Source organism: Streptomyces ferrugineus (assembly GCF_015160855.1).
Lineage (GTDB): Bacteria > Actinomycetota > Actinomycetes > Streptomycetales > Streptomycetaceae > Streptomyces > Streptomyces ferrugineus.
The window spans coordinates 1,988,729-2,046,399 of record NZ_CP063373.1; the positions used below are offsets into that span (position 1 = coordinate 1,988,729).

Sequence of the window (57,671 nt, forward strand, 5' to 3'; positions counted from 1 at the left end):
GCGGCCCCCTGTTACGCGGCCGGGACGGTGACCTCCCCGTCGCCGCCCGGCCGCCGTGAGGCGCGCGGGCGCCCCGCGGTGGGCGCAGCGTGTGGCCGTGCTGGAGTACAGGGCGCAGAGGTACGGACGCACTCTGGTGAAGATCGGCCGTTTCGAGCCGACGAGTCAGGTCCGCTCGACCTGAGCATGTCAAAGTCGGGCGCACGTCCACCGCGCCGGCGCTGTACGACGCATGGACTCCGCACGGCATTCGACCCCCTCATCGCGGGGGAGTCGGCGGTCTTCGGCCAGCCGGGGATCAAACTGGGCGTGATCCCCGGCATCGGCGGCCCCCAGCGACTGACCCGCCTGGTCGGCCGGGCGAAGGCGATGGACCTGGTGCTGACCCGTCGCACGATGGACGGCGCGGGAGGCTGGAAGCTGAGGTCTTGTCTCCCGGGTGGTCCCGGACGACCGGGTCCTGCCGGAGGCCCTGGAGGTGGCGGTGACCATCGCCTCGTACGGCCGCGCGGCGGTCACGGCGGCCCGCGAGTGCGTCGACCGGGCCCTCGAAACCGGCCTGCGCGACGGCCCTCTCTTCGAACGCCGCGTCGTTCACGCCCTGTTCGCGACCGATGACCAGAAGGAGGGCATGACCGCGTTCCTGGAGAAACGAGCGCCCGTCTTCAAGGGGCGCTGAGGGCCACACCAGCCCGGTACGGCGTGGCGCAGGACACGTTCGACCGGGGATTGCAGCCGGGAAGCATCAGGGAAGTCATAGGGGGCGCCCATGACCGCCGTGAAGGGATGACCCGTGACGCTCGCTGCGCCTCCCCCCATACCCCGGGCCGCAGGATCGTTTCCGCTCATTGGCCATGCTCTGAAGATGCGCGACAACCTCGGTTTCATCGCGTCGCTGCGCGAGACGGGGGAACCTCTGATCGAGATCGTCCTGCAACCCGGGACGCGGACCGTCGTGGTGCAGGATCCGACCCTGATCCACCAGATGCTGAAGGCTCTCGCGCCGACCCTCGACAAGGGCCGGCTCTACGACAAGATGGGCCAGATGCTGGGCGACAGCGTGGTCACCGCCGTCGGCCGCACGCACGTGCGCAAGCGCCGCCAGCTCCAGCCGGCCTTCGCCCACACCGAGATCACCCGCTACATCGACATCATGCGCGCCGAGGTGACGGCAGCCGTCGCCGCCTGGAAGCCCGGCGGGACGCTCGACGTGCGCGAGGTGATGGTCCAGCTCAGCCTCAACATGCTCGCGAAGACCGTGTTCTCGGGCAGCCTCGACGGGGCCACCTTCCGTCAGTTGCGCAGCGACCTGTCGGTGGTGATGAACGGCATCGGCACCCGCCTCATGCTGCCCGACTGGGTCGAGCGCCTGCCGCTTCCCTTCAACCGCCGCTTCGACCGGGCCCGAGCCGCCATCCGCGCCACCATCAACAGCGCCGTCGAGGAACTGCAGGCCTCCGGGCACGACACCGGGGACATGCTGTCCATGCTGCTGCGCGCCGTCGACGAGGAGACCGGCCGGCCGCTGACCGGGGATCAGATCTGTTCCGAGATCCTCACCCTGGCCGTCGCCGGCACCGAGACCACCGCTCTGGTGCTGTCCTGGGCCCTGTACGAACTCGACCGCCACCCGGAGATCGAGGCCCGCGTCCTGGCCGAGCTGGACGAGGTCGTCGGTGAGCGGCCGGTCGCCTTCGACGACCTGACCCGCCTGCCCTACCTGAACGGGGTGATCACCGAGACCCTGAGGCTGCACCACCCCGGTTGGCTCGTCACCCGCCGCACCACCACCGAGACCCGGCTCGGCGAGTGGACCCTGCCCGCCGACACCGAACTGGCCTACTGCCAGCACGCCCTGCACCGCGATCCCGAGCTCTATCGCGACCCGCTCACCTTCGATCCGCAGCGGTGGCGGGACGATGCCCAGGAGCCCCGGCCGGGCGCGTTCCTGCCCTTCGGGGACGGCAAGCACAAGTGCATGGGCGACCGCCTGGCCCTCGCCGAAATGATCACGGCGCTCGCGACGATCCTGCGGGCGGTACGGCTGGAACTCGCCGAGGGACAGACCGTCCAGCCCGTGGCCCGGACCACCGTACGGCCCCGCACTCTGCAGATGACCGTCCGCCCCCGCAGCGGATGACGCCGGTCAGGGGTGACCGCGCCGCTACCGCGGTGTGCCGAGGGCCTGGGTCACCCCGGGTTCCTTCCGCCCCAGGAAGCGGGGGTCCGGCTCGAAGACGGCGTCCAGGGCCGCCTTGCCCGCCGCGAAGAGCTCCCTGGTACCGCCGTAGTACCAGGTGGCGTCGTGCTTGGCGTCGACCCCCACGCCGTACGACGCCACCCCCGCCTCCTCGCACAGCGCGACCGCCCGCCGGATGTGGAACCCCTGGCTGATGAGCACGGCCTCGTCGACGCCGAAGATCTTCTTGGCCCGGACGCAGGAGTCCCAGGTGTCGAAGCCGGCGTAGTCGCTGACGATGCGCGAGTCGGGCACACCGTGCCTGGTCAGGTACGCGCGCATGGCGTCGGGCTCGTCGTAGTCCGCCCGGCTGTTGTCACCGGTGACGAGGACCACCTCGATCCGCCCCGCGCGGTACAGCTCGGCCGCCGCGTCCAGCCGGTGGGCGAGATACGGCGACGGCTCGCCGTCCCACAGTCCGGCGCCGAAGACGACGGCGACGTCGGTGCGCGGCGCGTCCGCCGTCGTGCGCAGCCGGTCACCGGTGACGACGTACATCCAGGTGGCCGGAAGCAGCGCCAGCACACACCCGGTCATCACGGTCTGCACCAGCCGCCGCTGCCCGGCGCGGGTGCGCGGCACTCTCGGCCGGCGCGGCTTCGGCAGTCGCATCGGACGGTCCCTCCCCAGGGGCGGATCACGGCCCGCCCTCGACCCTCAGGGACGTCCTGTCGCCCTACGCGGTTCACTCCAGCCGACGTGACCAGCTTCACTCACCCCCACGAACCCGCTGGTCACGCCGCCTCACACACCCCTGTGCCCCCGCCGTGAACCCGGTGTAAGAACCCGTCATTCCCGCGAAACGGGAAGGCAACGTGCCGCCGCCACCATCGGTTCATGACGGCGTCGAACCCTCTTCACGACGAGTCCACGACGGCCCACCTCGACAGTACGGCGCACCTCATGAACCGGATCAGCAGCCAGCTCGCCAGCCAGCTCAGCCTCGTCGCCCGCGACGGCCGGCGCCGCCCCGAACCGCCCGCGCCAGTGCCCCGGCAGGCGACGTTCGCCCCGTCGCGACGCCCGGCACGCACTCTCGCCGCACCGGCCGAAAGCCCAAGTACATCCAGTACGAGGGCTTCCGGCCGGCACGCCGAGAGCACGCACCGGACGCCGCTCCTTGACGGGCAAACGTCGCCTGCCGGGGCACTGGTCGTGGTCGCCCACGGCAGCCGCGACCCGCGCGCCCTGAGCACCGTGCGCGCGCTCCTCGCCAAGGTCCGCGAGCTGCGCCCCGGCCTGCCGGTCCACCTCGGGCACATCGAGCTGAACGAGCCCCTGCTCTCCGACACCCTCGCGGCCCTCGGCGACCGGGAGGCGATCCTGGTCCCGCTGCTCCTCAGCCGGGGCTACCACGTCAAGCGGGACATCCCCGAGATGGCCGCCGAGTCCGACGTACGCGCCCGAGTGGCCCCCGCCCTCGGCCCGCACCCCCTGCTGGTGGAGGCCCTCTACGCCCGACTGGTCGAGGCCGGCTGGCGGACCCGCATGGACGAGCCCACCCGCGCCGAGAGCGCGGTGGTCCTCGCGGCGGCGGGCTCCCGCGACCCCGAGTCCAAGCTGGACACCTCCCGCACGGCCCACCTCCTGGCCAACCGCCTGGGCGTCCCGGTCGTCCCGGCCTACGCGACGACGGCGGCCCCCACGGTCCCGGACGCGTTGGCGGCGCTGGCGGCCCGGGGCCGTACGAGAGTGGCGGTGGCCTCGTACTTCACAGCTCCGGGCCGGTTCGCGACGGAGTGCGCGGAGGCGGCCCCGTGGATCGCCTCGGCCCCCTTGGGCACCCACCCGGCGATGGCCCGCCTGCTCCTGCACCGCTATGACCGGATGGCGGCGACGCCGGTGACGACGGCACCTGAACTGGCGTCGGCTTGACCACGCCCACGAGTAGGCGCGACACAGCCCTCCGTTTGTCAGTCTCTGCCCTTACTGTCGGTGCATGTACTACGACGAGTCGGCAGTCGAACGCTGGGCCCCCGAACCCGACAAACGCCCAGGCCGCACGGCCTTCCAACGCGATCGCGCCCGCGTACTGCACTCCGCCGCCCTGCGAAGGCTCGCCGGCAAGACCCAAGTAGTGACACCGGGAACCCACAGCCAGGCCTGGGACCCGAGCCCCCGCACCCGCCTCACCCACTCCCTGGAGTGCGCCCAGGTCGGCCGCGAACTCGGCGCGGCCCTCGGCTGCGACCCCGACCTGGTGGAAGCGGCCTGTCTCTCCCACGACCTCGGCCACCCGCCCTTCGGCCACAACGGCGAAGTCGCGCTGAACGAGTTCGCCGAGGACTGCGGCGGCTTCGAGGGCAACGCCCAGTCCCTGAGACTGCTCACCCGCATCGAGCCGAAACGGTTCACCCCCGAGGGCTCCGTCGGCCTCAACCTCACCCGCGCCGCCCTCGACGCCGCCACCAAGTACCCCTGGCCCCGCGCCGGCCACCCCACCGACCCGAAGTCCCCGAAGTTCGGCGTCTACGAGGACGACCGGCCGGTCTTCGACTGGGTCCGCAAGGACGCCCCCGGCAGCCGCACCACCTTCGAGGCCCAGGTCATGGACTGGTCCGACGACGTGGCGTACTCGGTGCACGACGTCGAGGACGGCCTGCACGCCGGCCATCTCGACCCCAACCTCCTGCACGCCGAACCCGAACGCGAGGCCGTCTTCGCGGTGGCCGTCGGACGGTACGTCCCCGAGGACACCGACCCGGCCGAACTCGCCGCCGCCCTCGACCGGCTCCAGGACGAGGAGTGGTGGCCGCACGGCTACGACGGTTCCGCCGTCGCCCAGGCCCGCCTCAAGGACGCCACCAGCCAGCTCATCGGCCGTTTCTGCCTGGCCGCCGAGAGCGCCACGCGCGCCGCGTACGGCGAGGGGCGGCTCACCCGCTACGGCGCCGAACTCGTCGTACCGCACGAGACCCGGCTGGAGTGCGCGGTCCTCAAGGCCGTCGCCGACCGGTACGTCATGCAGCGCGCCGAGCAGGAGCGGCTCCGCGCCGACCAGCGGATCGTGGTCGCCGAACTGGCCGAGGCGCTCACCGCCCGCGCCCCCGAGGGGCTGGACCCGCAGTTCCGGGCCCTGTTCGACACGGCCGCCGACGACCGCGCCCGCAAACGCGTGATCGTCGACCAGATCGCCTCCCTGACGGACGCCTCGGCGCGCGCCTTGCACGCGCGGCTCACGCGCAGGGCGTAGCGCCCGGCGTGCTCACCCGCGCGCGACGGGTGAGGCCCACGAGGCGAACGGATACCCGAAAGTGACCCTGCGTGGCCTGATCGGGTCACCCCCTCTTCCCGCATCACGCTGCGTGCGGGACGCTCGCATGTGGCGGCACCCTTACGAGGAGGCATCAAGTGGTCGACGCGGATCAGACATTCGTCATCGTCGGAGGAGGACTCGCCGGCGCGAAGGCGGCCGAGACGCTCCGCGCGGAGGGCTTCACCGGGCGGGTGATACTGATCTGCGACGAACGCGACCACCCCTACGAGCGGCCGCCGCTGTCCAAGGGCTACCTCCTCGGCAAGGAGGAGCGCGACAGCGTCTTCGTGCACGAGCCCGCCTGGTACGCGCGCAACGACATCGAGCTGCACCTCGGCCAGACCGTCGACGCGATCGACCGTACGGCGAAGACCGTCCGGTTCGGCGAGGACGGCACCGTCGTCCACTACGACAAGCTCCTGCTGGCCACCGGCGCCGAGCCGCGCCGCCTGGACATCCCCGGCACCGACCTGGCCGGCGTCCACCATCTGCGCCGGCTCGCGCACGCCGAGCGCCTCAAGGGCGTCCTGACCTCGCTGGGCCGGGACAACGGGCACATCGTGATCGCCGGCGCCGGCTGGATCGGCCTGGAGGTCGCGGCGGCGGCCCGGGAGTACGGCGCCGAGGTCACCGTCGTCGAGCCGGAGCCGACGCCGCTGCACGGGGTGCTGGGCCCGGAGCTGGGCGGTCTCTTCGGCGAGCTGCACCGGGAGCACGGGGTGCGCTTCCACTTCGGGCGGCGGCTGACGGAGATCGTCGGCCAGGACGGCATGGTGCTGGCCGCGCGCACCGACGACGGCGAGGAGCACCCCGCGCACGACGTGCTGGCGGCGATCGGCGCGGCCCCGCGGGTCGCCCTCGCGGAGGCGGCGGGGCTCGAGATCGCGGACCGTGCGCACGGCCGGGGCGTCGTGGTGGACGAGCGGCTGCGCACCTCCGACCCCGACATCTACGCGGCCGGTGACGTCGCCTCCTTCCCGCACGCCCTCTTCGACACCCGGCTGCGCGTGGAGCACTGGGCCAACGCGCTCAACGGCGGCCCGGCGGCGGCCCGGTCGATGCTCGGGCAGGACGTCACCTACGACCGGGTGCCCTACTTCTTCTCCGACCAGTACGACCTGGGGATGGAGTACAGCGGGTGGGCGCCCCCGGGGACGTACGACGAAGTGGTGATCCGCGGGGACGCCGGGAAGCGGGAGTTCATCGCGTTCTGGGTGCGGGAGAACCGGGTGCTCGCCGGGATGAACGTCAATGTGTGGGACGTCACAGAGCCCATCCAGCAACTGATCCGCTCGAAGGCACAGGTGAACACCCAGACCCTGGCGGACCCGCACGTTCCGCTGGAAAACCTGGTCCCTTAGCTGTCCGTGCACCCCCGTAGAATTCACGCGTGGCAGGACGGATCAACGACGAGGACGTGAAGGCGGTACGGGACGCGGTCCCGATCGACGCCGTGGTGTCCGAGTACCTCCAGCTGCGGGGCGCGGGCGGGGGCAACCTCAAGGGACTCTGCCCGTTCCACGACGAGAAGTCGCCGTCCTTCCAGGTCAGCCCCAGCAAGGGACTGTTCCACTGCTTCGGCTGCCAGGAGGGCGGCGACACCATCACGTTCGTGATGAAGGTCGACCACCTCTCCTTCTCGGAGGCGGTCGAGCGGCTCGCCGCCCAGGCCGGCATCACCCTGCGCTACGAGGAGGGCGGGTACAACCCCTCCCACCAGCGCGGCGAACGCATCCGCCTGGTCGAGGCCCACAAGATCGCCGCCGAGTGGTACGCCGAGCAGCTCGCCACCAGCCCCGAGGCCGACACCGGCCGGGTCTTCCTCGCCGAGCGCGGCTTCGACCAGGCCGCCGCCGTCCACTTCGGCGTCGGCTACAGCCCCCAGGGCTGGGACCACCTCACCCGCTACCTGCGCGGCAAGGGCTTCACCGACAAGGAACTCCTCCTGTCCGGGCTCGCGCAGGAAGGCCGCCGCGGCCCGATCGACCGGTTCCGCGGCCGCCTCATGTGGCCGATCCGCGACATCGGCGGCGACGTCGTCGGCTTCGGCGCCCGCAAGCTCTACGAGGCGGACAACGGCCCGAAGTACCTCAACACCCCCGACACGGCGATCTACAAGAAGTCCCACGTCCTCTACGGCATCGACCTCGCCAAGAAGGACATCGCCAAGGCCAGCCGCGCGGTCGTCGTCGAGGGCTACACCGACGTCATGGCCTGCCACCTCGCCGGCGTCACCACCGCCATCGCCACCTGCGGCACGGCCTTCGGCGGCGACCACATCAAGATCCTGCGCCGGCTGCTGATGGACAACGGCTCGGCCCGCGTCATCTTCACCTTCGACGGCGACGCGGCCGGCCAGAAGGCGGCCCTGCGCGCCTTCGAGGACGACCAGAAGTTCGCCGCCGAGACGTACATCGCCATCGCCCCGGACGGCATGGACCCCTGCGAGCTGCGCCTCGTGAAGGGCGACGAGGCGGTCGCCGACCTGGTCCAACCCCGCACGCCGCTCTTCGAGTTCGCGCTCCGCCAGATCGTCGTCCGCTACGACCTCGACACCCCGGCGGGCCGCGCGGCCGCGCTGGACGAGGCGGCGCCGATCGTCGCCCGCATCAAGAACAGCGGCGCCCAGCACGAGGTCGCCGTCCAGCTCGCGGGCATGCTCGGCATCCTGGACACACAGTTCGTGGTCAAGCGGGTGGCACAGCTGGCGCGTTGGGCCCGGGAGCGGGGCGGCCGGGGCGGGGCCCCGACGTCCCGAGGCCCGCAGCAGCAGTACGAGGCGGCCCCCGCGCCCCGCGCCTCCGGCCCCGCCCTGACCCTGCGCAACCCGGTCTACGCCACCGAACGCGAGCTGCTGAAACTCGCCCTGCAACGCCCCGAGCTGGTCTCCCCGGCGTTCGACGCGTACGGCGTCGACGAGTTCACCGCCGCCCCCTACGCCGCCGTACGCCAGGCGATCATGGACGCGGGCGGCGCCGAGTACGGTGTGCAGGACGGGCAGGAGTATCTGGTCCGCGTCCGCGAGGCGGCCCCCGACGACCAGGTGCGCGCGATGGTGACGGAGCTGGCCGTCGAGGCGATCATGCGCAGGACGGTCGACGAGAACTACGCCGGCGAACAGCTCGTCACCGTCCGCCGCCGCGCCGTCGAACGCCGCGTCCGCGACATCCAGAGCCAGCTGACCCGCCTGGGCGCGGGCGGCGACCCCGCCCAACTGGCCGCCGTACAGAACGAACTGTGGGTCCTGCAGCAGTACGACCAGGCGCTGCAGGCGCAGGGCCCGGCCGCCCTCTGAGCGCGCGGTCACGGACCGGACGCAAAAAGTCACCGCACGCCCCTCGTGGCGGTGATGTGTCGTACTCCACACTGGGTGGCGGTGCCTGAGTCCTCGGAGCGCGGCCGATCCGTTCCTCACGGGTCCCACACCCCCGCGGTTCCGCTCATCGCGTACGGGACGGACAGCGGCGAGGCCGCCGACTCCGCCCTCGAAGCAGCGCTGCCGTATGACCCGGCAGCGATCATCCTGGAGGTCGCCCCCGTGCAGACCCAGACCCTCAGCCAGACCAGTACGGCCGACACGGAGCCGGACGCGGAGACCGACGTCCTCGTCGCGGTGCCGCAGCAGAACCGTGTCGCGCACCACCCCGAGGCGGAACCCGATACCCCGCCCGAGCCGGCGGAGCCGCCGGCCGAGGCACTGGACACCGCCGAGCCGGTCGAGGCGCCGCTGCCCCCACGCGGCCGCGCCGACACCAGCGGCCCCTCCTCCGACCTCTTCCGCCAGTACCTGCGGGAGATCGGCCGCATCCCGCTGCTGACGGCGGCCGAGGAGGTCGAACTCGCCCGCCGCGTCGAGGCCGGCCTGTTCGCCGAGGAGAAGCTGAGCAACACCCCCGACCTGGACAGCCAGTTGGCGCTGGACCTGGACCGGCTGGTGGTCATGGGCCGGATGGCCAAGCGCCGCCTGATCGAGGCGAACCTGCGGCTCGTGGTGTCCGTCGCCAAGCGGTACGTCGGCCGCGGCCTGACCATGCTCGACCTGGTCCAGGAGGGAAACCTCGGCCTGATCCGCGCGGTGGAGAAGTTCGACTACGCCCGCGGCTACAAGTTCTCGACCTACGCCACCTGGTGGATCCGCCAGGCCATGTCCCGCGCCCTCGCCGACCAGGCCCGCACCATCCGGGTCCCGGTCCATGTCGTCGAGCTGATCAACCGGGTGGTGCGCGTCCAGCGCCGCATGCTCCAGGAACGCGGCTACGAACCCACGCCCGAAGAGGTCGCGGCCCACCTCGACCTCCTGCCCGAGCGGGTCAGCGAGGTCCTGCGCCTGGCCCAGGAACCGGTGTCGCTGCACGCCCCCGTGGGCGAGGAGGACGACGTCGCCCTGGGCGACCTGATCGAGGACGGCGACGCGACCTCGCCGGTGGAGTCGGCGGCGTTCCTGCTGCTGCGCGAACACCTGGAAGCGGTCCTGTCGACCCTGGGGGAGCGGGAGCGGAAGGTCGTCCAGCTCAGGTACGGCCTGGCGGACGGCCGCCCGCGCACGCTGGAGGAGATAGGCCGCATCTTCGGCGTGACACGCGAGCGGATCCGCCAGATCGAGTCGAAGACCCTGAACAAGCTGCGGGACCACGCCTTCGCGGACCAGCTGAGGGGCTATTTGGACTGAGGAGGGGGCCGCCGGGCGGCGGCCCCCTCCCGGCTAGTCGACTTCCGCCACCGCCTGGGCGAACTGCGCCTTGTACAGCCGCGCGTACGCGCCGTCCGCCGCCAGCAGCTCGCCGTGCGCGCCCTGTTCCACGATCGAGCCGTTCTCCATGACGAGGATCGTGTCCGCGTCCCGGATGGTGGACAACCGGTGCGCGATCACGAACGACGTGCGCCCGTGCGCCAGCTTCGCCATCGCCTTCTGGATCAGCACCTCGGTACGGGTGTCGACGGACGACGTCGCCTCGTCCAGCACCAGGATCACCGGGTCGGACAGGAACGCCCGCGCGATGGTGATCAGCTGCTTCTCGCCCGCGCTGACGCCCGACCCCTCGTCGTCGATCACCGTGTCGTACCCGTCGGGCAGCGTACGGATGAACCGGTCGGCGTGGGCGGCACGCGCCGCCTCCTCGATCTCGCCCCGGGTGACCTGCCGGGACGCCCCGTACGCGATGTTCTCCGCGATCGTGCCGCCGAACAGCCAGGTGTCCTGCAGCACCATCCCGATCCCGGCGCGCAGCTCGTCCCGCGACATGCGGGAGATGTCGACGCCGTCGAGGGTGATGCGCCCGGACGAGACGTCGTAGAACCGCATCAGGAGATTGACCAGCGTGGTCTTTCCCGCGCCCGTCGGACCGACGATCGCCACCGTGTGCCCCGGCTCCACCGCCAGCGACAGGTCCTCGATCAGCGGCTTCTCGGGGTCGTACCGGAACGACACCCCTTCCAGCGCCACCCGCCCCCGCAGCTCCTCCGGCCGCACCCCCGGCACCGGATCCGCCTCCTGCTCCTCGGCGTCCAGCAGCTCGAAGATCCGCTCGGCGGAGGCGACCCCCGACTGCACGAGGTTCGCCATCGACGCGACCTGCGTCAGCGGCATCGAGAACTGCCGCGAGTACTGGATGAAGGCCTGCACGTCACCGATCGACAGCGAGCCCGACGCGACCCGCAGACCGCCGACCACCGCGACCAGGACGTAGTTGATGTTCGACACGAACAGCATCAGCGGCTGCATGATCCCGCTGTTGAACTGCGCCTTGAAGCCCGCCTCGTACAGCGCCTCGTTCTGCTCGGCGAACTGCTTCGCCGACTCCTCCTGCCGCCCGAACACCTTCACCAGGGTGTGCCCGGTGTACATCTCCTCGACATGCGCGTTGAGCTTGCCGGTCGAGCGCCACTGCTGCACGAAGTGCGGCTGCGACCGCTTGCCCACGCGCGTGGCGACGAAGAACGACAGCGGCACCGTCACCAGCGCGACCAGTGCCAGCAGCCACGACACCCAGAACATCATCACCAGCACACCGATGATGGTCAGCACCGAGTTGATGAGCTGCCCCATCGACTGCTGCAGCGTCTGCCCGATGTTGTCGATGTCGTTCGTCGCCCGCGACAGCACCTCACCGCGCTGCCGCTTGTCGAAGTACGACAGCGGCAGCCGCGACAGCTTCGCCTGCACGTCCTCGCGCATCCGGTACATCGTGCGGTTCACGGTCCGGTTCACCAGCCGCGTCGCCACCGCCATCAGCAGACCGGCGACGACGAACACGCCGAGCGCGAAGAGGAGCACGTTCCCCACGGCCGTGAAGTCGATGCCCTGGCCCGGGGTGAAGTCGGTGCCGCGCAGCATGTCGGCGATCTCGCCGTCGCCGCGCTCCCGCATCGCCGCGAGGACCTGCTCCTTGGTCGTCCCGGACTCGAACCGCCGCCCGACGATGCCCGCGAAGACCAGGTCGGTGGCCTCGCCCAGAATCTTCGGCCCGGCGACCGACAGGCCCACGCTCACGACCACGCACAGCAGCAGCGCGTACAGGGTGAGCCGCTCCGGCCTGAACTGGCCGATGAGCCGCTTGCCCGACTCCTTGAAGTTCAGCGAGCGCTGATCGGGACCGCCGCCGGCCATCATCCGTCCCATGGGCCCGGCCATCAGGCGGCCTCCGCTTCCGTCAGCTGGGAGAGCACGATCTCCCGGTACGTCTCGTTGTCCGCCATCAGCTCGTGGTGCCGGCCCGTGCCGACGACCCGCCCTTCGTCGAGGACGACGATCCGGTCCGCGTCGCGGATGGTCGCCACCCGCTGGGCGACGATGACGACGGTCGCCTCGGAGGTCTCGCGCGCCAGCGCCGCACGCAGCGCGGCGTCGGTGGCGTAGTCGAGGGCGGAGAAGGAGTCGTCGAAGAGGTAGATCTCCGGGCGCTGGACGAGGGTCCGCGCGATCGCCAGCCGCTGCCGCTGACCACCGGACACATTCGTCCCGCCCTGCGCGACGGGCGCGTTCAGCCCGCCCTCCAGCCGCTCCACGAACTCCTTGGCCTGCGCCACCTCCAGCGCGTGCCACAGCTCCTCGTCCGTCGCGTCCGGGTTGCCGTAGCGCAGGTTGGTCGCCACCGTCCCGGCGAACAGATACGGCTTCTGCGGCACGAGGCTCACGGTCTTCGCCAGCAGCCGGGGATCGAGGTCCGCCACGTCCTCGCCGTCCACGAGGACCCGGCCGTCGGTCGCGTCGAACAGCCGGGGGACCAGCCCCAGCAGGGTCGACTTGCCGCTGCCGGTCGAGCCGATCACGGCGGTCACCTCACCGGGCCGGGCGACCAGGTCGATCGACTTCAGCACCGGCTCCTCGGCACCCGGATAGCGGAAGCCCGCGCCCCGGATCTCCAGATGCCCGTGCCGGCGCAGCTCCCGCACGGGAGCCACCGGGGGCACGACGCTCGACTCCATGTCCAGGACCTCCTGGACGCGCTCGGCGCACACCTCCGCGCGCGGCACCATCATGAACATGAAGGTGGCCATCATCACGGACATCACGATCTGCATGAGATAGGCGAGGAACGCGGTCAGATCACCGATCTGCATACCGCCGCTGTCGATGCGATGGGCGCCGAACCACACCACCGCGATGGACGACAGGTTCACCACCGTCATGACGATCGGGAACATCAGCGCCAGCAGATTGCCGGTGCCCAGCGCCATCGCGGTGAGCCCGGTGTTGGCTTTCTCGAACCGCCGCTGCTCGTACTCGTCGCGCACGAAGGCGCGGATCACCCGGTTGCCGGTGATCTGCTCGCGCAGCACCCGGTTCACCGTGTCGAGCCGCTCCTGCATGGTCCGGAACAGCGGCCTCAACCGCCGCACGATGAGGTACACGCTGACGCCGAGGGTGGGCACCACCGCCACCAGCACCCCGGACAGCGGCACGTCCAGGCCGAGCGCCAGCACGATGCCGCCGACGCACATGATGGGCGCCGACACCATCAGCGTGAACGTCATCAGCACCAGCATCTGCACCTGCTGGACGTCATTGGTCGTCCGGGTGATCAGCGAGGGCGCGCCGAAGTGGCCGACCTCACGCGCCGAGAACGACTGCACCCGGTCGAAGACGGCGGCCCGTACGTCCCGGCCGAGCGCCGCGGCGGTGCGGGCGCCGTAGTAGACGGCACCGATGTTGCACACGACCTGAGCCAGCGAGATGCCGATCATCAGGGCGCCGTAGGAGAGGATGTAGCCGGTGTCGCCGTTGACGACACCGTTGTCGATGATGTCCGCGTTCAGCGTGGGCAGATAGAGCGTGGCGCAGGTCTGCAGGAACTGCAGCAGCACCAGCCAGGCGATGGGTTTTCGGTACGGACCGAGGTGGGTCCGCAGAAGTCGTATGAGCACGCTGCTTCTCTCGGAGTGGACGAGTCGGCGACGGGGCGATTGGTTGCCCTTGGCCCCTATCGTCGAACACTCCACCCGCGTTACCTCAACCGATTAAGCCGTCGGCGGCGCCCCGTACGGCCTTCCGGGTGCGGTTCCTACCAGTCCCTTACCTTCCGCCACGGGCCGGCGCCCGCGTCGTTACGGCCGGAACGCCCCCGGATGCGTCTGGTCCCGCACCGACACGAACTGCTGCCGCACCGCCTGCCCCACCGCCAGCTCCTCGCCCGGCTCCAGGACCTGCGCGGTGGCGCCCTGCCACACCGGCGGGGTGCGCGGATCGAGCGCCCCCTGCGACACCCCGAGCGCCCAGGCGGCCTGCCGGGCGGCGCCGATCGCGGCGTAGTCCGCGGGCTGCGGTACGACGACCTGTGCCCCGAACAGCGAGGGCGCCGCGGCCTGCACGGCCGGCAGCTCGGCGACCGCCCCGAGCAGGAACACCCGCCGCACCTCGACGCCCCGGCCGCGCAGCACGTCGAGCGCGTCCGCGAGCCCGCACAGCATGCCCTCGAACGCGGCCCGCGCCAGATGCTCCGGCTTCATCGACTCCCGCCGCAGCCCGGCCAGCGTGCCCGCGGTGTGCGGCAGATGCGGCGTCCGCTCACCCTCCAGATAGGGCAGCAGCACCAGCCCGTGGGCTCCCGGCGTCGACTTCATCGCCAGGTCGGACAGGCCCTCCAGGTCCGGCACACCGAGGAGTTCGGCGGTGCCGCGCAGGGTGCGTACGGCGTTGAGGGTGGTGACCACCGGCAGATGCATGCCGGTCGCGTCGGCCAGGGAGGTGATCATCCCGCTGCTGTCGACGAGCGCCTCGGGGTGCACGGCCATCACCGACCCGGAGGCACCGAGCGACACGACGGCGTCGCCCAGCCCGATGCCGAGCCCGAAGGCGGCGGCCATGGTCTCGCCGGTCCCCGCGGAGATGAGGAGCCCTTCGGGGGTCGTACCGGCCGCGTCCGCCGGACCGATCACCTCGGGCAGCATCGCCTGGTGGCCGAGCGCCAGCTCGACGAGATCGGAACGGTAGGCGCCGGTGGCCGCCGACCAGTAACCCGTCCCGGACGCCCCACCCCGATCTGTGGTCCTTCTCACCGGCCGGCCCAGCAGCTGCCACACCAGCCAGTCGTGCGCCTGCATCAGAACGGTGGCGCGTACGGCGTTCTCCGGCTCGGTCTTGGCGAGCCAGCGCAGCTTGGTCACCGGCTGCGCGGCCTGCGGCACACACCCCACGGCCTGCGCCCACGCCTCGCGCCCGCCCAGCGCGTCGATCAGATCGGCCGCCGCGACCTGCGCGCGCTTGTCGCCGCCGACCATCGCCGGGCGCACGGTGCCGCCCTGCGCGTCCAGCGGGACCACCGCGTTCTGCTGCGCCGACACGCCGATGGCCTGCACACCCTCGAGGAGCCCGCCGCCGGCCGCCTCACCGAGGGACAGCAGCCAGGCCTGCGGATCGACGTCGGAGGGACGGGTGCCGCCGCCTTCCGGCGATTCCACCGGGTGCGGGGCATACCCCTGCCTGAGCACGGCGCCTGTGTCCGTGTCGCAGACGACGATGCGAGTGAAATCGGGCGAACTATCCAGCCCGGCGACTATCCCCATGGCCCAAATTGTGCCGTAGCGCTGCGCCGGCTTGGGCCGTGGGCGCCTTCTCGCCGTAGGGCCGCGTGTCCGGTTGGCGGGTGCGGGTCGTTGTTGGCTGGTCGCGCAGTTCCCCGCGCCCCTGGGTTGGCTGTGGCAGCTGGCATCCAAGGAGTCCCGCTACGTGTTGCTCGTTCCCCAGTCGTCCTCCGCGCCGCCGTTGTGGGCGCTTCGTTCGCGGAGGTTGCGGACTCGTTGGGCGACCGTCTCGGGGACTCGGTCGCCGACCTTCTCGCTGACCGTGTGGTACGCCCTGCCCGCGAAGTGGCGGCCCTGCTGGGCGGCCGACTCGGCGGTGTTGCGGACGGCGGGGTTCTGGGAGATCTCCCGGGCCGTCTTCTTCAGCTGCTCGTAGCGCTCGCGTCCGGCGCGCGTGCCGAGCACGTAACCGACGGCGAGTCCGATGACGAACGTGAGCCGGTAGCGCATGGCGGCCACCCTTCCCTTGGTGTGGGGGAACCGATTGGCGGAGCACCCCCCTGCTTGCGCTAATGTATGTGTCGCAGCGAGCGCACGCCCCCTGGCGATTACCCAGGTAGGTACGTTCGATGCAACGAGGCATTCCTCCGTAGCTCAATTGGCAGAGCAGCCGGCTGTTAACCGGCAGGTTACTGGTTCGAGTCCAGTCGGGGGAGCTCGGTCCTCCGTAGCTCAATTGGCAGAGCAGCCGGCTGTTAACCGGCAGGTTACTGGTTCGAGTCCAGTCGGGGGAGCATGCTGAACGAGGACCCCTCAGGGGTCCTTTTTCATGCCCGATCACGTGTCGTGGGAACCGTGCAGGTCGCGGCGGTGTCCTTGAGGGCATGCGAAGTCGACCATACGAAGCAGGAGATCGTATGAGCGGCTATGCTGCGGCAGACGGCGCGCACACTTGTACGCGACACGCCGCTATGGGGCGGTAGCTCAGCCGGTTAGAGCAGCGGACTCATAATCCGTCGGCCGTGGGTTCGAGTCCCACCCGCCCCACCAGTAGTCACCCATGCAGAAACGTTCTGACTCGTGGGAACGCGGCGGGGAGGCATGCGCCGCGCACGGGAGTTGCTGCGCCTGCCCACTGCGCCGGCCGCCGTCCTCGCCCCCGGCGACCTCCGTGTCGTGGTTTTCGACGACCTGCCCGGCGCGGCGGAAGCCGCCGGCGCGGACGCGGGTGGAGGTCGCCACCGGGCTCGTGGTGCGCGACAGCGCCGCGCCGCCGCGTTCGGCGTGAGGAGCGGGGAGACGTCGTCGTTCGTGTGTGTCGCGGTCGAGGGCCGTGACCGCTGGGCGACCGGACCCATGCCGGTTCGGATCACCGCACCGCAGATCTGGCCGGAGCTGATCGACGTCCTGTCCTCGTCGGTGGGCGTGCGCGGCACGGTACGAGCGGCCGAAGACTGTGGCAGCGTGCCGGTCAGTCGAAGTACGACTGGAGTGTGCCGCGGCGCCGGATGTCGAGCGTCGCGCAGTGGAAGGAACCGCCGAACGGCGCGTAGTGCAGCAGTTCGCTCGGGATGGGTTCGAAGCCCCACCGTTCGAGCGCGCGGAGCATGCCCGTGTGGTGGCGCTCGGCGATCACCCGCTTCTCGTCGACCATGAGCACGTTCATGCTGAGCCACTTGCCGCACATCGAGGTGACCCTGAGCAGGCGGTCGTCGATCGGGTCGGGCTCGGGGGCGACCAGGATGTCCCAGGACTTCAGGATGTCCGGCAGGCGGTCGACGTCGACGTATTCGGGGTTGACCAGCACCTTGCCCGGCGCGAGCAGCACGAAGGTCGTGTCGATGTGCATGGGGGTACGGCAGCGGCTCTCGACCTCGTGGACGCGGTACCCAGGCCCGAGATGGCGCCGCAGCCACTCGATGCCGGCCCGGTTGGTGACATTGCTGCGGGTGACGAAGAGATCCCGGCCGGCGCGTACGAAGTCCGCGGCGTCGAAGACCGGCTCGAACTCGGTGAGGATGCGGCGGACGGGCTCGCCGGGGCCGGGCGCGCGGAATTCCGGTTCGAACAGTTCGTCGGTGAGCTGTGGTTTCGGTGCGGCCGTCCAACGGGCGCCGCGTCGGAAGTAGTCCTTGAGGATCGGCCGGTAGGAGTGGGTCTCGAAGTACCGGCACGGCCAGGCCATCGGGGTCTCGATGATCTCGTCGCCGATCACCAGCAGGCTGTCGCGCGGGCAGGTGTTGCAGAAACCGCGCGACGACCAGTGCGGGGTTCCGAAGCGCCGGCTGTGGTCGACGGCGTCCGGCCGCCTGACCGTGACGCCGAGGGACAGAAGAAGGGCGATGAACTCATCGAGTTCGCGCCGCGCCCGCTCCACCAGCGCTCGCGGATACCGGAATCCGCCGGCCAGCCCCAGCAACCGTCCTGCCCAGGGCGGGACGTTGCAGGTGACGACCGGGTGACGGGAGGGGAACGTCGCACCGTCCAGGCGCCCGACGATGATCTCCTCCAGCGGGTCCCACTCATTGTGCGACCGGACCGGCGAGGACAACGGTTCCGCGGCGTCGTCGTCGACTGTCGCGGCTGCCGTTCCGGACTTGTGCGCTTCCATGATCAACCGCTCTCGGTGGCCGGCATCGACATCCTGCGGGTACCCGGGAGAAGACTGATCATCAATCGCGAGCAGCCGGCCGGTGGCCCAGGCACGGGTCGCCGATCACTGCCGCAGGTGTGTCCCCTCGTGCTTCGGATACTCGTCGCCCAGGAGGGGCCCAGGAGAGGAAGGAGCCGGGACCGTGGAGACCGAGTCTCACGCCAGTGCTTCTGGAGGAGCCGAGAACGGCGAGGGCCGTGGCACCGTGCTCGTCGGGGTCGACGACACGTCGTACTCCTGGCTCGCGGCGGACTGGGCGGCAGCCGAAGCGCAGCTGCGCGGCTGTGCCCTGAGGGTCGTCCATGCCGTCGGCCGCAGTGCGGATACCGCATACGGGGAGACGGGCGTGGGGCTCACCGAGCAGGTCCTCCGAGGGGCGACCCGTGTGCTGGACGACGCCCGGGCGCGGCTGGCGGCCGACCGTCCCGGTCTGCCGATCGATGTCGTCCTCGCACGCGACGATCCCGCCGACGCCCTCCTGGCCGCGGCGCAGGACGCCGACATGGTCGTGGTGGGAACCCGCGGTCGCGGCGGCTTCGCCGGGCTGCTGCTGGGCTCGGTGAGCCGGAAGGTGGCGGCCCATGCCGGCCTGCCGGTCGTGGTGGTGCGCGGGGAAGCCGGGACATCTACGGGCGACGACGTCGTGGTCGGCGTACGCGACGACCGGGACGAGGAGGCCGTACGGTTCGCCCTGGCCGAGGCGGATCCGCGTGGGGTCGGCGTCCGCCTGATCCACGCCTGGACGCCCCTCGCCCACACCGGCCTCGCGGTGCCGCAGGTCAGCGACCTGGAGGAGGAACGGCACGCGCATGGCCAACTGCTGAGCCACGCGGCCCGTCCGGTCGCCGAGTATCCGAAGGTGCCCGTCGACACCGAGCTGACCGTCGGCTCACCCGCCGCCGCCCTGGTGGAGGCCTCGGCCGGGGCCGGCATGGTGGTGCTCCCGCGCCATCCGGTCGAGGGCAGGCTCGGACTGCGGCTGGGCACCGTCGTGCACGCCGTACTGCACCACGCCGAATGCCCCGTCGCCGTCGTACCCGTGGGCTAGGGGGTGTTTGAAATTCCCGCCCGTCACCCGCGCCCGCCGCGGCAGCGGCTGTTGTCACAGTCGGCACCCCTCGCGGCCACCGGCCAAAGGCCCGAGTAGCTCCTCCCCCACTCTCGGCTTCGCCCGAGCGGGGGGACCCCATCGAGGGCCTTCGTCCTTTCAGAACACCCCTAGCCGGCCGTCGCCGGGGCACATGACAGGGCCCTCATGGGGAACTCGGCGGGCAGAAGGGAGGAGGGCGAGCGTGGCACGGATCCTCGTGCGGGACGACGACCTCGTGGTGCGGCTGTCGTGGCGCGAGAAGGCTGCCGGGCACCATCGCGGAAACGTGCGCGTGCCGCTGTCGGACGTGTGCCGGGTGACGGTGGAGCCCGACTGGTGGCGTGCCCTGCGCGGAGCGCCGCTGCACGGCGTCTGGATTCCCGGCGCGCTGTGCGTCGGCACGCGGAGCCACCCCGGCGGACAGGACTTCGTGGCGATACACCCCGGCCGGCCCGTGGTGTGCGTCGAACTGCGGCCCACGGCTCCCTTCCGGCTGCTGGCCGTCTCGAGGCGGGACGACGCGCGGGCCACGGCCGACCGGCTCCGCCGTCGCGCACCGGACATCGACGCGTCCACCCCGTGCCGGCAGCCCCTTCCGGTCGCCGAGGAGACCCAGTCGACCTGGAAAGAGCTGGCCGTGAACGCGACACAGTGAGAAGGTCCCGCGCTCCGATTCACCACAGGGAGGGCGCCGTGCCCGACACCCACCGGTCCCGCATCCGGGACGAAGCCGTGCCCCTGACCGGCCCCGACTCGCTCGACCCGCTCCTCGACCGCATCGGCGACGCCCACTACGTACTGCTCGGCGAGGCCTCTCACGGCACCGCCGACTACCACCAGGTCCGGGATCTGCTCACCCGCCGCCTGATCGAGGAGAAGGGCTTCTCGTTCGTGGCCGTGGAGGGCGACTGGCCCGACTGCCAGGCCGTGCACCGCTCGCTCGTCGCCGCGCCGGGCGCGCCCGAGGACCCCGGTCAGGTCCTGGCCGGCCTGCGGCGGTGGCCCGCGTGGATGTGGGGGAACACCGACGTCGCCGCGTTCGCCCGCTGGCTGCGCCGGCACAACGAGCAGCGGCCGCCCGGCCGGCGGGTCGGCTTCTTCGGCCTGGACGTCTACAGCCTCTGGGAATCGCTGCACGCCGTCCTCGGCCACCTCCGCGAGCACGACCCCGATCAAGTCGAGCCCGCCCTGGAGGCCTACCGCTGCCTCGAACCGTACGCCGAGGACCCGCACTCCTACGCCCTCGCCACCCGGCTCGTCCCCGAGGGCTGCGAGCCGCAGGTCCTGTCGCTGCTCACCGAACTGCGGCGGCGGGCGGCCCGGACGGACGCGACCGCCGGATCCTTCACGGAGTTCGCCGCCCGGCAGAACGCGGAGATCCTGGCCGGAGCCGAGGCCTACTACCGGGCCGTGCTCGACGGCGGACCCGAGTCCTGGAACATCCGCGACCACCACATGGCCGACACCCTGGACCGGCTCATGGCGCAGCACGGTCCCGGCGCCAAGGCCGTGGTGTGGGCGCACAACACCCACATCGGCGACGCCCGCGCCACTGACATGGCCGACACCGGCATGGTGAGCATCGGCCAGCTCGTCCGGGAACGCCACATGGGGCAGGGCGTGGTCCTGGTGGGCTTCGGCTCTTTCACGGGTACGGTCGTCGCCGCCCACGCGTGGGGCGACGTGCCGCGGACCATGGAGGTCCCGCACGCCCGCACCGGCAGCCTGGAGGATCTGCTCCACGACGCGCTGCCCGGTGCGCGGGCGCTGTTCGTCTTCCCGCACGTGCAGCTCCAGCGACCGGCCACCACCGGCAGCCCGGCCTGGTTCCACCAGGAGCACGGCCACCGTGCGATCGGCGTGGTGTACCGGCCGTCGTACGAGCATGTGACCAACTACGTGCCGACGGTCCTCGCCCAGCGTTACGACGCCTTCTGCCACCTCGACCGGACCCGGGCCGTCACCCCGCTGCACCCCATGTCCGCACCGACCGCCGAAGAACAGACCTGGCCGGTCGGCGTCTGATCCCCCTGGGTGCCCTCAGGGTTCACTCCCGGGGTTCACTCCCGCGGGATGACGAGTTCGCGGCCGCGGTAGAAGCCCTCCCGCTCCTCCACGACGTACGGGGCCATGCCGGTGCGCCGCCGCGCCTCGAGTTCGGAGGTCCGCCAGGAGTCGCACGCCTCCTTGGAGTCCCAGAACGACACCCCGGTGATCTCCTGTCCGTCCTCGGACCAGTACGCGAAGGCGCGGCGCATGCCCTGCGGATGGGCGACCGGCCGCCAGGCCCTCTCGAAGTCCTCCAGCTTGTCCGGCTGGATGCGACGCGTCGTCACCCAGACGAAGTGCTCCTCCATCGTGGTCTCCTCCGCTACGGCGGTTCGGCTCGTCGGCGCCCCTTCGACCACCGTAGATCCACAGCGCCCGTCGCGCCTGCGCGGCGTGGCGTCAGCGAGGCGACTCGCACACGATCTGGTCCCGCGGTGTGTAGTGCGTGCGGAACGGCTCCCGTCGTACCTCGTCGCCGTCCTTGACGAAGACCCGCTGCACGGTCACGTCGAAGCCCTCCAGCGGAGTCTGCGGGACGCACCGCTTGTCGGTGTTCACCTTCCGCTCCGGCTGCTTCACGTTGGTGCGGGGGCCCTTGAGCGCGCCGATGTCGTCGTACTTGCGGGTGCCGAGGAAGGTGATGGTGACCGAGGAGTCGGTGGAGTGGGCCTGGATGTAGATGGTGTTGCCGGAGTCGTTCTTGAACTTCAGGTCCAGGCTGCCCCAGGCGACCGTCGCCTCGCGGCCCTCCGGGTAGCGCTCGATGTAGAAGGAGTGGGCGCCGTACTCCACGGGCTTGACGCCGGCGAAGAACATCGCGTTGAAGACGGTGGTGGCGACGGCGGAGACCCCGCCGCCCTGTGCCTTGGTGAACTCGTCGTTGAGGATGATCACACCCTCGACGAAGCCGTTGGCCGCGGTGCGTTCGCCGACGGTCCTGTTGAAGCTCCACGTCTTGTCCGGCATCACGACGGAGCCGTTGATCAGCTCCACCGCGCGGCCGATGTTCTTCGAACGGTACGGCGCCGGCTCGAAGTTGACCGTGAAGGACGACATCTGCTCCCGCAGGCCCAGCCGTTGGACGTTCGCGCGGGTCACCTGCGGCTCGGCCACGAGCGTGGCGATCTGGCCGCTGCGGGCGGCGCCCCGCTGGGTGAGCAGCGGCAGTACGGCCTTGCCCAGCGCCTTGTCGGTCACCACATGGCCGGCCCGGCCGTCCTCGGCCACCGCGACCCGGTTGCCGACCAGGCGCAGCTCGGCGTTGCGGGCCCTGGCGGGCAGCGCGGACAGCGGGCGGGCCACCTCGGGGTCGGCGCGCAGGCCCTCGGCGTCCAGCCTCGGGGTGAGCCGGCCGGCGCCGTCCGGGCGCATCGTCAGGTACTCGCCCAGCACGGGCTGCTCGATGGTGAAGCGCCGGTCGGCCGCGGTGAGGGTGACCGGCGCCGACATGGCCGGCTCCGCGAACTCGCGCACCGCCCGCCGCAGCTCACGCTCGGTGACCTTCGGCTTGGTCTCGCGGGTGGGCAGGGCCGTCACGGTGTCGCGGTCGCCTTCGAGGAAGGCGGCGCTCAGGGGGGCGACCGCAGCGTCCGTGTCGAGTGCGTGGCCGTTCACCGGGGCGATCGGGCGGACCTGGCCGTCCTCGAAGTCGACGGCTCCCTCGCGGACTCTCTGGTCCAGTGACCGGGCCAGCTTCTTCAGGCCCGCCCGGGCCGTGTCCTCGTCCACGCTCACGGCCGGCTCGACCGGACCGCCCGAGCTGAAGAGCCCGCCGATCGCGGTGAAGGGATCGGCGCTGTCGGTGCGGCCGGCCCGGTCCACCGTCTTCTCGTAGTCGAAGGTGATGCCGACCTGCCGCGGATCGACCTTCCCCTTGCGGTCACCGACCGTCACCGTCAGGTCGCGGGTGCTCGCCGGTCCCAGCCGGTCCTCCAGCTTCCGGACGGCCTCCGCGCGGCTCAGGCCCCCGATGTCCACGCCCCGCACCGTCGTGCCGTCCTCTATGTCCCCGCCCGCGACCAGCAGGCCGGTGAGATACAGACCGCCGAAGCCGACGGCGAGGGCGCCGCCGGCCAGGGCGAGGGGCGGAAGTGCGGTGATTCGGCGAGCTGGAGCGGTGGGGACGCGGAGGCGCATGGGTCTCCCGGGGCGGGGCGATCGACGTGGACGGCGCGTGGGATGACGCGACGCTGTGCGCGAGGCAAGCACATCCAGCTAGCCATAAGTGGGCGAAAACGCCTATGTCGCACACCACGTATGTTTCACGTCACGCCTGCGCCGTAGCCTTCTCCTCCGCTGTCACCTCCTCGGCGCCGGAAGCCCCGGACGCCGCCAGCGCCCTGTTGCGGCGGACGGAGGCGAGGAAGGACGCGGCGATCAGGACGACGCCGATCAGGCCGGTGATGATCTCGCTGATCTGGTGCTGGATGGTGATCAGCAGGATCGAGGCGAGGGCGCCGATGGCGTAGTGGGCGCCGTGTTCCAGGTAGACGTAGTCGTCGAGGGTGCCCTGGCGGACCAGGTAGACCGTGAGCGAGCGGACGTACATCGCGCCGATGCCCAGGCCGAGCGCCATCCAGAAGATGTGGTTGGTGATGGCGAAGGCGCCGATCACGCCGTCGAAGGAGAAGGACGCGTCCAGGACCTCCAGGTAGAGGAAGAGGAAGAACGCGGCCTTCCCGGCGAGGGCCACCGCCGAGACCGGTTTGCCCTCGGCCCGGGCCTTCTCCTCCTCCTCGTGCTCGTGCTCCTCCTCTTCTTCCAGCTTGTCCTCGAAGTAGCCGGACAGGCCGCCGACCACGAGGTAGGTGATCAGACCGGCGACCCCGGAGAGCAGGACGGTGGCGGTCTTGTCGGCGTGGCCGGTGCTGACGTGGGCGTGGGTCGCGAAGGTCATCGCCGTCGCCAGCAGGGCGATGAGCGCGAGGCAGACCGCCAGCATGTCGATCTTGCCGAGCTTGGCCAGCGGGCGCTCCAGCCACCCCAGCCACTTGATGTCGCGGTCCTCCAGGATGAAGTCCAGGAAGATCATCAGCAGGAACATGCCGCCGAAGGCCGCGATCGCGGGGTGGGCGTCGGTGACGAGGTCCTGGTAGCGGCCGGGGTCGTCGAGGGCGAGCTGGACGGCCTCGACGGGGCCGACCTTGGCGCTGATGGCGACGATCACGACCGGGAACACCAGCCGCATGCCGAACACCGCGATCAGGATGCCCAGGGTGAGGAAGACGCGCTGCCAGAAGGCGTTCATCTTCTTCAGGATCCCGGCGTTGACGACCGCGTTGTCGAAGGACAGGGAGATCTCCAGGATGGAGAGGATCAGCACGATCCCGAAGGCCTCCCAGCCCCACTGCCACGCGGCGAAGGCCAGGCCGGCCGCGGTGACGGCGAACGACCAGCCGAAGGTACGCAGCACCATCGTCAGCCCTCCGCCTTCACGGCGAGCACCGGGCAGCCCACGCCCAGCAGGATCTGCTGGGCCGCCGAGCCCATGATCAGCTTGCCGACCGCGCTGCGCCGGCGCAGGCCGATCACCACCAGCGAGGCGTCCAGTTGCTCCGCCAGGTCGATGATCTCCTCCCCGGCGTCGCGGGCGCCGAGGACCTGGCGGATGTCGAAGTCGACGCCCAGGGCCGCGAGATCCTCGCGGACATGGGACAGGTCGGGTTCCTGGGCGAAGCGCGGGTCCACGAGCGCGTCGCCCCGGGTGGTGTTCACCACCAGCAGTTTCTCCTCACGGCGGCGGGCCTCGCCGATCGCCGCGCGCAGGGCCGCCTCCCCCTCGGGTGAGGGGACGTAGCCGACCAGGATGGTCATCTCGGACTCCAGATGTCTCAGGCGGCGTTTCGCGCGCGCAGAGGACTTACGACGAAGCGACGGATCAGCGGCCACACCAGGACCAGCGCGACCACCGTGTAGACCGTGTACGACACCGGCCCGCCCAGCAGCCCCGACAGCTCACCGCCGGACAGCTGGAGGGAGCGCCGGCCCTGCAGCTCCGCGCGCGGGCCCAGGATCACGCCGACGATCAGCGGCAGGACCGGCAGCCCGAAGCGCCGCATGGCGAAGCCGAGCAGGCCCAGGCTGAGCAGCAGGAACAGGTCCAGGGGCTGGGCGTTGACGGCGTAGGCGCCCATCGACGCGAAGAACAGGATCCCCGCGTAGAGGTACGGGCGCGGGATCTGCAGCAGCTTCGCCCACGCCGGGGCCAGCGGGAGGTTCAGCAGCAACAGCAGCAGGTTGCCGATGAACAGGCTGGCGATCAGGACCCAGACCAGGCTCGCCTCGCGCTCGAAGAGCAGGGGACCCGGCTGGATGCCGTACGACTGGAAGGCCGCCAGCATCACGGCCGCCGTGGCGTTGGTCGGGAGGCCGATCGCCAGCATCGGCACCAGGGTGCCCGCCGCCGACGCGTTGTTCGCGGCCTCCGGGCCCGCCACACCCTCGATCGCGCCCTTGCCGAACTCCTCGGGGTGCTTGGTCAGCCGCTTCTCCGTCGCGTACGACAGGAACGTCGGGATCTCCGCGCCACCGGCCGGCAGCGCGCCGAACGGGAAGCCGTACGCCGTTCCGCGCAGCCAGGGCATCCAGGACCGCTTCCAGTCGCTCCGGCCCATCCACGGGCGGCCCACCGGGATCACCTCGGCCGGTCGGCGGCGCAGATGCGCGGCCACCCACAGCGCCTCGCCGACGGCGAAGATGCCGACCGCGACCACGACGACGTCGATGCCGTCGGCGAGCTGCGGTATGCCCAGGGTGAGCCGCTGCTGGCCGGACACCGAGTCGATGCCGACCAGGCCGATCGTCAGGCCCAGGAGCAGCGATATGAAGCCCCGGATGCGGGACGAGCCCAGCACCGACGTCACCGCGATGAACGCCAGCAGCATCAGCGCGAAGTAGTCCGGCGCGCCCAGGCTGACCGCGAAGTCCACCACGAACGGCGTGACCAGGACCAGCAGCAGCGTGCCGATGGTGCCCGCGACGAAGGAGCCGATGGCGGCCGTGGCCAGGGCCTGGGCCGCGCGGCCCGCCTTCGCCATCTTGTTGCCCTCGATGGCGGTGACCACGGACGAGGACTCGCCGGGGGTGTTCAGCAGGATCGACGTCGTGGAGCCGCCGTACATGCCGCCGTAGAAGATGCCGGCGAACATGATGAACGCCTGCACCGGCTCCATGCCGTACGTGATCGGCAGCAGCAGCGCCACCGTCATCGCCGGGCCGATGCCCGGCAGGACGCCCACCGCGGTGCCGACGAGGACACCGATCAGGGCGAGCAGCAGGTTCATCGGGTCCATGACGTCCGCGAAGCCCTGCATGAGGTTGTTCAGGTTGTCCATCGCCCAGGCCTCACAGGATTCCTTGCAGGACACCGGCGGGGAGGTTCACGCCGAGGCCGATCGCGAACGCGTAGAACGTCGTCAGGGACAGCGTCACCGCGATCAGGAGGTTGCGGATGTAGTGGCGGTTGCCGAGCGCGAATGCCGTGCCCCAGAACAGCAGGGCACCGCTGATCACCCAGCCGAGCCGCTCGATGAGCAGCGCGTTCGCCAGGAACACGCCGATCAGCAGCAGCACCGTGCGCCAGTCACTGCCCTGGGACAGATCGACGTCCTCGCCGGCCTCCGGCTCACCGCGCCCGCCCCGGGCCACGTCGACGGCGTAGCACACCGCGATCAGCACCAGCAGCGCGCCCAGGATCAGCGGCACCGCGCGCGGCCCGACCGGGTCGGTGCCGCTGGTGACATGCGGGATGCCCAGGGCGTCCACGATCACGGCGGTGCCCAGCAGGGCGAGGAACGCGCACACGCCGTACTGTGCGCGGTCCCCGCCCTGACGGGGCGGAGGGGAGTCCTCCACGGTCGGGTCCTTCACCAGATTCACCCGCGAGCTCATGCCAGCCCGAGCTCGGCCAGCAGGTCGGCGACCGCCTTGTCCTGCTCGGTCATGTAGGTGCCGAACTCGTCACCGGTGGCGAAGGCGTCGACCCAGCCGTTCTTCTCCAGCTGCGCCTTCCACGCGTCCGAGTCGTGCATCTTGGTCAGCGTGTCGACCCAGGTCTGCTTCTGCTCGTCGGTGATGCCGGGAGGGGCGACGATGCCGCGCCAGTTGGTGAAGACCAGGTCGATGCCCTCGTCCTTGAGGGTGGGCACGTCCTTCAGCGCCTCGATCGGCTTCTCGCTGCTGACCGCGAGGACGCGCACCTGGCCCGCCTCGACCTGGTCGAGGAACTCACCGAAGCCGCTGGCACCGAAGGCGATCTTGTTGCCGAGGATGGCCGGGAGCAGCTCGCCGCCGCCGTCGTAGGAGACGTAGTTGACGTCCGTCGGCTTGATGCCGACCGCCTTCGCCAGCTGCATCGGCAGCAGGTGGTCGGGGCCGCCCGGCGACGAGCCGCCGCCCACCGCGAACTTCTTCGGGTTCTTCTTCCACGCGGTGACGAGGTCGTCCATCGACTTGTACGGGGAGTCCTTCGGCACGACGATCGCGCCGGCCTCCTCGATCAGCCTGGCGAGCGGCGTGGTGTCGGTCAGCGTCGCCTTGGACTTCTGCGTGTACGAGGCTCCGACGACGCCCAGGCCCATCTGCATGGCCATCTTGCCGTTGCCCTTTTCGTTGACCAGGCGCTGCAGGCCGACCGTGCCGCTCGCGCCGGGCAGGTTGAAGACCTGGACGCCGGAGGCGGCCTTGGTGTCCTGCATGACCTGGGAGACGGTGCGGGCGGTGAGGTCGTAACCGCTGCCCGGGGTGTTGGGGACCATGAGTCTCAGGCCGGTGGCGGGCTTCGAGGACCCGCTTCCGCTCCCGGACTCCTCCTTGTCGGCGGTGGCACCGCAGGCGCTGACCGCGAGCATGGACGCGGCTGCAAGAGCTCCGACAAGTGCGGCTCGTCGAGTTCTCATGGCTCATCTCTTTCGCTTGGGCCGATCCGGCGCCATGATTGTGCGGTTCCTGAGACACCCCGTCTCGGTTGTGTGACCATTGAAGGTTGAGTTCATAGTGGTCATAACGTCACGGTCACCGTCCCGAAGACAGCGACGCCATACGCTCGCCGGTGAGCTGCTGAGATGGCAGCTCGCCATTGTCGTGATCGTGCTGGCCGCCGTCGCCGCGGTCTCGCTCGCGCAGTCCAAGGCGACCTTCGACCGCGTCGAGGGGCGCCGGGTCACCGCGCTCGCCGAGGAGATGGCGGGCAACCCGCTGGTGCGCACGCAGCTCGACCGGCCCGCCCCCGCCGAGATGCTCGCCCCGCTGCTCCAGTCCACGCTGAACAGGTCCGGGGTCACCTCCGCCACGGTCGCCCGGACCGACGGCACCATCGTGGCCTCCACCAACCCCACCCTCCTCGGCACGCGGCTGCCGGTCTCCGGCAAGGACGCCGCCGGGGGCCGCGGCTGGTCCGGTGAGCTGCCGGTGAACGGCGTCACCGAGCTGGTGGCCCAGGCCCCGGTGCTCCGGGCGCACGGCGAGAACGCCGGGGAGCACCTCGGCACGGTGATGATCGGGCGGGCCTCGCCCTCGGTCTGGCAGCGGCTGGTGGGCGCCTCGTCCTATCTGCTGGTCTACCTCGGCGTCGCCAGCGTCCTCGGAGTGGCCGGCTCCTGGCTGCTGGCCCGGCGGATCAAGCGGCAGACCTTCGGCATGGAGCCGCGCGAGATCGCCGGGCTCGCCGAACACCGGGAGGCGATGCTGTTCGGCATCGCCGAGGGCGTGGTGGCCCTCGATCCGCACCAGCGGCTGACGCTGGTCAACGAGGTCGGCCGCCAGTTGCTGGACCTGCCCGACAACTGCGTCGGCATGAGCCTGGTCGATCTGGGGATCGAGGGGCGGCTGTACGACGTCCTGGCGGGGACCGCGCCCGAGGGCGAGCCCGGCGATCTCGCACGGCGTGACGAGGTCGTCGTACGCCGCGGCCGGGTCCTGGTGATGAACCGGATGGACGTCACCAAGGACGGCCGCCGCCTCGGCTCGGTGACCACCCTGCGCGACCGCACCGAACTCGCCCAACTGGAACGGGAGTTGGGTTCCTTCCGCAGCACCACCGAGCTGCTGCGCGCCCAGGCCCACGAGTTCTCCAACCAGCTGCACACCATCTCCGGGCTCATCCAGATCGGCGAGCACGACGAGGTCGTGAAGTACGTCCGCGCCCTGCGCAAACACCGCGAGTCGCTCGACCTGACCCTCACCAGCCGGGTCCGCGACCGGGCGATCGCCGCGCTGCTCATGGCCAAGTCGGCGCTCGCGTCGGAACGCAAGGTACGGCTGAAGATCTCCGAGCGGACCGCTCTGGAGCAGCTGGAGCCGACCGACTCCGCGGACGTGGCGACCGTGCTCGGCAACCTCGTGGACAACGCGGTCGACGCGGCCGCGGCGGGCGATCCGGGCCACGACGCGTGGGTGGAGGTCGAACTGCGCCAGGACGCCTCCAGCGTGGAGATCGTCGTACGGGACTCGGGGCCGGGCGTGGCCCCCGAGCTGGCGCAGGAGGTGTTCCTGCACGGCTTCACCACCAAGGCCGCGCAGGGCGGCGACCGGGGGATCGGCCTGGCGCTCACGCGTCTGGTGTGCAAACGCCGGGGCGGTGAGGTGTCGGTGGCCAACACGCAGGCGGGCGCCATGTTCACCGCCCGGATGTCCGTCGGCCGACCGGCCGACCGAGCGACGGAGACAGTCCGATGATCGATGTGCTGATCGTGGAGGACGACTTCATGGTGGCGCGGATCCACCGCGGATTCGTCAATGACGTCGCCGGGTTCCGGGTGATCGGCACGGCGAACTGCGGCGAGCAGGCGCTCACCGCGGTCGCCGAGCTGCAACCGGATCTGGTGCTGCTCGACCTCTACCTGCCCGACATGTTCGGCCTGGAGATCATCCCCCGGCTGCGCACCGCCGGGCACGACTGCGACGTCATGGTGATCAGCGCGGCACGCGAGTCGGAGGCGGTGCGGGGCGCCGTGCGCCAGGGCGTCGTCGACTACCTGCTCAAGCCCTTCGACGCGGAGGACCTCAGGGCGCGCCTCGAGCAGTACGCGGCCCGGCGCAGCAACCTCTACGCGGCGGTCGTCAGCGGCCAGTCCGACGTGGACCGGGCACTGGCGCGGGGCGCGGCCCCGGCCGCCGCGGCTGCCTCCCTGCCCAAGGGCATGAGCGTGGAGACCGCCGAGCTGATCGAACGCGAGCTGCGCGCGGCCGACGGCAGCCTCTCCTCCGCCGAGTGCGCGGCCCGGCTCGGGGTCTCGCGGGTCAGCGCCCGCCGCTACCTGGAGCACTTCAGCGTCACCGGCCAGGCGGAGGTGTCGCTGCGCTACGGACAGGCCGGCCGCCCGGAGCGGCGCTACAGCTGGGTGGCCGACTGACGCCCGGCCCCGTCAGGTCTCGACGGGCCCGGCCAGTTGCACGATGTCGTCGGACGCCATGTCGTGCAGCCGGATGGCCAGGTCCTCCAGGGCACGGCTGGCGGCGAGTTCGTCACCGATCTCGGGGATGGGCCGGTCGATCGGGTTGCGGTGGGCGACACCCCGGCCGGTGACGGCCATCAGGTCCTCGGGCGTGTCCTCAGTGGTCAGCACGGCCTCGGCGCGGGTGTCGTCGCCGTCCTCGGTGATGTGGATCCGGACGGTCCACTGCTTGTCTTCCATCGAGATCACTTCCGTCGAGAGCACTTCCGTACGGGGTCGGACGAAGCCCCACTGATGAGCGTGCGCCTGATCGCGGGCCGGGTCCAGCGCGAGCCGATCCGGGGGTGCTCTCCTCCCGCAGAAGCAGACCCGCTTCCGTCCGCTCCTGCCGCGGAGGCATGACAAGAGCCTCCGTGGGCACGATGTGCCGAAAGGTCGCGGAGAGAAGGCTGGTCGTAACGGACCGAGCCGTAGGAGGGCGCCATGAACCGCCAGGCCCACGTTCGTGTGCGTGTCACTCGCCGGCCCGCCGCCCCCCGCGACACCAGGGGCGAGATCGACCGCCGGACGCCCTCGGGGCGGATCCTGCCGTACTGACCGGCGGCCCCGCGGGCCCTAGGTCACCGGATCCAGCTCCAGCGGCTCGACCCGGCCCTCCAGCATGGTGCCCAGGCCCTGGACGGCGCAGACGTCGGGGCGCTCGGCGATGTGGACCGGCATGCTGGTCGCCTGCCGCAGCATGTCGTCGAAACCGGGGAGCAGGGCGCTGCCGCCGACCATCATGATGCCGCGGTCGGCGAGGTCGGCCACCAGGTCGGGCGGGCAGTCGCGGAGCACCTTGCCGATGCTGTCCAGCACGGCGGTCAGCGGGGTCTGGATGGCGTCCCGTACGGCCGCGGTGTCGACGAGGACGGAGCGGGCCAGGCCGGTGCAGACGTCGCGGCCGTGGATCTCGGTGGCGGCCGGGCCGTGCGAGGTGAGCCCGTTGCCGGACAGGGCGAGCTGCAGCGGCCGTACGTTCTGGCTGGGCAGCATCAGCTCGTGCTCGTGCCGCAGATGCTGCACGATCGCGTGGTCCACGGCCTCGCCGCCGACCCGGACGCGTTCGGCGGTGACGATGTTGCCGAGCGACAGCACCGCCACCTCCGTCGCGGCGGCCCCGCACACCATGATCATGCTGGCCTCGGGCTGCTCCACGGGCAGCCCGCAGCCCACGGCGGCGGCGATGAGGGTGTCGACGAGTTCGACCCGGCGGGATCCGAGACCGACCAGCGTCTCGATGGCAGCGCGCTGGGCGAGCGGGTCGGCGTTGTGCGGGGTGCAGACCGCGCCCCGCAGGAACGGCTTGCGGCGCAGGGCGCGGCGCATCTTGTCGCCGAGCAGGTGCCGCAGCATGCGCTGCGCCATCTCGATGTCGACCACGGTGCCGCCGGAGACGGGCCGTACGACACGGATGTAGTCCGGGGTGCGGCCGGTCATCTTCTCCGCCAACTCGCCGACCGCGATCAGGGCGCCGGTGCGGGTGTTCATGGCGGCGACGGAGGGCTGGTCGACGACGAGCCCCGTGCCCTTCACGTAGACGCGGGTCCTGGCCGCCCCCAGGTCGACGGCGAAGTGGCAGCGGCGAAGCTGCTCCAGAGTGGCGGGCATGGGGGGTCCTCCCGAAAGCGCAGACCATGGGTCCGCCGGGTGGGTGGCGGGCCTCGCGTTGGGCGTGTGGGTCGTGGGTGCGGGGCCGGCGCGTGGCGGCCTCTCCTTGGCAATCGTGCGGGCGGGCGGGAGCGCGTCGCCTTCTGGAGGGGGCCGGGTGGGGTGCGGCTGAATGGGGGGTTCTGGAACTGATGGGGTGTCAGGGGGCGTGTCGCGGTCACAGGGAGCGGGCGGCGTCGAGTAGAGGCTCCAGGGAGTCGACGATCAGGTCGCAGCCGGCCTTGCGCAGACGCCGCTCGGTGGTGGGGGAGTCGGCGTAGCCGATGACGGGGATGCCCCGGTGCCGGGCGGCGGTGACCTCGGCGGCTGTGGAGGAGATCAGCAGGAACTCGGCGGTGCGGCCGAAGTGGGTCAGGGCGAGGCGCAGGCGTTCCGGATCGGGCATCAGCCGCCTGAGGCGGCCGAAGACCGCCGACATCGGGAGTTCCCGGGAGACCAGGTGGTGGTGGACGGCCCGCGCGCAGAAGTCCGTGACGACGGCCAGGCGGCGACCGGAGTCGTGCAGCGTGCGTACGAGGTCGGAGGAGTGCGGGGTCGCGCGGGCTTTGGCCACGGCCCGCAGTTCCAGCAGGTCGAGGCGGTCGCGCAGGAGCGGGGCCAGGTCGCTGTTGTCGGCGAAGGCGCGCAGCACCTCCAGGGGGTGTACGAGTTCCTCCTGGAGCGGGATGGGGCCGCGGCTGTCACCCGTGAGGGGACGGCCCGTCAGCGCGTCCTGAGGGTCGCGGTGGTCGACAACCAGGGAGAGCAGCTCGAGGGCGGCGCTGCGGGCGGCCTTCGCGGTGAACGGACTGGTCAAGGGGCCCTCGAAGCCGAGCAGGACAATCTCGGCGGTGCGCAGGAGGTCGGTGGTGGTGGCCGGTGAGGTCGGGGCGAACGGCTGCCGGGGCGCGGGGGCGGGCTGGGCCGGTTGTGTCTCACCCGCCAACTGGACCGAGCACGTGACCGACAACCCCGGCACCGGCCAACTGTGCAGCCTTTCGCGCACCGCCTGCTGGGCCGCACCCGCCCGGCGCAGCGGATAGCGGCGGGTGATGCGGCTCGCCTCCGTTGCGACATGCCTGAGAAGGACGTCGGCCACGTCCGTGACCTCCCCGCGCACGAAGGCGACCGGATCCTCGACGTGCCAGGCCAGCTCGGCCGTGGCGACGAAGGTGGCGCCGGCGGAGCCGGGGAGGGAGAGCACGGTGCCGGTCCGGTGCACCGTGAGGTCGACCTCGTAGTACGTCGTCGGCCGCAGCGGACGCCGCCAGAGCGGGTGGGTCGCAGGCAGCACGGTCATCGGGCCGTCGTCCGGCACGAGTACGAAGGCCGTGCGGCCCGGGTCAGGGGTGAGCCGGCCGACGTTGGGGGTGACGAAAGGCCCCCGCACCAGGTCCCGGTCGCGCTCGTCCGCAGCCCGGCCGGGCAGGTGCAGGGCGCAGTACCAGGCGAGGGGCGCGCTCGATTCTCCGCCGGTGCGCAACGGTTCGAAGCGGGCCAGGTCGAGGGTGGCGGTGCTGTCCGCGAACCGTTCGTACAGGGTGGGGGAGACGACGACCAGCACGTCCGCGTCGGGGGTGTCGAGGAGGGCACGCACAGCCGGCCGGGTGTGCTCGGCGAACGGCGCGTGCCAGAACGTCACCCGCAGCCGTGGCCGGTCCTCGATCTCCACGAGGGCCTCCGGCAGATCGCGCAGCAGCGAGACCAGCACGGGCAGGACATGGGCGTCCGGTTCGGTCCGTACGACGTAGCCGTGGTCGCGGGCCAGCACCTCGTACTGGTGCGAGGCCAGATCCCCGCGGGCCAGCAGCTGGGTCACCACGCGGCCCAGGGCTTCCCGCTCGTCGGAGCCTGCTGCCTCGAAGGCGATCGTCGGCCGCTCCCGCTCGGGTGCCGAGCGCAGTTCGAGGTACAGCTCATGGAGGGCGGGGTCGACCGGGTCGCCGTGCCGCCGTTGCCGCAGCTCCGCGTAGGACTCGTACGACTCCATCGCTTCGGCGATCCGTCCCGTCCCCTTCAGCGCCAGGATGTGCAGCCGGCGGAGGTCCTCGCGGTCCGGATGTTCCCGGACGAGGGCGGTGAGATCGGTCGCGGCCTGCTCGAAGTCGCCCAGCTCCAGGTCGAGTTCGGCCCGCGTCACGCAGAGGGTGAGACGCAGGGCGCGCAGCCGGGCGCGGGTCGCCTTCGCGGCGGGGCCCGGAACGCCGTCCAGGGGGTCGCCGTAGTACAGGCTCAAGGCGTCTTGGAGCATGGAGCGCTCGGCATCCGTGGCCATGTCGAAGGTGCGTTCGTGGACCAACTCCTCGCAGTGGTGGATGTCGACGTAGTCGCCGGGTAGATGCAACGCATACCCGTCGGAGAGCTCGGCGAGAGTGCCGGGGCCGAGGCACTGTCGTAGCTCCGTCGCCAGTTCGTGCAGTCGGCGCATGGTCTGGAGGTCCGACGGAGGCTGCTCCCACAGGCTCTCGGCCAGCTCGGTGTGGGTGACGCGGCGGCCCTGTCTGAGCAGGAGCACGCAGAGCAGGGCCTGGGCCTCCGGGGACGGCAGGGTGAGGGCGCGGCCGCCGCGCCCGATGCTGGGCGGGCCGAGCAGGGTGATGTGCAGCCGGTCGGCCTCCGTCCCGCCCAGCGACCAGTCGAGGGCGGCCGAGCGCGGCAGCCGCCGTACGGCCTCGACCGGGTCGTCGCCGCGCGCCAGTTCCGCCAGGATCCGCTGGAACCGCAGGCTGGCCGGGCTGTGTGAGGCCAGTTCCCGCAGCAGCGACCTGAACATGAGGAAGTCCGACCTCTCGTCGTGCCCCTCCGACTGCTCCCCCAGCGCGAACCTGCTGAGCACCACCGAGCCGTTCGGCCGCAGCAGCAGACCGTCCCAGCCCTCCTGCCCGCGCACCAGACCGCGCGCGTGCAGCGCCTCCAGCGCGGGCACGACATCCGCCACCAGCTGGGCGTACACCCGGAAGGAGACCCCTGGCCCGCTGCCGAGCTGGAGTTCGGCCAGGGTGACGCCGTCCACGAACTCGGCGACCAGAAACGGCCGTTCGCCCTCCACCCCGTAGTCCAGCACCGGCACGACGTTCGGATGCCGCAGCCCGGCCAGCGCGAGCGCCTCCCGCGCGAACCGCTCCTGCGGCGCGTCCTGGCGCGGATACCGGTGGACCACCACGGGCCGGTCGGTCCGCACGTCGACGGCCGCCCACATCCGCTGACTGGGCCCCCGCAGCCCCAGCAACCGATACCGCCCCCCGACCAGCCCCTCCTCCGCCTCGCCGCCCAACCGCCGCACCGTCTCCGCGCGGACCGTCGCGAACGCCCGCCCCGCGTCGCGGCGCGCCTCCGCCCGGAACTCGCCCGCCGCGAGCCCCGCCCGTTCGTCGATCAGCCCGCCCACCCGGGCCAGGAACTCCCGTGTCCGCGTCCGCGCCGTGCGCGGCAGCGACCGCAGCAGCAACTCCCGTACACCCGGCCGGAACTCGTAGGACCCCGGCGGTCCGGGAATCGCCGTCAGCAGGCCGCTGAGGATGATCTCGGCCAGGTGCTGGGGGCGCGGGCTGCAGTCCAGGGCGCGTTGGACCAGGCGCATCACCGGCAGCGAGGGTGTGGCCAGGGCGAGGTGGCCGGCGATGCGGAAGGCCTCCGGGGACGCGGTCGCCCGGAAGCGCAGCACCAGGTCCTCCGCCGCCAACTCGGCGATGTCGGGGGCCGGTTCGGCGGGCGGAACCGGGGTGCGCGGCAGCCGGGCCAGGGCGCCCGGCGCGTGTCCGCCGCCCGGCGCCGCGACCAGAGCGGCCCAGTTGGCGAGCCAGGCCGGGGCCGGCTCCAGGACGGGGAGCGGGACCGCGCCGGGGTGCGGCTCCGGTGCCGTGTCCTCGTACGGCACGAAGGTGAGCGCGGCCGACGGTGCCGCCGCCGTCGGTGCCGTGAGCAGGCCCGGGGCGGCGGGCAGGGCCGTGGTGTGCCAGAGGTGTTCGGGCAGCGGCTGGACGACGGCCACGGGCATACGGGACGCCCAGCGGCGCAGGGTGCGGTACCAGCGGTCGCCCGCCGGGCCGGGGTGCCACTGCGGGCCCATGCAGTCGCTGACGACGAGGGTGACCGTACGGCCGTCGGCGAGCGCGGGGACCTGGTGGGCGCGGCCGTCGGGGGTGGCGCGGTGCACGGTGACCGTGCGGAAGACGCCCGACTGGGCGAGCACGGTGTGCAGTTCACGCACCAGGGGGCGCCACACGGGCATCGTCGGGCCCGCGTCGTACACCAGGTTCAGCCGCAACCAGCGGTCCGGCGCCGGGCGCAGCACCGGGAGCCAGACGTCGGGACCGCCGCCGAGCCGGGCGATCCGGTCGGCGGTGGCGCGCTCGTCGAGGAGCCGGGCGCGGGTCGAGGGGACCTTGCGCTTGAGGGGGCGCAGGGCGCGCTGGAGGGCGAGCGGGTGGGGCAGCATCGGGGGCGCGGGGGCGAGCAGCGGGGGCGTGCCGGGCGAGCCGGGTGCGTCGGGTGTGTCGGGGAGGTGGAGGGGGATGCGGCCGTCGGGGGGTGGGGTGGGGGACCGCTGGGGTGCCGGGGCCGGGGGAGTGGGGCGCGGGGGTGCGGCGGCGGGGCTCGGGTGGCGGGACTGGCGTGCGGGTGCCGCCGCTCGACCGGGGCCTTGGCTCTCCTCTCCTCCCGTGTCGCCCAACTGCTCGGCAAACCACAGGAGTTCGGCGAGCTCCCGGGGTGTGGGCCCGGCTTCCGCGGCCGCACCACCCCCACCCGTCACGGCGGCGAGCACCGAGGCCAGCCGGGCGACGGCGGAATCCCCGCCCCCGGCGGTGCCCTCCGGCCGCCCGCGCCCCTCAGAATCCATCGCCGTCGGCCGCCGCGCTCAGATACGGCATCAGCTGCTCGGCCAGCTTCTCGCGGGAGTCGGCTTCGAGGCCGGCGACGCCGCTGAGGTAGATGGCGTTGAGGAGCTGGTCCGTGGCCAGTTCGCCGGTGCCGGCGCGGGACAGGAACTCGGTGATCAGGGCCTGTGCCCGGGCGTCGGGCTCGCCCAGGTGGGCGCGGACGATGTCGGTGAGCTGGGTGCGGTCGGGGCGGCGCAGGCGCAGCCGCACACAGCGGCGCAGAAAGGCGGGCGGGAACTCACGTTCGCCGTTGCTGGTCAGGACGACGAAGGGGAAGGCACGGCAGCGGACCCGGCCCCGTGAGATCGTCACCGGGGCGTCCGTGCCGTCGGCCGGCACCCGGGCCGTGCCGTCGGGGGAGTGACGGGCCGCGCGGACCAGTTCGGGAATCTCGTACTGGCCCTCCTCCAGGATGTTCAGCAGGTCGTTGGGCAGGTCCAGATCGCTCTTGTCGATCTCGTCGACCAGGAGGGCGCGCGGGTGCTCGTACGGCAGGAGGGCCGTGCCCAGCGGGCCCAGACGCAGATGGTCCTCGACGCCGTCATGGAGGGAGCCGTGGCCGTCGTCCCCGCGTGCCGCGTACAGGCGGGACAGCGGGTCGTACTGGTAGAGGCCGTCGGCGAGGGTGCTGCGGCTGGTGATGTTCCAGCGCAGCACCGGACCCAGGCGCAGCTCGCGGGCCACGGCGTAGGCGAGGGACGACTTGCCCGTGCCGGGCGGGCCGGTGACCAGCAGCGGGCGGCGCAGACACAGCGCGGCGTTGACCAGCTGGACGCTCTCCGGGGTCGGCACATAGGTCCTCGCCCGGTGCACGCGGTCCGGGGAGAGCGCCGCCGCGTCGTCGCCGTCGCCGGGCGACGACAGCGCGGGGCCGCCGTCGAACGCGCGCCAGGGCGGCGGGGCGGGCAGCCCGGCGATGCCGTCGTGCGGCTCGCCGGTGCCGGAGTAGACGGACCAGTGCGGCATGGTGCTCCCAACGGGGCGACGGGTCAGGCGACGGGTGACCGGGTGTGTACGGCCGTGGCGTGCGGGTCGGTGAAGCGGCGGGGGTCGTCCCACAGGAGCTGGATGTCGCGCGCCCAGTGGTCGTCCTCCGCTTCGGCGAGCTGGCGCAGACCGAGGACCTGGCGCGGCAGCCGGGCGGGCGGCACGCCGGAGGCGACACCGTCGAGGGCGTCCAGGAAGGCCGTACCGGGGCAGTCGGCGGTGCCCGGGCAGTCGGCCCGGTCCGGGCCGCAGCCCCTGCGGGACCACACCAGCACCGGGGCCGGTGCGGTCAGCGAGGTCTCGAAGTGCGGGCGGGTGCGGGCCGAGCGGGGCGTCGCGGCGAACCCCGCCAGGCCGGCCTCGGACTGCACCAGCGCCAGCCGGAGCTTTCTGGGGTCCTGGGTGCCGCCGCAGGCGACGCGATGGACGCGGACCCCGGTGCGGGAGTCCAGGCGCTGCCAGGCCCTGGTGAGGACGTGCTGGGTGCTGGTCCTGCGGCGGGCGTGGTCGGTGACCACGACCGGGTGGACGCAGCCGAGGGGAGTGTCGTCGTCGGGGCCCTTCTCCCAGCGGTCGACCGGCCAGTCCAGCCAGTCCCGGGGCAGCACGAAGGCGATCAACTCGTCGGCGCCGGGCGTCAGACGGCAGAAGGCGTCCTCGATGCGGTCCTGGACATAGGTCTTCAGCCGAGCCCTGGGAACCGTCTCCGCCGCGACCGGACGCCGGCGCTCCCCGCTGTACGCCGACACCTCGACCCGCACCAGGTCGTCACCGGCGCCGCTGTGCCCCAACTCGACGAGGATGGCGCCGGTCCCGGCTGTGGGCGGGGCGGTGAGCAGGGCGTCGAGCTCGTCCGCGAACCGGGTCACGGTGGCCGGGTCGTCCACGTCGCACAGCACGAACCACGCCGCGGACCACAACGATCCGAAGCCCTCGACCGGCGGCTCCGGGTCGAACGGCCCCGCCGCGGCGGTGTAGAGCTGGACGGGATCGCAGTCGAGCCCGGCCCGTGCGGCCTTCTCGACCAGCGCGCGCAGCCGGGCGCCGTCGGACGAGAGCTGTGGTGCCGGGGCCGGGGCGGCGGCGGTGAAGCGGCGGGCCGCCGAGTCAGGGACGGCGGTGAAGCGGCCGGCCGCCGGGTCCGGGACCGGCAGGCCGCGCCGGTGCGCGCGGTCCAGGGCCGGCGCCCCGCCGACGTACCCGCCTCCCGCACGAGCCGTCCCCCGCCGCCACCCACCGTCCGGCACCAGGGCGCTGAGGCCGGGCCAGTAGCGTGCCAGTACATGCGTGGGCATCATGCGGCCGGCCCGCACACCGCGGGCGCCGGCCGCCGCCGTGACCATGCCGATGACCTGGCCGGTGTCGACCAGGGCGACCGCGGCGCCGCTGAAGCCGACCGCCAGCGGCTGGCCGTGCCCGCTCCAGGCCTCCAGCTGGATCCACTCCCCGCCGATCAGCAGCTCGGTCACGGTACGGAACTCGGCGATCGTGCCGTCGGCGTCGTACCCGGCCGGGAAGCCGTAGGCCATGAGCTTGCGGTCGGCGTGCGCGACGTCGGCCGGGGCGAGCGGCGCGGGGGCGATCGCCGGCTCGCGGTCCAGTTCCAGTACGGCGAGGTCGCCCAGCTCGCACATACGGCCGTCCCAGCCGCCGTGCGCCACGACCCGCGCGGCCACGGGAGCCTCCCCGGGGCGCTGCGGGAAGGTCACCGTCACCGGGTCCGATTCGGCGTTCTCGACGACATGCGCGCAGGTCAACACCTTGCCGCGGGCCACGAGGAAGCCCGCGCCGGACACCCTGCCGCCGCACTCGATCCGGGCGTGCCACTCGGCACCCCTCAGGCCTGTCATGACGCCCCCGTCACCGTCGTCCTTCGCGCATGTCCATGGTGCAGGACGGCCGTTGGCGTTGTCCCGGTTTCCCCTCCGTCCCTTTCCGTACCGTCAGACGACCCCCCGCACCACCCCCAGCTCCACCAGGTCCTGCGGCCTGATGCGGAGCTGATCCGCCGTGGCCTCCACCTCCCGCGGCCCCCGCTTCAGGATCGCCGCCGCCAGCTCGGGCGCGATCACCGAGAAGTAGCTGTCCGGCGTGGCCCAGGTGCTGCCGGGTGCCGCGAGCGCCAGGGCGCCGCCCGAGCCGCCCTCGCCGATCAGCAGGGTCGTGATCGGCGTGTGCGCGGACGCCACCGCCCCGAACAGGTCCGCGATGGCCGCGCCCACGCCCTGCCGCTCCGCCTCCGCGTCATTGGCGGCACCCGGGGTGTCCACCAGCGTCAGCACCGGGATGCCGAGCCGGTCCGCGAGGCGGATCAGGCGGGCGGCGGTGCGGTAGCCGGCCGGCCGGGTGGCGGTGCCGGTCTGCGCGGCGAAGGCGACCGTACGGCCGTCGTGCTCGCCGAATCCGCACAGCATGCCGTCCGGGTCGGTGCCGCCGCAGCGGTCGCCGCTGATCGTGACGCGGTCGGTGAAGTAGGCGTCCAGGTAGCGCTCGGCGCGCGGCCGCCGGGGCGACCGGGCGCGCCGGACCGCGTCCCAGCCGGTGGCGGGCACGTCGGTGCCGCCGAGGGGGCGCGGCAGCGGAGCGGCTTCGGCCGTGGGCGCCGTCAGCAGCCGTAGCCACCGTCCCAGCTCCCGGCGCAACTCCCCCGGCCGCACCACCGCGTCCACCGCCCCCGCCGCCACCTGCGCCTCCGCCCGGTACGCCGCCGGGTCCGCGTCCGGCGGGCGGACCCGGGAGCCCGCGAAGCCGACCTGGGCGCCGGGGAGGGCGAGGACGACGTCGGCGCCCGCGCCGAGGGTGGCCCAGCCGCCGCCCGTCGTCGGGTCCCGGAGCACGGCGATCTGGGGCAGGCCCGCCTCGCGGGTGAGCGCGGACTGCCGTGCCACGCGCTGCAGCTGGGTGAGGGCGAGCATGCCCTCCTGCATACGGCTGCCGCCCGTTGCCACCAGCGGGACGACGGGCAGACGGCGGGCGCGGGCGTGGGCGTAAGCCGCCTGAAGACGGTCCCCGGTGCGCTGCCCCAGCGAGCCGCCCAGGAAGCCGAACTCGAAGGCGATCAGGACCGCGCGCGTGCCCTCGACGGTGCCGGTGCCGCAGACCACCGACTCCTCCTCGCCGGTGCGTTCGGCGGCGCGGGCGCGGGAGGCGTCGTAGCCCTGCCAGGCGAGCGGCCCGTCGGGCCCGGACCGCCCGTCCGACTCCCTTTCCGGGTGGGGGAGTTCGGTGAAGGTGGAGCCGTCGGTCAGCAGGGCGACGACCTGCCGTGCCGCGAGCCGTTCCGTCATGAGGCCAGCGCCCGCTTCATGATCTTGCCCATGTCGTTGCGGGGGAGCGCGTCCAGGTAGCGCACCCTGCGCGGGCGCTTGTGCGGGGCCAGCCGGGCGGCGACATGGTCGGCCAACTCCGCGGCCGAGGGCGGGGATTGGGGGTCGGCCGGGACCACCCACGCCACGATCCGCTCACCCAGGTCGGCGTCCGGCTCCCCGGTGACCGCCGCCTCGCGCACTCCGGGATGTTCGAGGAGCGCGTTCTCGATCTCGCCCGCCCCGATCTTGTAACCCCCGCTCTTGATCAGGTCGGTGGCCTTGCGGCCGACGATACGGACGTACCCGTCGCCCTCCCGCACGGCCATGTCGCCCGTGCGGAACCAGCCGTCATCCGTGAACGCCGCCGCCGTGGCGTCGGGGCGGTTGAGGTACTCGGTGAACAGGTTCGGGCCGCGCACCTGGATCTCGCCCACCGTCTCGCCGTCGTACGACGTGATCGGCGCCCCGTCCTCCTCCACCAGCCGCAGCTCCACGCCCGGCAGCGGCACCCCGACCGTCCCCGCCCGCGCCTCGCCGTCCGCGCGGACGCTGGTGTTCATCAGCGTCTCCGTCATGCCGTAGCGCTCGATGACCCGCTGACCGGTCGCGGCCGTGATCCGCTCGTGGTCGTGCACCGGGAGCGCCGCCGAGCCCGAGACCAGGAGGCGGGCCTTGCCGAGGGCCTGCGCCAGTCCCGGGTCCTCGGGCAGGGCCTGGGCGACGCGGTGGTACATCGTCGGCACGCCGAACATCATGGTCGCGCCCTCGTTCAGCTCGCGCGCGACGCCGTCCGTGCCGAACCTGCCGAGATGGCGCACCGCGCCGCCGCGGCGCAGCGGGCCGAGGATGCCGAGGACCAGTCCGTGTACATGGAACAGGGGCAGGCCGTGAACGAGGACGTCCTCGCCGGTCCACCGCCAGGCGTCGGCGAGCGCGTCCAGGGTGTGGGCGACGGCCCGGCGCGAGATCACGGCGCCCTTGGGCGGGCCGGTGGTGCCGGAGGTGTAGACGACCAGCGCGGGGTCCTCGTCCGAGGCCTGCGGGTCGGGGAGCGGGCCGGCGCCGTGCACGTCGACGTCGATGCGGGTCAGGGTGCCCAGGGCGGCGGGCAGTTCGTCGCCCGGGGCGGCCAGCACCGCCGACGGCGCGCTGTCGGACAGGATGTGCCCGAGCTCCTTCTCCCCGGACTTCGGGTTGAGCGGCACGGCGGCGACACCGGCCTGAAGCGCCGCCACCACCGCCACGGCGGTCTCCAGCGCCGGGGTCGCCCAGACGGCCACCCTGCCGGCCCCGCCGATCCGCGCCGCGAGGGCACCGGCGGCGGCGCCGAGCTCGCCGTACGTCAGGGAGCGGTCGCCGAACCGCAGGGCGGGCCGGTCGGCCGGAGCACCCGTGAGGGCCGGGAAGAGAGAGGACACGCGTCGTACTCCTTAACGGTTCTTGACTGTTCGTCGGACACTGGCGGTCGTGGTCCGTCGGCCTGCCTACCCCCAGCCCGGCACGACCATCACCAGCCACACCACCGCGGGCACCGCCGCCACCACGATCCCTCCGTACACCATGAGCTGCCGGAAGAAACGCTCACGGTCCACGTCCGGTGCCGCGGCCAGCACCAGCGCGCCGTTCGTCGAGAAGGGGCTCACGTCCACCACGGTCGCCGACACCGCGAGCGCCGCCACCATGCCGACCGCCCCGATCTCGCCCTGTGCCAGGAACGGCACGGCGAGCGGGATCAGCGCGCCCATGATGCCGACGGACGAGGCGAACGCCGAGACGATCGCGCCGATGTAGCAGAGCAGTACGGCGGCCAGCAGCGGTACGCCGATGTCGCTGACGCCCTCGCCGGCCCAGGTGATGGTGCCCATCTCGTCCAGTACGCCGACGTACGTCAGCACACCGCAGATCAGCAGCACGGTCGGCCAGGCGATCTCGCCGACCGCCTTGCGGCTGTCGTCCGGCCAGGCGGTGCTCAGGACGACGGCCAGGGTGATCGCGGTCAGACCGGCGTCCAGATCGAAGCCGAGGACGGCGACGACGAGGGCGACGAGAGAGATGAGGGTCGCGATTCGGGGTGGGGTGAGGTGGGTGGTGGTGGGTGTGGTCGCGGTGGGGGCGGGGCGGGTGACGGTGGTGCCGGGCTCGCGGGGGTTGGCGCCGGGGCCGGATCCGCCACCAGCTCCGGATCCGCCACCAGCACCGGATCCACCACCAGCTCCGGATCCGGATCCGGAGGTGGCTCCGCCCCCCGTCGTCTCCACCGCCCCCTGCGCCCACAGCTTCAGCCCGCCGAACAGGACGAACACAACGCCCGCGATGACGAGGTTGACGACGAGGGACGCCAGGAACAGGGTGACCTCGTCGCCCGGCAGCTTCTCGCGCTCGACGATGCCGTTGACGATCGAGCCGTAGATGCTGATCGGCGAGAAGCCGCCGCCCTGCGCGCCGTGCACGACCATGGCGCCCATCAGCAGCGGGCTGATGTGGTACCGCGCGGCGAAGCTCAGCGCGATCGGCGCGACGATCGCCACGGCGGCAGGGCTCACGGCCCCGATCGCGGTGAGCGCGCCGGTGATGGCGAACATCACCCACGGGATGAGCGCCACCCGCCCCCGGACGAGCCGGATGGAGGCGTGCACCAGCCAGTCGGTGGTGCCGTTGGCCCGGGCGATGGCGAAGAGGTACGTGACGCCGACGAGGACGACGAACAGATCGCCGGGGAAGCCGGCGAAGATGCCGTCCGCGTCGAGGTCGGCGACGAGGGTGCCGACTCCGAAGGCGGCGGCGAAGGCGAGCGCGCCCATGTTGATGGAGCGGGTGGTCGCGATGACGAACACCACGACGAGGACGAGGATCGAGATGAGTTCGGGGGACATACGGGCTCCCGTCTCTGGGTCCCGGGGCGGTTGTGTGTGCGGGTGGGCAGTGGCCGAGTGGCTGAGCCAATTCGGTCTGCTGGCTGGATAGCGTGGGCGTACGACGGGGGCACGTCAAGGGTGCGCGCAGAATTGGCTCAGCCACCCGACCACTCAACCAGTCGCCGACCCCGGTGTTACGCTCCCGACGAGAGGGGGACCCCGTGACCGACGCCCTGCGCCCCATGACCAAACAGCGCCTCTACGAGCAGGTGCTCGACCGCCTGCGCAGCTACGTCGCCGAGGGCGGCCTCGGCGCCGGGGACCGGCTCCCGACCGAGCGCGACCTGGCCCAGCGGCTCGGCGTCAGCAGGGCCTCGGTGAAGCAGGCGATCGTGGTCCTGGAGGTACAGGGCCTGGTGGAGGTACGGCACGGCGGCGGCACGTACCTCGTCCGGGACAGCCTCGACGTGGAGCCGGTGGAGCGCATGGTCGAGCGTCGCCGACGGCTGCCCGATGTGCTGGAGGCGCGCGAGGCCCTGGAGACCAAACTCGCCGAACTGGCCGCCGAGCGCCGCACGGAGGAGGACCTCGCGGCCATGCGTGGGGCCCTCGCGCACATGGCGAAGGAGATCGAGGACAACGGCCACGGAGTGGAGGGCGACCGCCTCTTCCACGCCGCCGTCACCGCCGCCGCCCACAGCAGCATCCTCGCCGAGTTCATGCGCTCCATCGCCGGCCAGATCGCCGAGAGCCGCACCGAATCCCTGCGCCAGCCCCACCGCCCCGCCCGCTCCCTCGCCCAGCACCGGGCCATCCTCGACGCGATCGCCGACCAGCGCCCGGGCCAGGCGGCGGCGGCGATGCGGCGCCATGTCCGTACGGTGGCGAAGGTGCGGTTGCTGGACTGGGAGCCGGACGGGGAGCGCTAGGTGTACCCGGTCATGACTTTGGTGACAGTCGGCTGATTGGTGGCTGGCCGCCGAGCGCGGTGTGTCGGCGGCCAGTGTTGTAGAACTGCAGCCAGGGTGCGAGTGCGTCGGCGCGTTCGGTGTTGCTGGCAAAGACCTGGTGGTAGGCCCATTCGGCCTGCAGGGTGCGGTTGAAGCGTTCGACCTTGCCGTTGGTCCATGGGCAGTGGGGCCGGGTGAACTTCTGCTGTGCGCCCAGGGTTTGGCAGGCGTCGCGGAAGGAGCCGGAGGTGCGGTAGTTGCGGGCGTTGTCGGTCATCACGCGCTCGATGCGGGCGATGCCGTGGCCGGCGAAGAACGCGGCCGCGCGGGTGAGGAACGCGGCGCAGGTGACGCCTTTCTCGTCGGCCAGGATTTCGGCGTAGGCCAGGCGGGAGTGGTCGTCCACGGCGGCGTGCACGTAGTCGTAGCCGATGCCGCGGCCGCGGACGTCCTCGCTGCGGCCGTGGGCGCGCCAGCCGCCGCCGTCGGGGATTTTGCCGAGCTTCTTCACGTCCACGTGGACCAGGCCGCCTGGCTGGTTGTACTCGTAGCGTGCGGCGCTTTTGCGCACCGCCCGGATGACCTGCCCGGTGAGCGGGTCGCAGGCTGCCAGGGGCGGCATGTGGTGGCGGCGCAGGATCCGGGTCACGGTCCGGGCCGGAACCCCGGTGGCCTCGCTGATCTGCTCGGGTCCCCGGCGCAGGCGTCGGCGGGCCTGAAGAACACGCTCCTCGACCTCGGCCGGCGTGCGTGTGGGGCAGGTGCGGGGGCGGCTGGAGCGATCGTGCAGCCCCGGCCAGCCCTCGACCCGATAGCGATTGACCCAGCGGTGAGCACACTGCCGGGAGACTCCCAGTTCCTTGGCGACGTGCGCGACCGGGCGCCGGTCGAAGACAACGCGACGCACCAGCAGGCATCTGCCGTGAAAGGTCAGCCGGGCATTAGCGTGGGCCACCAGGACCTCCGAGGTGAGTGAAGACGGCAATCTCCACTACGCCCGGAGGTCCCTCCATGATCAACAACCGGTAGCGGGCGTGTCACCAACCTCCCGGCCGAGTACAGCTAGGGCGGGCCGGTGCGTCCCTTGCCGTTGGTCGATGTGGACGGCCCCCTGAATCCGTACGCGGCGAAGCCGCACCGACGCGGCCCGAGGGCTACCGGACCCACCGCCTCCCGAGGCCCCGCTGGGAGGCCACCGAGCGACGCCGGCTGGCCGAGTGGGGGCTGCCCGAACTGCCTTTCATCGCCTGGCCGCTTGACCTCAAGTCGGGTTGAGTTTTTACGGTCGGTCTCGTCGAAGCAGCTCAGCGATGATGGAGGGGCCGACTGCCATGGAGTACTCGCACAGCGACACCGACCTGATCAAGCAGCCCATCGGCTACTGGAGTTGGGCCGCCTACAAGGCCGTGATCACCCGCACCCGGGGCGCGCTCGCCGAGATAGGGACGACCCAGCCGCAGTGGTGGGTCCTCGCGCAGGTCGCACGTGCCGACACCGTCAGGACCCGCGACGAGGTGTCCCGCCTCCTGCGGAACTACCTCGACACCGGCCCGGAAGCCATGGAGTCGGAGATCGACGCGGTCATCGCCCAGGGCTGGATCACCGAGGACGCCGAGGGGCGCCTGGGCATCACGGCCGAGGGCAGGGCGTTCTACGACAAGGCCGCGGCCCTTCAGGACGAGCTGTGGGCGGAGCGGCACGCGGGCATCTCCGACGAGGAGTATCTGACCACCCTCAAGGTGTTGCAGCGGTTCATCCACAACACGGGTGGACGGGCCTGGCACCACTAGGGGCAACCAGGTGCCGCAACCGAAGACGATCAAGAACCGGATCCGAAGACGTCGGCCGTCGTCTCCACCACGTCCGCCACCACACAACTCACGTTGTCCGGCCCGCCCGCCTCGTTCGCCGCGTCGATCAGGGCGTGGACGGCGGTGTCCGGGGTCGGGGCGGTGGTGAGGAGGTGGCGGATCTGGGCGTCGGGGACGATTCCGCAGAGGCCGTCCGAGCACAGGAGGTAGCGGTCGCCGGGCTCGGCGTCGTGGAGGCGGAGGTCCACCGTCGCCGGGGTGGTGGCGGGGGAGAGGGACTTCAACAGCAGGGCGCGCTGTGGGTGGGTCGTCGCCTCCTCCGGTGTCAGGCGGCCCTCGTCGATCAGGGACTGGACCACCGTGTGGTCGTCCGTGATGCGGAACAGGGCGCCGTCGCGCAGCAGATACGCGCGCGAGTCCCCGACGTGGACCAGGGCCAGCCGGGAGCCCGTCCAGAGGAGGGCGGTCAGGGTCGTGCCCGCCTCCGCCGTGCCGTCCGCCGCGTCCCGGACCGCCTCCGTCGCGCCCTGCACCGCCTCCTCCAGGAGGTTCAGCACATTGCCCGCGCCGAGCTCCTCCGTCTCCAGGAAGCGCAGCGCCGCCACGGCCGCGCTGCTCGCGGGCGCGCCCGCCGGTCCGTAGCCGTCGGCGACGGCGAGCAGCCGGGTGCCCGCGTAGGCGGTGTCCTGGTTGGCGGGGCGGACCCGGCCCCGGTCCGAGTGGGCGCAGTAGCGGAGTTCCAACATGGTGGTGTCCTTCCTCGATGTCGCCGACATGTGCCGGATGAGGAACTCGGCGAGGTCGCGTCGCGCGGCCGTGTCCGACTCCACCCGCGCCCAGTAGGCGCGGATCTCGCACGCGGCCTCGGCCGGGCGCAGTGCGCACACCTGACGGATCCGCGCCAGCGGCATCCCCAGCCGCCGCAGCCACGCCACCAGCCGGGCCTTCTCCAACTGCTCGACGGCGTAGTACCGGTACCCGGTGTCCGGGTCCACCCGGCCGGGCTTCAGCAGGTCCAGCTCGTCGTACAGCCGCAGCGCCTTCGGCGACAGCCGACAGGCCTTGGCGAAGGCCCCGATCGTCAGCATGCGTCCGCCCGCCATGTGCACCCCCGTACCTCTCCGGTTCCTCGCACCGATGCTGTGGCTTCACCAAAGGTGAAGGTCAAGCGGCCTGTCCCGGTTCCGGAAGGGCTTGTTAACCTGCGCATCGCACAACCGTCCGAACCGGAGGAGCCCGGCGTGCCCCGTATCGCCCTCGTCACCTGCCGCCCCGGCCCCGAGGTCAGCGTCGACCGCGACCTGCCCGTGCTGGTGCGCGCGCTGCGGGAGGCGGGGGCCGAGGCCGACGCCGTGTACTGGGACGACGACGGTGTCGACTGGGGCGGCCACGACCTCGCCGTGATCCGTTCCACCTGGGACTACAGCTGGCGTGCGGCCGAGTTCCTGGCGTGGGCGGAGCGGTGCGGCAAGGCCACCCGGCTGGCGAACCCGGCCCAGGTCGTGCGGTGGAACGCCGACAAGCGCTACCTCGGCGACCTCGCCGAGGCCGGGGTGCCGGTCGTGCCCACCCGCTACTTCGCGCCCGGCGACGTCCCCGACCTGCCGCGGGACCACGAGTACGTCGTCAAGCCCACCTCCGGCGCCGGCGCGCGGTTCGCCGCCCGCTACACGCCCGACGAGCACGACACGGCCGTACGGCAGCTCGCGCGGATGCACGCCGAGGGGTTCACCGCGATGCTGCAGCCCTACGTCAAGAGCGTCGACGTCAGCGGGGAACGGGCCCTGCAGTTCTACGGCGGCCGCCTCCTGCACGCCAGCCGCAAGGGCGCCGTCCTCACCCCCGGCACGCCCTACGACGAGCGCAAGGTCGCCCACCCCGGCCTGGAGCCCTGGACCCCGACCCCGGCCGAACTCGCCGTCGCCGAACGCGCCCTGGCCGCCGTACCGGAGGCGGCCGAGCTGCTGTACGCGCGCGTGGACCTCGTCGACGGGGAGGACGGGCAGCCGCGGGTGATCGAACTGGAGCTGGTCGAGCCGAACCTGTTCCTGTCGCTCCACACGGAGTCGGTGCCGCGGGTGGTGGAGGCGATCCTGGGCGCCGCCCCGTCCGCGTAACGGGGTGGCGCTTGGCGCTTGCCCCTCAGCTTCAGCTCACCGCGTGCTCCCGCCGCTGCAGGCGGCGCCCGGCTCGGGCGTCTGGGGACCCTGGACGTACGCGCGAGCCGCGTCAGCCATGTCCACCACCGCCCCTTCAGCCCCTGAGTTCCACGGGTGACGGGGACGGTGAGGAAACCGGGGCCTGGTACAGCGGGCAGGTGGCCATCCCGGCCGTCGCCACCGCGGGCTGGACGGCCAGCGCGAACGGCAGCGCGAGGACGGCCCCCGCCGCCAGCGCACCGGCCCAGGCCACGCCCCGCCGCAGCGGCCGGTGCGGGCCGAGCAACCGCCGTACCCGGGCGGCCGCGTGTCCGCCCGACGCGGCCGGCGCCGCCGCGGGCGCACCCGCCGGCCCGGCGCCGGCCAGCTCGACCAGCGCGCCGGCCAGCGTCAGCGGATCGCAGCGCGCGGTCGCCGCGTCGTCGGCGGCCAGCTCCACCAGGTGCCGCGTCTGCTCCGCCGCCGTACGGAACGGCGCCAGGCGCGGGAAGGCCCGCTCCAGGGCCTCCGCCCAGGCGAGCACCAGGTGGTGCCGCTGGCGGATGTGCGCCCGCTCGTGCGCGATCACCGCCCGCAGCTCGTGCGGGGCGAGCGCGGCCAGCGCCGCCGAGGTGAGCACGATCCGGTGGCCGTGCCCCGGCAGGCAGTACGCCGCCGGGCGCTCGTCCTCCAGCACCGTCACCCCCAGATCCGGGCGCGCACGGCCGACCAGCGCCAGGGCCCGCGCGTGCCGGGTCCGTTCCCGCCGCGCCCGCCACAGCGCCCCGGCCAGGCAGCAGCCGGTCCGGCCCACCAGGAGCAGGGCCACCGCCGTACCCGCCGCGGCGACCGCGGCGCCGCCCGGAGCGGCGTACTGGGCGCGCAGCGCGAGCACGCACGCGTGCAGCATGTCGGCGAGGTCGCCGCTGACCGGCAGCCTGGGCACCGCCAGGGCCAGCCCGCCGAGCGCCACCGAGACGACGACCGTGACGGTCAGCGCCTGCCAGGCCCAGAGGGCCAGCCGGGGCGCCCGGCGGGTCCAGTCGGCCCGGGCCAGCCGGGCCGGGACGAGCGCCCCCAGCACCGCGGCGTACCCGAGGAGCAGCAGCGCGGTTCTCATGCGCCGCTCCCCGACGCCCCGTCTCCGGCCCGGCGGGCGGCGAGCGCGGCGCGCAGCTCGGCGACCTCGGCCTCGTCCATGTCGTCGAAGAGCCGTACCAGGGTCGCGGTGCGGTCGGCGCCGGTGGCCCACACCTGGTCGATCAGCGAGGCGGCGTACTCCTCACGGGACTTGGTGGCCCGGTAGCGGAAGGCACGGCCGTCCTTGGCCCGGTCGAGCCAGCCCTTGCGGCGCAGGATGTCCATCACCGTCTGCACGGTGTTGTACGCCAGCGGCTGCGGACGCTCACGGTTCAGGTGCTCCAGTACCTCGCGCACGGTCAGCGGCGTGCCCTCGGCCCACACCACGTCCATGATCGCCTGCTCCAGCTCCCCGAAGCTCCGCATCCCGGCCGCCTCCCTCCGCCAAAACCCAAGCCACATAGTACGTAGTGCGGTGCCGGGGCCCGCCTCCCCCGGCTGTCAGCCGGTGATCGCCACCCGTTGCAGCAGCCCCCACGTGAACTCGGCGACCACCTCCCGCCGTACCCCCTCCCCGTCCGGTGCCGTGAAGGCGAGACCCCACCGGGTGGGGGCCGTGCCCTCCAGCGGGCGGGCCGGTGCGAAGGCTCGGGCCGCCTCGTCGACCGTGCAGGACCAGGGGGTGAGGTCGGCGAGGGTGCGCAGGGCCGGTGGCCTGGCTCCCGGGGCGCGGACGAGCCATTCGTTCCAGACCGCGCCGTTCGGGGCCAGCAGCACCTCGAAGCGCAGGTCGGGCCAGAGCGGGACCGGCCACAGCCGGGCCTCGCACTCCAGGTCGCCGATCCTGCGGGACGCGGTGGACTCGGGCGGGCCCAGGATCGAGCGGTACCGGGCGGCCGACCCACGCCCACGCGGTGAGCGGACCATCGCCTGCCAGCGCTTGTTCGCCTCACGCATCTCGGCCAGGGAGACGCCCAGCTCCCGGCGGGCGTCCTCCACCAGGTCCGGATGGTGGTCGGCCATGCGGCGCAGCAGCACCAGCTGGAAGTGGAGCGGAGTGAAGGCACCGGTGCTAGCGGGGGGCTTTCCTGAGGGCATGCGTTCCATCGTCGCCGATCGGGCGGCGGCCGTCGGGAAGGAAGAGGACGGAGTTGACGTACCGCGGGCCCGGGAAGGGCAGGACCCGGCGCAGCAGGCCCTGGGCCGCCACGTACGAGGTCTCCGCCTGGTGGTCCTCCAGCGGGAAGCGGCTCAGGGGCACCCAGTTGCCGCCGGGCAGCACCCAGCCGTCGTAGCCGAGCATCGACAGATACGTCACCACCGGGGCGATCGGCTGGATACGGGACTCCAGCTCGATGAACAGCGCGGGCCGGTCGCGCGCCAGGATGCCGGTCGCGCCGCGCAGCACCGCGAGCTCGCTGCCGTCCACGTCGACCTTCACGAACCCGACGTCCTTGAGGCCGAGTTCGTCGAGGGTGACGCAGCCGACGCGCAGCGCCTGTCCGTGGATGTCGCGGCGGACGAGGGATGACACCCCCCGGTCGCCCGCGTCGTGCGGGGGCAGCCAGAGCCGGGCCGTACCGGGGCGCTCGGCCGCGGCGGCCTGCACGACCCGGACGTTGGGAGGGGCCGTCGCCGCGAGGAGCCGCGCCAGGTGGGGGACCGGTTCCACGGTCACCACCCGCCGTGCCCGTCCGGCCAGCCGCCGCGTCCACGGGCCGTACCACCCGCCGACGTCCACGGCCGTCCCGCATCCGGCCGGGCACAGCTCGGGCAGCCGCGCCAGCTCCGGCTCGAAGCGCGGGTAGACGGCCCGGGCGACGGCGGCGACCAGCCGGGTGGGCAGCAGCGGGGCGATCCTCGTGGCCAGCGTCATGAGGTCATCCGCTTGAGGAGTTCCTCGTGCTCGTCGTCGGAGACCTGCTCCCCGGAGGCCGGCAGCAACTGCGGGATGCCGTCGATGATCGGGTAGCGGCGGTGCAGGCGCGGGTTGTACAGGGCGTCCGGCACGACGAGATGCAGCGGCCCCTTGTCGAGGGGGCACGCCAGGATCTGCAGCAGCGGGTCGTCGGGTTTCATGGTGGTGTCAACTCCTTGGCACCGATGGAGGGTTGCGGAGACTGCTCGGGGCGCTCGGGGCGGCGGTCGTGCCGCGGCATCGACATCAGCACGCTCAGGGCGAGCGCCGTACCCGCGACCCGCAGCGTCAGCCGCAGCGGGTCCTCGGGCAGCGCCTCGCCGAACGACAGCGTGCCGAGCACGGCCGTGTACAGACAGGTCACCGTCGTGCACACCGGCACGATCAGCGAGGCCCGGCAGCGCTGCAGCGCCGCCTGCGACATGACCAACCCGAACGCGCCGGTGAAGAGGAGGAGATACGGGTACGGGGAGCGCAGCAGGTCCAGTACGGCGCCCCCCAGCCCGCTCGTCGTCAGATAGCCGGACACGCCCTTGATGGCCAGCGAGCTCACCCCGTACAGCAGCCCCACCGCCACGCCGTACTCGACACCGGTCGTCGGCAGCCGGTGCCGGTGCCGGGCCCTGCGCTCGGCGGAGTTGTACAGCCACACGCCCGCCGCCAGCGACGGCACGCACACCAGCAGGATGAGCGGGTACGGCGCGGTCCGGCTGACCGTCTCCCCTCCGTCGGGTCCTTCCCGCAGCGACAGCACGACCATCAGCAGGGCGGCGAGGATCGCGCCGAGCGCGTACCGCTCCCGCCCGCTGGTCTCCTCGCCCAGCAGCCGCGCGGAGAGCAGCACCAGCAGGACGAGGCCGGAGACGAAGATGCCCTGGGCGGCGGCGATCGGCAGGGTGCGGTAGACCACGAGCTGGGCCCCGAAGCCGGCGGCGAGGGAGAGGGAGCCGCCGATCCACAGCGGGCTGCCGAGCACCAGCCGCAGCAGCCGCGCGGGTTGCCGGATGCTCACCTGCGGAAGTGCGGTGAGCGCCCGTTTCTCCAGGACGAAACCGAGGCTGTACAGGGTGTTCGCCATCAGGGCCGCGGCCACTCCCCACCACATGGCTACGTCCTCCGGGCATGCAGCAGCAGGATCGAGGCGAGGGGCGGCCGGGCACAGGCCAGCCGGTCGATCGGCCGCAGCGGACGCGGTACGCCGTGGAAGGGCGCGCCCGCGAGGCGTACGACCTCGAAGCCGGACGCGGCGACGAACTCCCGCAGCGCACGGGCGGTGTAGAGCCGCAGATGCCCTACGACCTCCCGCCCCGGCCGGCCGTGGATCGCCCGCAGACTGACCTCCGAGAACACCGGCTGCACCCCGGCCAGCAGCAGGGCGCGGTTGTACCAGGCGGCCAGGTTCGGAGTGGAGAGCATCAGGTGGCCGCCGGGGCGCAGCACCCGGCGGATCTCGTCCAGGGCGGCGTCCGGGTCGACGAGATGCTCGACGACCTCGCTGAACAGCACGGCGTCGGCGGATCCGGCCCGCAACGGCAGTCCGCCGTCGGTGAGTTCACCGCGCACGGCGTACGGGATCCGGGTGCGGGCCCGGCGCAGGGCGTCCTGGGACCAGTCGACGCCGATGATGCGGTGGCCGGGCAGCAGGGGGGCGGCGGTGGCCGCGGCGGTGCCGTCGCCGCAGCCGATGTCGAGGATCGTGCGGGGCCGGTCGCCGGCCGGTCCCAGGGCCTCGGCGAGCATGCGGGCCTGGCGGCGGCTGCGGGGGGTGCCGGAGGCGACGGGGACGGCGGGGTTCTCGTAGAAGTCGCGGAGGTCCTTCGGGGGCGGGGTCGCGGTCGTCGTCACGCGGTCACCTCCGTGGCGTGCAGGTAGTGCTCGAAGAGGTCCCGCAGATGGGCGCCGTCGCCGTGGCTGAGCAGGGCCCGTGACCAGCGCAGGGCGAGGTGGAGGCGGCCGGCGGTCGAGGCGGTGGTGACGGTCAGGCCGCGCGGCATCCGGGCGGGCGCCGAGAACCACACGGCGTGCGCGCGGCCGGCCTCCTCGCCGAAGTCCAGGGCGTAGGGGATACGGCCGATGTTGCTGAGCAGGGTCGTGGAGGTCCAGGGCGCGGCGGCTCTGCGCAGACCGCGGGTGAGGGCGGCGCGGACGGCGACGGGGGCCCATGGGGTGGCGAGGAGGGAGGCGCCGTGGCCGAGCTGGGGGCGGGGGAGGGACTTGAGCGCGCGGGTGCGGGTGGCGGTGCGGCGCAGCAGGTCCGGCATGTCGGCGGGGGCGTGGGCTGCCAACTCCTCGGGCGTGAAGGGGACTTCGACCAGTCGGGTGCCGTTGCCGATGGGCATGGTGGCGTCCCGGGGGCGGTCGTCCACGGGCATGGTGATGCGCAGGGGGCGGGGGCGGACGCCGTGTTCCCTGTTCCAGTGGGCGATGGTCAGGGCTGTGGTGACCATGAGCTGGTCGTTGACCGTGTAGGGGGAGCCCTTGGGGCGGTGCGGGAGGGGGAGTTCGGTGACGAGCATCCCGTTGCCCGGGGAGGGTTCGGGGGTGCCGGGGGCCACCCGGGCGGGGGGTGACCAGTTGGACGGGGTCTGGTCGGCCTGCGGTGGGGCTTGCGCCGTCCGGACGGGGGTCACCCGGGCGGGGGAGTTGTCCCGGCCGCCGTAGAGCTCGGCGGCGGTGGCGAGGACGCGGAGGCAGGCGGGGCCGTCGAGGGCGGTGTGGTTGATGGTGAGGAAGAGAACGGTGCCGTGTGACGTGCGGGGCTGCGGACCGTCGGCTCCGCGCAGCCGTACACCTACGGCATCGGTCGCCTCGCTGCCCTCGACCGGCCCCGCCCCCTCCACCGCCTCCAGCCTGATCGGCGGCGAAAGAGACAACGGCGGCGCCTCCGTGAGCGCCCGGGTCCGCGCATCCCGCAACGCGTCCCGCCCCGGCGCCAGGAAGCTCACCACCTCCACGTCCGGCTCCGCCGTCAGCTCCCACTCGTACCGGCGCCGGTACCACCGCCCCGGCGCCTCCCGCATCAGAATCCGGGGATGCCGGCGCAACGCCTGCGCGAAGGCGGTGCGCAGCCGCCCCTGGTCCAGCCGTCCCGGGAGGTGGACCTCGATATGAACCGTCTCCGGTTCCTCCTCCTGGAGGCAGTGCCGGGCGACCTCGTCCACGACGGGGAAGGGGATACGGGCCGGTGGCCGCAGCGGGCCCTCGGCGCGTGCGGGCTGCTGGAGTGCGGTCATGTGGCCTCGCCCTTCCCGGTGTCGTCGGCGTCCTCAGGACGGGTCGCCCGGAACCGCGGTTTGCGCGGCGCGATGCGTGCCGTCGTCGGATCGGGGTCCGGCCCGCCGGGCCCGCGCGCGGAGACGGTCGGCCCGGAGGCGCCGGGCGACTCGTCACCCAACGGACTGCGCCCCCGCTCCCGCTGCGGCAAGGGCGGCGCCGACGCGTCCGACGAGACCGCCCCGGAGCCCGAACCACCGACCCCGGCGACTGGCGGCACCACAGCGCCGGATCCGCCCGGTGCTCCGGAGCTGGGTGGAGGGCTGCCGGGTTCTGCTGGTCCGGTCGGGAACCCGCTCGGTTCTGCCGGTCCGGCCGGGGATCCACCAGACCCTGCCGGCCCGGTCGCGAATTCGGCGGGTGCTCTCGGTCCGGCCGTGGGCTCCCCCGGCCTTTCGGTGCCCGGCGCCGCCTCCGGCTCCCGGACCCCCACCACCGCGGCGAACAGCCCGATCAACGCCAGTAGTTGAGCCGCCGGTCCGAAGGCGCCCTCTTGCGCTCCCACCGGCTCTCCGGCTCCGAGAGCCGCGGCGACTCCCGCCCCGGCGAGGGCCGCGAGCGCGAGCGGCACCAGCAGTGCGTGCCTCCGCCACGCCACCACCGCCAGCGCCGGCACCAGCAGCGCGAACCAGCCGGCGATCAGCACGCCCACCACCGTCACGGCCACCGTGCCCAGCCACAGCCCCGGCAGCGGCGGAGCGGGCTGCGGCTCGTCGGGGTTCGGGGCTCGGCGGCGCCACAGCGCCAGTCCGGCCAGCAGCGCGAGCCCGACCGCGCTGCCGATCAGCCCGCCCTCGTAGGTCACCGCCGGCTCGTACGACAGCTCGACCGTGCCGCCGGCGCCCGCCGGGACGCGCCAGCCCTGCTGCCAGCCGTCCAGCCGCACCGGCGTCAGTTCCTTGCCGTTCAGCGTGGCGCGCCAGCCGTCGTTGAAGTTCTCGTACATCGTCAGGTAGCTCGCCGCCCCCGAGCCGACGCTCAGCGCGCGCCGGTCGCCGAGCCAGTCCCGTATGTCCAGATCACGTGGGGCGGCCGCGGCCTCGCCCACCGTGCCGCGCGTGAGCGTGACGTCGGTGAGGGCGAGCGGTCCGGCGTCACCGGCCTCGACCGAGTGGTCCCCGGCGGGCAGGCGCAACTCGGTGTCGTCCCGGCCCTGCTGACAGAGCGTCACAGCCACCTGGCGCCGCTCCACCAGGTCGCGGACCGTCCCCTTCACGCTCGTGCGGTACAGCTCGCCGTCCACCGACACCACCGGCCCCTGCCCGCACGGCAGCGAGAACGGCCGCGACCCCTTCGGCTGCGGGGTGCGGTACTGGTCGAGGGCCGGCAGATAGGCCTCCGTCAGGCCCACCGGCAGTTGCAGGTCCTCGCCCACCATGGGGTTGTAGAGGGTCAGCGGGGCCGTGTCGGTGATGGTGATGTCGAGCCGGTCGGTCGTGATGGGCGGGAAGCGCACCCAGCCGTTCTCGTCGACCCCGGCGATCACCGCACCGTCCGGCGAGCTGATGTGCACCTCGGTCGGGCGGGTGGACAGCCCCCCGGCCGGCGCCAGCACCAGTTCCCCGACCGCCTGCTTGCCCGGCCAGCGCAGATGGATCGTCGGCCGGTCGCCCCCGATCCACGCCGTGGTCAGGTCGCCGTCGGTCAGGTTGCGCGGCGACAGCCCCGCGCCCAGCCGGGCCGTGGAGTCGGCGGTCGCCTCGATCCGGTTCCGCTGGTCCGGCGCCACCTCGTACAGCAGCTTGTCCAGCTCCTCGCCCGCCACCGGCACGGCACTGGCCCGCACCTGGTACGTCCCCGCGCCGGAGGTCGAAAAGCGCCGGTGCAGTCCGGCCTCGGTACCCGTCGGCGACAGACCGGTCGGGTCGGCCGCCCGGGACAGGGAGACGATCTCGGCGTCGGCTCCGGAGCCCTCGGCGTCGGTGGGCAGCCGCAGCAGCCGGGTCACCTGCACGTCCGGCAGCGCGATCTCGGAGAAGCCCGCCCCGGTCAGACCCGTCCGCCGGGACACCGAGTCGGTGATCGTCAGCTTCATCCAACTCGTCTCGCCCGCAGGCGCCTTCACCGACTGCGCCGTACCGTCCGGGCGCAGGAACGAACTCACCGCCCCCTTCTCCGTCTCCACCCGCACCCGCGTCGGCGC

General features: G+C 72.4%; 47 protein-coding genes, 3 tRNA genes and 2 pseudogenes (1 of these 52 cut by a window edge). 19 read left to right on the forward strand and 33 right to left on the reverse strand.

Going from position 1 to position 57,671, the window contains the following annotated elements:
• Positions 1-186: 186 nt before the first annotated feature.
• The 3 genes and pseudogenes from IM697_RS45830 to IM697_RS09070 form a co-directional block, all read left to right on the forward strand.
• Positions 187-345, forward strand: a pseudogene (locus IM697_RS45830) (hypothetical protein); the annotation flags it as partial.
• A 94-nt stretch (positions 346-439) separates the two neighbouring features.
• Positions 440-679: an enoyl-CoA hydratase-related protein gene (locus tag IM697_RS45835; protein ID WP_407699616.1), complete on the forward strand. Its 240-nt coding sequence runs from the start codon at positions 440-442 to the stop codon at positions 677-679.
• 186 nt (positions 680-865) lie between these two features.
• Complete coding sequence (locus tag IM697_RS09070; protein WP_265582708.1) at positions 866-2,140, forward strand: cytochrome P450; 1,275 nt, start codon at positions 866-868, stop codon at positions 2,138-2,140.
• Between the two features lie 24 nt (positions 2,141-2,164).
• Here IM697_RS09070 and IM697_RS09075 read toward each other — a convergent pair whose 3' ends face one another.
• The gene (locus IM697_RS09075) at positions 2,165-2,851 is read right to left on the reverse strand and encodes a SanA/YdcF family protein (RefSeq protein ID WP_194046361.1); all 687 of its coding nucleotides are present in this window, start codon (positions 2,849-2,851) and stop codon (positions 2,165-2,167) included.
• 225 nt (positions 2,852-3,076) lie between these two features.
• Here IM697_RS09075 and IM697_RS09085 point away from each other — a divergent pair, with 225 nt between their 5' ends.
• The 5 genes from IM697_RS09085 (at position 3,077) to IM697_RS09105 (ending at position 10,164) form a co-directional block, all read left to right on the forward strand.
• Complete coding sequence (locus tag IM697_RS09085) at positions 3,077-4,114, forward strand: sirohydrochlorin chelatase (protein WP_228044580.1); 1,038 nt, start codon at positions 3,077-3,079, stop codon at positions 4,112-4,114.
• 64 nt (positions 4,115-4,178) lie between these two features.
• Positions 4,179-5,432: a deoxyguanosinetriphosphate triphosphohydrolase gene (locus IM697_RS09090; protein ID WP_194046363.1), complete on the forward strand. Its 1,254-nt coding sequence runs from the start codon at positions 4,179-4,181 to the stop codon at positions 5,430-5,432.
• A gap of 158 nt (positions 5,433-5,590) precedes the next feature.
• Positions 5,591-6,856 carry an NAD(P)/FAD-dependent oxidoreductase gene (locus tag IM697_RS09095; protein ID WP_194046365.1) on the forward strand — a complete coding sequence of 422 codons (1,266 nt, stop codon included), beginning with the start codon at positions 5,591-5,593 and terminating at the stop codon, positions 6,854-6,856.
• A gap of 29 nt (positions 6,857-6,885) precedes the next feature.
• Complete coding sequence (gene dnaG, locus IM697_RS09100; RefSeq protein ID WP_194046367.1) at positions 6,886-8,790, forward strand: DNA primase; 1,905 nt, start codon at positions 6,886-6,888, stop codon at positions 8,788-8,790.
• Between the two features lie 81 nt (positions 8,791-8,871).
• Positions 8,872-10,164, forward strand: a complete 1,293-nt coding sequence (locus IM697_RS09105) for an RNA polymerase sigma factor (protein WP_194046369.1) — start codon at positions 8,872-8,874, stop codon at positions 10,162-10,164.
• Positions 10,165-10,197: 33 nt separating this feature from the next.
• Here the strand turns inward: IM697_RS09105 and IM697_RS09110 are convergent, their stop codons facing one another.
• The 4 genes from IM697_RS09110 to IM697_RS09125 all read right to left on the reverse strand — a co-directional run bounded on the left by IM697_RS09110 (position 10,198) and on the right by IM697_RS09125 (position 15,965).
• Positions 10,198-12,126, reverse strand: coding sequence for an ABC transporter ATP-binding protein (locus IM697_RS09110; protein WP_194046371.1), 1,929 nt, complete (start codon positions 12,124-12,126; stop codon positions 10,198-10,200).
• The gene (locus IM697_RS09115) at positions 12,126-13,859 is read right to left on the reverse strand and encodes an ABC transporter ATP-binding protein (RefSeq protein ID WP_194046373.1); all 1,734 of its coding nucleotides are present in this window, start codon (positions 13,857-13,859) and stop codon (positions 12,126-12,128) included. The genes IM697_RS09110 and IM697_RS09115 overlap by 1 nt, the downstream gene beginning before the upstream one ends.
• A 180-nt stretch (positions 13,860-14,039) precedes the next feature.
• Positions 14,040-15,497 carry a xylulokinase gene (locus IM697_RS09120; protein ID WP_194046376.1) on the reverse strand — a complete coding sequence of 486 codons (1,458 nt, stop codon included), beginning with the start codon at positions 15,495-15,497 and terminating at the stop codon, positions 14,040-14,042.
• A gap of 159 nt (positions 15,498-15,656) precedes the next feature.
• The gene (locus tag IM697_RS09125; RefSeq protein ID WP_194046378.1) at positions 15,657-15,965 is read right to left on the reverse strand and encodes a YtxH domain-containing protein; all 309 of its coding nucleotides are present in this window, start codon (positions 15,963-15,965) and stop codon (positions 15,657-15,659) included.
• Positions 15,966-16,098: 133 nt separating this feature from the next.
• Between IM697_RS09125 and IM697_RS09130 the strand changes: the two genes are divergently transcribed.
• From IM697_RS09130 to IM697_RS09140, 3 genes are all read left to right on the forward strand, one after another.
• Positions 16,099-16,171 (forward strand) — tRNA-Asn (locus tag IM697_RS09130).
• A gap of 5 nt (positions 16,172-16,176) precedes the next feature.
• Positions 16,177-16,249 (forward strand) — tRNA-Asn (locus IM697_RS09135).
• A gap of 179 nt (positions 16,250-16,428) precedes the next feature.
• Positions 16,429-16,505 (forward strand) — tRNA-Ile (locus IM697_RS09140).
• Positions 16,506-16,926: 421 nt separating this feature from the next.
• On the opposite strand, the gene IM697_RS09145 is transcribed toward IM697_RS09140, so the two are convergent.
• On the reverse strand, positions 16,927-18,066 hold the full coding sequence (locus IM697_RS09145) for an amidinotransferase (RefSeq protein ID WP_194046380.1): 1,140 nt from the start codon (positions 18,064-18,066) through the stop codon (positions 16,927-16,929).
• A gap of 184 nt (positions 18,067-18,250) precedes the next feature.
• Between IM697_RS09145 and IM697_RS09150 the strand changes: the two genes are divergently transcribed.
• The 3 genes from IM697_RS09150 to IM697_RS09155 all read left to right on the forward strand — a co-directional run bounded on the left by IM697_RS09150 (position 18,251) and on the right by IM697_RS09155 (position 21,223).
• Positions 18,251-19,156, forward strand: a complete 906-nt coding sequence (locus tag IM697_RS09150; RefSeq protein ID WP_228044582.1) for a universal stress protein — start codon at positions 18,251-18,253, stop codon at positions 19,154-19,156.
• Between the two features lie 244 nt (positions 19,157-19,400).
• Positions 19,401-19,853, forward strand: coding sequence for a hypothetical protein (locus tag IM697_RS44530; RefSeq protein WP_228044584.1), 453 nt, complete (start codon positions 19,401-19,403; stop codon positions 19,851-19,853).
• A gap of 38 nt (positions 19,854-19,891) precedes the next feature.
• Positions 19,892-21,223, forward strand: coding sequence for an erythromycin esterase family protein (locus IM697_RS09155; RefSeq protein ID WP_228044586.1), 1,332 nt, complete (start codon positions 19,892-19,894; stop codon positions 21,221-21,223).
• Between the two features lie 35 nt (positions 21,224-21,258).
• Here IM697_RS09155 and IM697_RS09160 read toward each other — a convergent pair whose 3' ends face one another.
• The 7 genes from IM697_RS09160 to IM697_RS09190 form a co-directional block, all read right to left on the reverse strand.
• The gene (locus tag IM697_RS09160; protein WP_194046383.1) at positions 21,259-21,555 is read right to left on the reverse strand and encodes a hypothetical protein; all 297 of its coding nucleotides are present in this window, start codon (positions 21,553-21,555) and stop codon (positions 21,259-21,261) included.
• 91 nt (positions 21,556-21,646) lie between these two features.
• On the reverse strand, positions 21,647-23,383 hold the full coding sequence (locus IM697_RS09165) for a VanW family protein (protein WP_194046385.1): 1,737 nt from the start codon (positions 23,381-23,383) through the stop codon (positions 21,647-21,649).
• A 130-nt stretch (positions 23,384-23,513) separates the two neighbouring features.
• Positions 23,514-24,662, reverse strand: a complete 1,149-nt coding sequence (locus tag IM697_RS09170; protein WP_194046387.1) for a DUF475 domain-containing protein — start codon at positions 24,660-24,662, stop codon at positions 23,514-23,516.
• Positions 24,663-24,664: 2 nt separating this feature from the next.
• On the reverse strand, positions 24,665-25,060 hold the full coding sequence (locus IM697_RS09175; protein ID WP_194046389.1) for a universal stress protein: 396 nt from the start codon (positions 25,058-25,060) through the stop codon (positions 24,665-24,667).
• A 17-nt stretch (positions 25,061-25,077) separates the two neighbouring features.
• On the reverse strand, positions 25,078-26,580 hold the full coding sequence (locus tag IM697_RS09180; RefSeq protein ID WP_194046391.1) for a tripartite tricarboxylate transporter permease: 1,503 nt from the start codon (positions 26,578-26,580) through the stop codon (positions 25,078-25,080).
• Positions 26,581-26,590: 10 nt separating this feature from the next.
• On the reverse strand, positions 26,591-27,100 hold the full coding sequence (locus IM697_RS09185; protein WP_228044588.1) for a tripartite tricarboxylate transporter TctB family protein: 510 nt from the start codon (positions 27,098-27,100) through the stop codon (positions 26,591-26,593).
• A gap of 32 nt (positions 27,101-27,132) precedes the next feature.
• Positions 27,133-28,143, reverse strand: coding sequence for a Bug family tripartite tricarboxylate transporter substrate binding protein (locus tag IM697_RS09190; RefSeq protein ID WP_194046395.1), 1,011 nt, complete (start codon positions 28,141-28,143; stop codon positions 27,133-27,135).
• A gap of 97 nt (positions 28,144-28,240) precedes the next feature.
• Here IM697_RS09190 and IM697_RS09195 point away from each other — a divergent pair, with 97 nt between their 5' ends.
• Together IM697_RS09195 and IM697_RS09200 are read left to right on the forward strand one after the other, a co-directional pair.
• On the forward strand, positions 28,241-29,920 hold the full coding sequence (locus tag IM697_RS09195; protein ID WP_194046397.1) for a sensor histidine kinase: 1,680 nt from the start codon (positions 28,241-28,243) through the stop codon (positions 29,918-29,920).
• The gene (locus tag IM697_RS09200; RefSeq protein WP_194046399.1) at positions 29,917-30,597 is read left to right on the forward strand and encodes a response regulator; all 681 of its coding nucleotides are present in this window, start codon (positions 29,917-29,919) and stop codon (positions 30,595-30,597) included. Before IM697_RS09195 ends, IM697_RS09200 begins: the two co-directional genes overlap by 4 nt.
• A 12-nt stretch (positions 30,598-30,609) precedes the next feature.
• Here IM697_RS09200 and IM697_RS09205 read toward each other — a convergent pair whose 3' ends face one another.
• The 8 genes from IM697_RS09205 to IM697_RS09240 form a co-directional block, all read right to left on the reverse strand.
• Entirely contained in the window at positions 30,610-30,879 is a 270-nt protein-coding gene (locus IM697_RS09205; protein WP_194046401.1) for a DUF1876 domain-containing protein, read from the reverse strand.
• Positions 30,880-31,254: 375 nt separating this feature from the next.
• Positions 31,255-32,289 (reverse strand): rod shape-determining protein, encoded by a 1,035-nt coding sequence (gene mreB / locus IM697_RS09210; protein ID WP_194046403.1) that lies wholly within the window; start codon positions 32,287-32,289, stop codon positions 31,255-31,257.
• 217 nt (positions 32,290-32,506) lie between these two features.
• Entirely contained in the window at positions 32,507-37,168 is a 4,662-nt protein-coding gene (locus IM697_RS09215) for an SAV_2336 N-terminal domain-related protein (protein ID WP_194046405.1), read from the reverse strand.
• Complete coding sequence (locus IM697_RS09220; protein WP_194046411.1) at positions 37,158-38,174, reverse strand: AAA family ATPase; 1,017 nt, start codon at positions 38,172-38,174, stop codon at positions 37,158-37,160. Before IM697_RS09220 ends, IM697_RS09215 begins: the two co-directional genes overlap by 11 nt.
• A gap of 23 nt (positions 38,175-38,197) precedes the next feature.
• Positions 38,198-40,045, reverse strand: a complete 1,848-nt coding sequence (locus IM697_RS09225; protein ID WP_194046413.1) for a VMAP-C domain-containing protein — start codon at positions 40,043-40,045, stop codon at positions 38,198-38,200.
• A 93-nt stretch (positions 40,046-40,138) separates the two neighbouring features.
• Positions 40,139-41,482, reverse strand: a complete 1,344-nt coding sequence (locus IM697_RS09230; protein WP_194046415.1) for a carboxyl transferase domain-containing protein — start codon at positions 41,480-41,482, stop codon at positions 40,139-40,141.
• Complete coding sequence (locus tag IM697_RS09235) at positions 41,479-42,921, reverse strand: acyl-CoA synthetase (RefSeq protein WP_194046417.1); 1,443 nt, start codon at positions 42,919-42,921, stop codon at positions 41,479-41,481. The genes IM697_RS09230 and IM697_RS09235 overlap by 4 nt, the downstream gene beginning before the upstream one ends.
• 66 nt (positions 42,922-42,987) lie before the next feature.
• Positions 42,988-44,376: an SLC13 family permease gene (locus IM697_RS09240; protein WP_194046419.1), complete on the reverse strand. Its 1,389-nt coding sequence runs from the start codon at positions 44,374-44,376 to the stop codon at positions 42,988-42,990.
• 203 nt (positions 44,377-44,579) lie between these two features.
• On the opposite strand from IM697_RS09240, the gene IM697_RS09245 reads away from it, so the two are divergent.
• The gene (locus IM697_RS09245) at positions 44,580-45,287 is read left to right on the forward strand and encodes a FadR/GntR family transcriptional regulator (protein ID WP_194046421.1); all 708 of its coding nucleotides are present in this window, start codon (positions 44,580-44,582) and stop codon (positions 45,285-45,287) included.
• A gap of 10 nt (positions 45,288-45,297) precedes the next feature.
• Here IM697_RS09245 and IM697_RS09250 read toward each other — a convergent pair whose 3' ends face one another.
• Positions 45,298-46,263 carry an IS481 family transposase gene (locus IM697_RS09250; protein WP_194049558.1) on the reverse strand — a complete coding sequence of 322 codons (966 nt, stop codon included), beginning with the start codon at positions 46,261-46,263 and terminating at the stop codon, positions 45,298-45,300.
• A gap of 376 nt (positions 46,264-46,639) precedes the next feature.
• Between IM697_RS09250 and IM697_RS09255 the strand changes: the two genes are divergently transcribed.
• Complete coding sequence (locus IM697_RS09255; RefSeq protein WP_194046423.1) at positions 46,640-47,098, forward strand: MarR family winged helix-turn-helix transcriptional regulator; 459 nt, start codon at positions 46,640-46,642, stop codon at positions 47,096-47,098.
• Positions 47,099-47,127: 29 nt separating this feature from the next.
• Here IM697_RS09255 and IM697_RS09260 read toward each other — a convergent pair whose 3' ends face one another.
• Complete coding sequence (locus IM697_RS09260; protein WP_194046425.1) at positions 47,128-48,222, reverse strand: MerR family transcriptional regulator; 1,095 nt, start codon at positions 48,220-48,222, stop codon at positions 47,128-47,130.
• Between the two features lie 138 nt (positions 48,223-48,360).
• Here IM697_RS09260 and IM697_RS09265 point away from each other — a divergent pair, with 138 nt between their 5' ends.
• Entirely contained in the window at positions 48,361-49,236 is an 876-nt protein-coding gene (locus tag IM697_RS09265; protein WP_194046427.1) for an ATP-grasp domain-containing protein, read from the forward strand.
• A 36-nt stretch (positions 49,237-49,272) separates the two neighbouring features.
• Here the strand turns inward: IM697_RS09265 and IM697_RS46085 are convergent.
• The 10 genes and pseudogenes from IM697_RS46085 to IM697_RS09310 form a co-directional block, all read right to left on the reverse strand.
• Positions 49,273-49,362: pseudogene (locus IM697_RS46085) on the reverse strand (DUF3105 domain-containing protein); the annotation flags it as partial.
• A 10-nt stretch (positions 49,363-49,372) separates the two neighbouring features.
• The gene (locus IM697_RS09270; RefSeq protein ID WP_194046429.1) at positions 49,373-50,377 is read right to left on the reverse strand and encodes a M56 family metallopeptidase; all 1,005 of its coding nucleotides are present in this window, start codon (positions 50,375-50,377) and stop codon (positions 49,373-49,375) included.
• A complete protein-coding gene (locus IM697_RS09275; RefSeq protein WP_194046431.1) occupies positions 50,374-50,763 on the reverse strand; it encodes a BlaI/MecI/CopY family transcriptional regulator in 390 nt (129 codons plus the stop codon). The genes IM697_RS09270 and IM697_RS09275 overlap by 4 nt, the downstream gene beginning before the upstream one ends.
• A gap of 75 nt (positions 50,764-50,838) precedes the next feature.
• Positions 50,839-51,444 carry a hypothetical protein gene (locus IM697_RS09280; protein WP_194046433.1) on the reverse strand — a complete coding sequence of 202 codons (606 nt, stop codon included), beginning with the start codon at positions 51,442-51,444 and terminating at the stop codon, positions 50,839-50,841.
• Entirely contained in the window at positions 51,410-52,213 is an 804-nt protein-coding gene (locus tag IM697_RS09285) for an FkbM family methyltransferase (protein WP_194046435.1), read from the reverse strand. The genes IM697_RS09280 and IM697_RS09285 overlap by 35 nt, the downstream gene beginning before the upstream one ends.
• The gene (locus tag IM697_RS09290) at positions 52,210-52,416 is read right to left on the reverse strand and encodes a Trm112 family protein (protein ID WP_194046437.1); all 207 of its coding nucleotides are present in this window, start codon (positions 52,414-52,416) and stop codon (positions 52,210-52,212) included. Before IM697_RS09290 ends, IM697_RS09285 begins: the two co-directional genes overlap by 4 nt.
• Positions 52,413-53,348, reverse strand: a complete 936-nt coding sequence (locus IM697_RS09295) for a hypothetical protein (RefSeq protein WP_194049648.1) — start codon at positions 53,346-53,348, stop codon at positions 52,413-52,415. The genes IM697_RS09290 and IM697_RS09295 overlap by 4 nt, the downstream gene beginning before the upstream one ends.
• 14 nt (positions 53,349-53,362) lie before the next feature.
• Complete coding sequence (locus IM697_RS09300) at positions 53,363-54,100, reverse strand: class I SAM-dependent methyltransferase (RefSeq protein WP_194046439.1); 738 nt, start codon at positions 54,098-54,100, stop codon at positions 53,363-53,365.
• A complete protein-coding gene (locus IM697_RS09305) occupies positions 54,097-55,488 on the reverse strand; it encodes a condensation protein (RefSeq protein WP_194046441.1) in 1,392 nt (463 codons plus the stop codon). Before IM697_RS09305 ends, IM697_RS09300 begins: the two co-directional genes overlap by 4 nt.
• On the reverse strand, positions 55,485-57,671 hold the final stretch of the coding sequence (locus IM697_RS09310) for a DUF3367 domain-containing protein (protein ID WP_194046443.1). 2,385 nt of this gene lie beyond the right edge of the window; the window shows 2,187 of its 4,572 coding nt (coding positions 2,386-4,572); the start codon falls outside the window, past its right edge; the stop codon is at positions 55,485-55,487. Before IM697_RS09310 ends, IM697_RS09305 begins: the two co-directional genes overlap by 4 nt.

Coding starts and splice junctions, on each gene's coding strand:
- IM697_RS09125 (WP_194046378.1), bottom strand. CDS start 15,965: ATGCGCTACCGGCTCACGTTCGTCATCGGACTCGCCGTCGGTTACGTG.
- IM697_RS09260 (WP_194046425.1), bottom strand. CDS start 48,222: ATGGCGGGCGGACGCATGCTGACGATCGGGGCCTTCGCCAAGGCCTGT.
- IM697_RS09275 (WP_194046431.1), bottom strand. CDS start 50,763: ATGCGGAGCTTCGGGGAGCTGGAGCAGGCGATCATGGACGTGGTGTGG.
- IM697_RS09190 (WP_194046395.1), bottom strand. CDS start 28,143: ATGAGAACTCGACGAGCCGCACTTGTCGGAGCTCTTGCAGCCGCGTCC.
- IM697_RS09215 (WP_194046405.1), bottom strand. CDS start 37,168: ATGGATTCTGAGGGGCGCGGGCGGCCGGAGGGCACCGCCGGGGGCGGG.
- IM697_RS09160 (WP_194046383.1), bottom strand. CDS start 21,555: ATGGAGGAGCACTTCGTCTGGGTGACGACGCGTCGCATCCAGCCGGAC.
- IM697_RS09070 (WP_265582708.1), top strand. CDS start 866: ATGCGCGACAACCTCGGTTTCATCGCGTCGCTGCGCGAGACGGGGGAA.
- IM697_RS09220 (WP_194046411.1), bottom strand. CDS start 38,174: ATGCCGCACTGGTCCGTCTACTCCGGCACCGGCGAGCCGCACGACGGC.
- IM697_RS09085 (WP_228044580.1), top strand. CDS start 3,077: ATGACGGCGTCGAACCCTCTTCACGACGAGTCCACGACGGCCCACCTC.
- IM697_RS09075 (WP_194046361.1), bottom strand. CDS start 2,851: ATGCGACTGCCGAAGCCGCGCCGGCCGAGAGTGCCGCGCACCCGCGCC.
- IM697_RS09175 (WP_194046389.1), bottom strand. CDS start 25,060: ATGACCATCCTGGTCGGCTACGTCCCCTCACCCGAGGGGGAGGCGGCC.
- IM697_RS09305 (WP_194046441.1), bottom strand. CDS start 55,488: ATGACCGCACTCCAGCAGCCCGCACGCGCCGAGGGCCCGCTGCGGCCA.
- IM697_RS09230 (WP_194046415.1), bottom strand. CDS start 41,482: ATGACGGAACGGCTCGCGGCACGGCAGGTCGTCGCCCTGCTGACCGAC.
- IM697_RS09270 (WP_194046429.1), bottom strand. CDS start 50,377: ATGAGAACCGCGCTGCTGCTCCTCGGGTACGCCGCGGTGCTGGGGGCG.
- mreB (WP_194046403.1), bottom strand. CDS start 32,289: ATGCCCGCCACTCTGGAGCAGCTTCGCCGCTGCCACTTCGCCGTCGAC.
- IM697_RS09165 (WP_194046385.1), bottom strand. CDS start 23,383: ATGCGCCTCCGCGTCCCCACCGCTCCAGCTCGCCGAATCACCGCACTT.
- IM697_RS09120 (WP_194046376.1), bottom strand. CDS start 15,497: ATGGGGATAGTCGCCGGGCTGGATAGTTCGCCCGATTTCACTCGCATC.
- IM697_RS09170 (WP_194046387.1), bottom strand. CDS start 24,662: ATGGTGCTGCGTACCTTCGGCTGGTCGTTCGCCGTCACCGCGGCCGGC.
- IM697_RS09180 (WP_194046391.1), bottom strand. CDS start 26,580: ATGGACAACCTGAACAACCTCATGCAGGGCTTCGCGGACGTCATGGAC.
- IM697_RS09255 (WP_194046423.1), top strand. CDS start 46,640: ATGGAGTACTCGCACAGCGACACCGACCTGATCAAGCAGCCCATCGGC.
- IM697_RS09200 (WP_194046399.1), top strand. CDS start 29,917: ATGATCGATGTGCTGATCGTGGAGGACGACTTCATGGTGGCGCGGATC.
- IM697_RS09205 (WP_194046401.1), bottom strand. CDS start 30,879: ATGGAAGACAAGCAGTGGACCGTCCGGATCCACATCACCGAGGACGGC.
- IM697_RS09090 (WP_194046363.1), top strand. CDS start 4,179: ATGTACTACGACGAGTCGGCAGTCGAACGCTGGGCCCCCGAACCCGAC.
- IM697_RS09280 (WP_194046433.1), bottom strand. CDS start 51,444: ATGGAACGCATGCCCTCAGGAAAGCCCCCCGCTAGCACCGGTGCCTTC.
- IM697_RS09225 (WP_194046413.1), bottom strand. CDS start 40,045: ATGACAGGCCTGAGGGGTGCCGAGTGGCACGCCCGGATCGAGTGCGGC.
- IM697_RS09110 (WP_194046371.1), bottom strand. CDS start 12,126: ATGGCCGGGCCCATGGGACGGATGATGGCCGGCGGCGGTCCCGATCAG.
- IM697_RS09240 (WP_194046419.1), bottom strand. CDS start 44,376: ATGTCCCCCGAACTCATCTCGATCCTCGTCCTCGTCGTGGTGTTCGTC.
- IM697_RS09145 (WP_194046380.1), bottom strand. CDS start 18,066: ATGGAAGCGCACAAGTCCGGAACGGCAGCCGCGACAGTCGACGACGAC.
- IM697_RS09290 (WP_194046437.1), bottom strand. CDS start 52,416: ATGAAACCCGACGACCCGCTGCTGCAGATCCTGGCGTGCCCCCTCGAC.
- IM697_RS09285 (WP_194046435.1), bottom strand. CDS start 52,213: ATGACGCTGGCCACGAGGATCGCCCCGCTGCTGCCCACCCGGCTGGTC.